The 57671-nt window shown below is 71.7% G+C and carries 37 protein-coding genes and 1 pseudogene (1 of these 38 running past the window's edge); 22 read left to right on the plus strand and 16 right to left on the minus strand.

Annotation, left to right across the window (positions count from 1 at the left end):
• Window positions 1–95 precede the first annotated feature (95 nt).
• Window positions 96–413, plus strand: a pseudogene (locus AB0M99_RS23225) (coagulation factor 5/8 type domain-containing protein); the annotation flags it as partial.
• Between the two features lie 84 nt (window positions 414–497).
• Here AB0M99_RS23225 and AB0M99_RS23230 read toward each other — a convergent pair.
• Entirely contained in the window at window positions 498–1997 is a 1500-nt protein-coding gene (locus AB0M99_RS23230; RefSeq protein WP_365923350.1) for a DUF2079 domain-containing protein, read from the minus strand.
• Window positions 1998–2392: 395 nt separating this feature from the next.
• Here AB0M99_RS23230 and AB0M99_RS23235 point away from each other — a divergent pair, with 395 nt between their 5' ends.
• Genes AB0M99_RS23235 through AB0M99_RS23245 form a run of 3 tightly spaced genes read left to right on the plus strand, consistent with a single transcriptional unit; the run spans window position 2393 to window position 5984 of the window.
• On the plus strand, window positions 2393–3730 hold the full coding sequence (locus AB0M99_RS23235; RefSeq protein WP_365923352.1) for a discoidin domain-containing protein: 1338 nt from the start codon (window positions 2393–2395) through the stop codon (window positions 3728–3730).
• Entirely contained in the window at window positions 3730–4998 is a 1269-nt protein-coding gene (locus AB0M99_RS23240) for an MFS transporter (protein WP_365923354.1), read from the plus strand. The genes AB0M99_RS23235 and AB0M99_RS23240 overlap by 1 nt, the downstream gene beginning before the upstream one ends.
• Window positions 4995–5984: a hypothetical protein gene (locus AB0M99_RS23245; protein ID WP_365923356.1), complete on the plus strand. Its 990-nt coding sequence runs from the start codon at window positions 4995–4997 to the stop codon at window positions 5982–5984. The genes AB0M99_RS23240 and AB0M99_RS23245 overlap by 4 nt, the downstream gene beginning before the upstream one ends.
• 66 nt (window positions 5985–6050) lie before the next feature.
• On the opposite strand, the gene AB0M99_RS23250 is transcribed toward AB0M99_RS23245, so the two are convergent.
• The 4 genes from AB0M99_RS23250 to katG form a co-directional block, all read right to left on the minus strand.
• Window positions 6051–7235: a cytochrome P450 gene (locus AB0M99_RS23250; RefSeq protein ID WP_365923358.1), complete on the minus strand. Its 1185-nt coding sequence runs from the start codon at window positions 7233–7235 to the stop codon at window positions 6051–6053.
• Entirely contained in the window at window positions 7225–7932 is a 708-nt protein-coding gene (locus AB0M99_RS23255) for a tRNA-dependent cyclodipeptide synthase (protein ID WP_365923360.1), read from the minus strand. Before AB0M99_RS23255 ends, AB0M99_RS23250 begins: the two co-directional genes overlap by 11 nt.
• 248 nt (window positions 7933–8180) lie before the next feature.
• On the minus strand, window positions 8181–9827 hold the full coding sequence (locus AB0M99_RS23260; RefSeq protein WP_365923479.1) for a carbohydrate binding domain-containing protein: 1647 nt from the start codon (window positions 9825–9827) through the stop codon (window positions 8181–8183).
• Window positions 9828–10153: 326 nt separating this feature from the next.
• Entirely contained in the window at window positions 10154–12385 is a 2232-nt protein-coding gene (gene katG, locus AB0M99_RS23265) for a catalase/peroxidase HPI (RefSeq protein ID WP_365923362.1), read from the minus strand.
• Between the two features lie 191 nt (window positions 12386–12576).
• On the opposite strand from katG, the gene AB0M99_RS23270 reads away from it, so the two are divergent.
• On the plus strand, window positions 12577–12987 hold the full coding sequence (locus AB0M99_RS23270; protein ID WP_365923364.1) for a Fur family transcriptional regulator: 411 nt from the start codon (window positions 12577–12579) through the stop codon (window positions 12985–12987).
• A 135-nt stretch (window positions 12988–13122) separates the two neighbouring features.
• Here AB0M99_RS23270 and AB0M99_RS23275 read toward each other — a convergent pair whose 3' ends face one another.
• A complete protein-coding gene (locus AB0M99_RS23275) occupies window positions 13123–13539 on the minus strand; it encodes a hypothetical protein (protein ID WP_365923366.1) in 417 nt (138 codons plus the stop codon).
• 566 nt (window positions 13540–14105) lie between these two features.
• On the opposite strand from AB0M99_RS23275, the gene recQ reads away from it, so the two are divergent.
• Both recQ and AB0M99_RS23285 read left to right on the plus strand, forming a co-directional pair.
• Window positions 14106–16100 (plus strand): DNA helicase RecQ, encoded by a 1995-nt coding sequence (gene recQ, locus AB0M99_RS23280; RefSeq protein ID WP_365923368.1) that lies wholly within the window; start codon window positions 14106–14108, stop codon window positions 16098–16100.
• A gap of 77 nt (window positions 16101–16177) precedes the next feature.
• On the plus strand, window positions 16178–17002 hold the full coding sequence (locus AB0M99_RS23285; RefSeq protein ID WP_365923370.1) for a 2OG-Fe(II) oxygenase: 825 nt from the start codon (window positions 16178–16180) through the stop codon (window positions 17000–17002).
• On the opposite strand, the gene AB0M99_RS23290 is transcribed toward AB0M99_RS23285, so the two are convergent.
• Window positions 17003–17950, minus strand: coding sequence for a methionyl-tRNA formyltransferase (locus AB0M99_RS23290; protein ID WP_365923372.1), 948 nt, complete (start codon window positions 17948–17950; stop codon window positions 17003–17005).
• A 224-nt stretch (window positions 17951–18174) separates the two neighbouring features.
• Here AB0M99_RS23290 and AB0M99_RS23295 point away from each other — a divergent pair, with 224 nt between their 5' ends.
• The 8 genes from AB0M99_RS23295 (at window position 18175) to AB0M99_RS23330 (ending at window position 38304) form a co-directional block, all read left to right on the plus strand.
• Window positions 18175–19530: a lysine N(6)-hydroxylase/L-ornithine N(5)-oxygenase family protein gene (locus tag AB0M99_RS23295; protein WP_365923374.1), complete on the plus strand. Its 1356-nt coding sequence runs from the start codon at window positions 18175–18177 to the stop codon at window positions 19528–19530.
• Between the two features lie 54 nt (window positions 19531–19584).
• Window positions 19585–20646, plus strand: coding sequence for an iron ABC transporter permease (locus tag AB0M99_RS23300; protein WP_365923481.1), 1062 nt, complete (start codon window positions 19585–19587; stop codon window positions 20644–20646).
• Window positions 20643–21704: an iron chelate uptake ABC transporter family permease subunit gene (locus AB0M99_RS23305; protein WP_365923376.1), complete on the plus strand. Its 1062-nt coding sequence runs from the start codon at window positions 20643–20645 to the stop codon at window positions 21702–21704. Before AB0M99_RS23300 ends, AB0M99_RS23305 begins: the two co-directional genes overlap by 4 nt.
• A gap of 38 nt (window positions 21705–21742) precedes the next feature.
• Entirely contained in the window at window positions 21743–22585 is an 843-nt protein-coding gene (locus AB0M99_RS23310) for an ABC transporter ATP-binding protein (protein WP_365923378.1), read from the plus strand.
• Between the two features lie 108 nt (window positions 22586–22693).
• Window positions 22694–23752 (plus strand): iron-siderophore ABC transporter substrate-binding protein, encoded by a 1059-nt coding sequence (locus AB0M99_RS23315; RefSeq protein ID WP_365923380.1) that lies wholly within the window; start codon window positions 22694–22696, stop codon window positions 23750–23752.
• Between the two features lie 2 nt (window positions 23753–23754).
• Window positions 23755–25557, plus strand: a complete 1803-nt coding sequence (locus AB0M99_RS23320) for an ABC transporter ATP-binding protein (RefSeq protein ID WP_365923382.1) — start codon at window positions 23755–23757, stop codon at window positions 25555–25557.
• 56 nt (window positions 25558–25613) lie between these two features.
• Entirely contained in the window at window positions 25614–36617 is an 11004-nt protein-coding gene (locus AB0M99_RS23325) for an amino acid adenylation domain-containing protein (protein WP_365923384.1), read from the plus strand.
• A complete protein-coding gene (locus AB0M99_RS23330; RefSeq protein WP_365923386.1) occupies window positions 36604–38304 on the plus strand; it encodes an ABC transporter ATP-binding protein in 1701 nt (566 codons plus the stop codon). The genes AB0M99_RS23325 and AB0M99_RS23330 overlap by 14 nt, the downstream gene beginning before the upstream one ends.
• Before the next feature lie 16 nt (window positions 38305–38320).
• On the opposite strand, the gene AB0M99_RS23335 is transcribed toward AB0M99_RS23330, so the two are convergent.
• A complete protein-coding gene (locus AB0M99_RS23335) occupies window positions 38321–39472 on the minus strand; it encodes an alpha/beta hydrolase-fold protein (protein ID WP_365923388.1) in 1152 nt (383 codons plus the stop codon).
• 93 nt (window positions 39473–39565) lie between these two features.
• Here AB0M99_RS23335 and AB0M99_RS23340 point away from each other — a divergent pair, with 93 nt between their 5' ends.
• The 7 genes from AB0M99_RS23340 to AB0M99_RS23370 all read left to right on the plus strand — a co-directional run bounded on the left by AB0M99_RS23340 (window position 39566) and on the right by AB0M99_RS23370 (window position 45906).
• On the plus strand, window positions 39566–39778 hold the full coding sequence (locus AB0M99_RS23340) for an MbtH family protein (RefSeq protein ID WP_365923390.1): 213 nt from the start codon (window positions 39566–39568) through the stop codon (window positions 39776–39778).
• 2 nt (window positions 39779–39780) lie between these two features.
• Window positions 39781–41349 (plus strand): amidohydrolase, encoded by a 1569-nt coding sequence (locus AB0M99_RS23345; protein ID WP_365923392.1) that lies wholly within the window; start codon window positions 39781–39783, stop codon window positions 41347–41349.
• A 77-nt stretch (window positions 41350–41426) separates the two neighbouring features.
• A complete protein-coding gene (locus AB0M99_RS23350; RefSeq protein ID WP_365923483.1) occupies window positions 41427–42194 on the plus strand; it encodes a BtpA/SgcQ family protein in 768 nt (255 codons plus the stop codon).
• A gap of 291 nt (window positions 42195–42485) precedes the next feature.
• Window positions 42486–43940, plus strand: a complete 1455-nt coding sequence (locus AB0M99_RS23355; RefSeq protein ID WP_365923394.1) for a cytochrome P450 — start codon at window positions 42486–42488, stop codon at window positions 43938–43940.
• Window positions 43941–43942: 2 nt separating this feature from the next.
• Window positions 43943–44956, plus strand: coding sequence for an aminotransferase class IV (locus AB0M99_RS23360; RefSeq protein ID WP_365923396.1), 1014 nt, complete (start codon window positions 43943–43945; stop codon window positions 44954–44956).
• A complete protein-coding gene (locus AB0M99_RS23365; protein WP_365923398.1) occupies window positions 44953–45537 on the plus strand; it encodes a hypothetical protein in 585 nt (194 codons plus the stop codon). Before AB0M99_RS23360 ends, AB0M99_RS23365 begins: the two co-directional genes overlap by 4 nt.
• A gap of 9 nt (window positions 45538–45546) precedes the next feature.
• Window positions 45547–45906 (plus strand): non-heme iron oxygenase ferredoxin subunit, encoded by a 360-nt coding sequence (locus AB0M99_RS23370; RefSeq protein WP_365923399.1) that lies wholly within the window; start codon window positions 45547–45549, stop codon window positions 45904–45906.
• Between the two features lie 5 nt (window positions 45907–45911).
• Here AB0M99_RS23370 and AB0M99_RS23375 read toward each other — a convergent pair whose 3' ends face one another.
• The 8 genes from AB0M99_RS23375 to AB0M99_RS23410 form a co-directional block, all read right to left on the minus strand.
• Window positions 45912–47141: a benzoate/H(+) symporter BenE family transporter gene (locus AB0M99_RS23375; protein ID WP_365923401.1), complete on the minus strand. Its 1230-nt coding sequence runs from the start codon at window positions 47139–47141 to the stop codon at window positions 45912–45914.
• A 10-nt stretch (window positions 47142–47151) separates the two neighbouring features.
• Entirely contained in the window at window positions 47152–48885 is a 1734-nt protein-coding gene (locus tag AB0M99_RS23380; RefSeq protein ID WP_365923403.1) for a thiamine pyrophosphate-binding protein, read from the minus strand.
• Window positions 48886–48894: 9 nt separating this feature from the next.
• A complete protein-coding gene (locus tag AB0M99_RS23385) occupies window positions 48895–50268 on the minus strand; it encodes a hypothetical protein (RefSeq protein WP_365923404.1) in 1374 nt (457 codons plus the stop codon).
• Window positions 50269–50281: 13 nt separating this feature from the next.
• Window positions 50282–53149 carry a peroxidase family protein gene (locus AB0M99_RS23390; protein ID WP_365923405.1) on the minus strand — a complete coding sequence of 956 codons (2868 nt, stop codon included), beginning with the start codon at window positions 53147–53149 and terminating at the stop codon, window positions 50282–50284.
• Between the two features lie 142 nt (window positions 53150–53291).
• The gene (locus AB0M99_RS23395) at window positions 53292–53678 is read right to left on the minus strand and encodes a hypothetical protein (protein WP_365923406.1); all 387 of its coding nucleotides are present in this window, start codon (window positions 53676–53678) and stop codon (window positions 53292–53294) included.
• A 43-nt stretch (window positions 53679–53721) separates the two neighbouring features.
• Window positions 53722–55065, minus strand: coding sequence for an ABC transporter substrate-binding protein (locus AB0M99_RS23400; RefSeq protein WP_365923408.1), 1344 nt, complete (start codon window positions 55063–55065; stop codon window positions 53722–53724).
• Window positions 55066–55380: 315 nt separating this feature from the next.
• A complete protein-coding gene (locus AB0M99_RS23405) occupies window positions 55381–56679 on the minus strand; it encodes a cytochrome P450 (protein WP_365923410.1) in 1299 nt (432 codons plus the stop codon).
• Window positions 56680–56724: 45 nt separating this feature from the next.
• On the minus strand, window positions 56725–57671 hold the 3' end of the coding sequence (locus AB0M99_RS23410; RefSeq protein WP_365923412.1) for a BTAD domain-containing putative transcriptional regulator. 1828 nt of this gene lie beyond the right edge of the window; only the last 947 of its 2775 coding nucleotides appear in the window; its start codon lies off the right edge, out of view; the stop codon is at window positions 56725–56727.

A 57671-nucleotide genomic window follows, 5' to 3' on the forward strand; every position in this document is an offset into this window, starting at 1 on the left:
GGCAGTCGTCAGGCGCACTCGCGGCGTCAAGCCCGTCACCGCAAGGTAGACGGGAATCTCCTTCCTGAGCTTGCGAAGGGAGGAGAGCACTTCAACAGAACGAGATGCCCTACGACCCGCCGAACCAGGCCGCCTGGATGAACGGCTCCACCCGGGGCTACGCGGCGTACAAGGTCGCGGCCGGCGTGACCAGCCACCAGGCCTTCGGTCTCGGCAGCTACTGCTTCTTCAACGTCAACAGCAGCGTGACCGCCGAGCGGGCCTTCGAGGCGCCCGACCACCCGGACGTGCGCTTCCAGAGCATGGTGACCGTCTCCCTCGGCGGCACCGGGACCATCCGCCACGTCATCAACGGCCGGGGCGGTCCGTCCGACTCCTCCACCAACGTCGCCAACCTGGTGAGCCATCCGTAGGACCGCCCGCCGGATGCCGGCCCGCGGTCCGGGCACCCGCTCCAGGGTGCCCGGACCGTTCGGCCCACGGGGCCTGCAGTCCCCTCAGGGGCGCTTGAGCAGGACCACGCCGTCCCGCTCCACCACGGTCCGGTAGCCCTGGGCCCACGCCTGGTCGAGGGCCTCCGACTCACCGACGGCCGTCAGCGGCCAGCCGTGCGGGGCCTTGGTGTCCGCGAGGATCCACTGGGCCGTGTACCGCGAGCCCATGTCCGGGAAGCCGAGGCCGGTCACTTCGCAGTGGCTGGTGAGCTGCGGTACGAAGCGGTTCGACGCCGTCACGCTCGCCCCGTCGGGGATGTAGCCGATGACCGTACGCGCCGCCGTGACGTGCGGATCGTCCTTCCAGAGGCTGGGGAGCTGCCACAACGGGAACAGCGGCAGCATGATCAGCGCGACCGCGGCGGTGACGCCGAGGGACGCCCGCTGTGACCTCAGGGCGGCCTTGCGGACCCCCTCGTCACCCGCCTCGGCGGCGCGCCGTCGACGGACCAGCACGTCGACGAACGCCACGAAGACGATCGGCATCAGCACGGCGCTGTAGTGGAAGATCACGCCCCAGTAGGCCGTGTTACTGGAGACGAAACGCCAGCCCAGCGTCGGCAGGCACAGCAGGGCGATCGGGGAGCGCAGCGCCATGAACCCCGTGATGGCGGCCAGGAAGAGCAGCGTGACGACCTTGGGTTCGGGCGACACCAGTTGCAGGGGCAGCGTCAGGATGCGCTCAAGGGTGCTGCCGGACTCGGCCGCAGCCGGGTCGCTGCTGAGGAACTGCGTGTAGGCGTACCCGCTCCGGTTGACGGACGCGAGGACGACGAACATCTCCACGAGGGAGGCGGCGATGCCGAACGCCGCGGCCGCCAGGCCGAGCCGCCGGGAACCGCGCCAGGCGACGTACAGGCCGATCGCGGCCACCGTGAAGCCGAGGTCCTCCTTGACGAGGACCAGCGGCAGCGCCCACCAGACGGCCGCGCGCCACCGGCGCTCGCCCAGCGCGACCACCGAGAAGGCCAGCAGCGGTACGGCGAACGCGATCTCGTGGAAGTCGAAGACCACCGCCGAGGCGATCCCCCACGAGGCGCCGTAGGCGAGGCCGACCGTGACCGCGGCGGCCTTGCCGAGCTCGCGCTGGGCCCACCGGCAGAGCGGATACGCCGCGACGGCGAACAGGAACGCCTGGGCGACGAGGAGCGTGAGCGGCGAGGGCCAGATCCGGTAGAACGGCGCCAGCGTCGCGGTGATCGGGCTGAAGTGGTCCCCGAGGAGGTTGTAGCCGGGCCCCTTCAGCGAGGACACCGGCCAGTGGCCCCCGGCGTACGAGCGCACCGCCTGCTCGAAGATGCCCAGGTCGTAGCCGGTGGTGAGCATCAGGGCGTGGCGGCGGACCGAGAACACCGCGTACACCGCGAAGAGCACGGCCACCACGGCCGAGGGAAGAGCGGCCCCGCGCGCCCGTGCCCGCGCCCACGCGCGTGTACGGGAGCCGGATCCGGGGCTCGCGGGGGAGTCTTCCCGCGGCCGCTCAAGGACGGAAGATATCGACATGTATACCTATGGTCGGTCGTACGAAGGGGCGGGCCGAGGCCGGTGGCGCTGGTGACCCGGGCTCGGCCAATCAAGCCAAATCGGGCATACGGTCGATCCTAGCCCGTTCGCGCGAGGGCCTCGGCCTCTCGCGTGTCGCCGCCCGCCCGCCCCTGGCCGGCCGGCCCGCTCCCCGCGGATCAAAACCGGTTCGGGAAGGTCGAGTTGAACCACTGGTAGGAAACTTTCCTGTCCGCTACGCTCCCGGTCGGCGGCTTGGCGCGGTGCCAGATCCCCTGGGCATGACGCGCTCAGTGAGAGCTCTGACCCGGCCGCCGTGACGCCGCCCCCTGCCCGGAGGCGGTGGCCCGCACCGGAGTCCAGCTCTCGTCGCCCCCAGGACAGGGAGTCCAGGTATGCACCTGAAATCCTCCGCACCACCCCTCTTGTCCCGTACCGCCCTGATCGTCTTCACCGCGGTGCTCGCGCTCGTCAGCGGGCTCCTCCTCGCCTGGCCCGAACGGGCCGGGGCCGCCGCCGACCCGGTCATATCGCGGGGCAGGCCCGCCACCGCCTCCTCCGTCGAGAGCTCCTCGCTCGGCGCCGCGAACGCCTTCGACGGCGCCCCCGCAACCCGCTGGGCCAGCGCCGAGGGCAAGGATCCGCAGTGGATCCGGGTCGACCTCGGAGCCACCGCCACCATCTCCCGGGTCAGGCTGACCTGGGAGGCCGCGTACGCCAAGGCCTACCGGGTCGAGGTGTCCGCCGACGGGGCCACCTGGACCCCGCTGGCCGAGGAGAAGGCCGGCAACGGCGGTACCGACGACTGGGCCGGCCTCTCCGGCAAGGGCAGGTACGTGCGCGTGTACGGCACGGCGCGCGGTACGACGTACGGCTACTCGCTCTTCGAGGCCGAGGTGTACGGCACCGTCGACGGCGGGCCGCCTCCCACGGGAGCCTTCACGGTGGTCGCCGCCGGTGACATCGCCGCCCAGTGCACGGCCTCCGACAGCGGCTGCGCGCACCCCAAGACGGCGGCGCTCGCCCAGCAGATCAACCCGAAGTTCTACATGACGATGGGCGACAACCAGTACGACGACGCCCGGCTCTCCGACTTCCGCAACTACTACGACAAGACCTGGGGTGCCTTCAAGGCCAAGACCCGCCCGGCCCCGGGCAACCACGAGACCTACGACCCGGCCGGGTCCCTCGCCGGGTACAAGTCGTACTTCGGCAGCATCGCCTACCCCCAGGGCAAGAGCTACTACAGCTTCGACGAGGGCAACTGGCACTTCATCGCCCTCGACTCCAACTCCTTCGACCAGGCCGCCCAGATCGAGTGGCTCAAGGCCGACCTCGCCGCCAACGGCAAGCAGTGCATAGCCGCCTACTGGCACCACCCGCTGTACTCCTCCGGCGGCCACGGCAACGACCCGGTCTCCAAGCCGGTGTGGAAGATCCTCTACGCGGCCAAGGCCGACCTCGTCCTCAACGGGCACGACCACCACTACGAGCGGTTCGCCCCGCAGAACCCCGACGGCAAGGCGGCCGCCGACGGGATCGTGGAGATCGTCGGAGGCATGGGCGGCGCCGAGCCCTACCCGATCGAGCAGGTCCAGCCCAACAGCCAGAAGCGGATCAGCGGCCAGTACGGCGTGGTGAAGCTCGACTTCACCGACTCGGGCTACGGATGGACCTACGTCGGCACCGACGGGCAGGTCAAGGACACGAGCCCGAAGTACAGCTGCCACTGATGTACCTGGCCAACACCGGCCGCCCGGACGCGCCGCCCCGCACCGCAGGGGTCGGGCGGCGCGTCCCCGCCACCGTCATCGCGCTCGGCGCGGTCAGCCTCGTCACCGACGTCTCCTCCGAGATGGTCACGGCGGTGCTGCCGCTCTACCTCGTCCTGGGCCTCGGCCTGTCCCCGCTCCAGTTCGGCTTCCTCGACGGCATGTTCAACGGCGCGACCGCGCTCGTGCGGCTCCTCGGCGGGCACCTCGCCGACCGCGGCGGCCGCCACAAGCGGGTCGCCGGAGCCGGCTACCTGATCTCCGCGCTGTCCCGGCTCGGCCTGCTCCTCGCCGGCAGCGCCACCGGGGGGATCGCCGCCTCCCTCGCCGCCGACCGGCTCGGCAAGGGCATCCGCACCGCCCCGCGCGACGCGCTGATCTCGCTCAGCGGCCCGCCGGAGACGCTCGGCCGGGCCTTCGGCGTGCACCGCGCCATGGACACCACCGGTGCGCTCCTCGGCCCGCTCGTCGCCTTCGCCGTGCTGTGGGCGACCGCCGACGCCTACGACGCCGTGTTCGCCGTCAGCTTCTGCACGGGGCTGCTCGGCGTGCTCCTGCTCGTCCTCTACGTCCCGGCCGCCCCGGCGGCGACCGGGCTCCCGTCGACCGCTCCGGTCCCCGTGCGGGCGACCCTGCCCCGGCCGAAGCCCCTGCGCTCTCCCGCCTTCCGCCGGGTCCTGTACGCGGCGGTCCTGCTCGGCGCCGCCACCATCGGCGATGCCTTCCTCTACCTGCTGATCCAGCGCGGCCTCGACCTGCCGCCCGTGCTGTTCCCGCTGCTGCCGCTCGGCGCCGCCGCCGGGTACCTGCTGCTCGCCGTCCCGGTGGGCAGGCTCGCCGACCGTACGGGGCGACGGCTGCCGTTCCTGCTCGGGCACGCCGCCCTGCTCGGTGCCTACGCGGTGCTGCTCCTCCCCGTCGCCTGGCCGACCGTGGTGGTGGTGCTCGGACTCCTGGCCGTCTTCTACGCCTCCACCGACGGGGTCCTGATGGCACTGGCCAGCCCCGTACTGCCCGCCCACGGCCGGGCGGGCGGTCTCGCGGTCCTGCAGACCGGCCAGGCGCTGGCCCGGCTCGTCGGCGCGGCCGGGTTCGGGGCCGCCTGGACCTTCTGGGGGCAGGGTCCCGCCCTGTGGACGGCGGCGCTCGCGCTGGCCGTGGCGCTCGCGGCCGCCTGGCGCGTCCTGCCCGCCCCGGCCCCCGCCCACGACGCCCCGGAGGCACCGTGAAACCCCGCCCGCGACAACTGCGCTCCGCCCTGGTCCTGCTGGCCGTGCTCCTCCTCGCGGGCGGCTCGCTGGGCTACGTACTGCACGCCAGGAACCGCGAACTGCCGTCCCGGCCGTCCGCCGGGGACGGCTCCTTCGGGCTCGCCGAGCCCGGGCTCTACTTCCGCGACTCGGCCACCGGGCTGGTGGCCCGCCAGAGCGGCTCCGGCGGGCCGCGCGTGACGGGAGGCCCCTCCTGCGAGCGCTTCTACACCGCGGGGGACCGCGCCCTGTGCCTGCGCAAGCTGCCCGGCATCCCGGCCCGCACGCAGGCCCTCGTACTCGACGGGCAGCTGCGCGAGGTCAACCGCGCGACCGTCCCCGGCATCCCCAACCGGGCCCGCGTCTCGGCCTCGGGGCACCTGCTGTCCTGGACGACGTTCGCTACCGGCGACTCCTACGCCACCTCCGCCTTCTCCACCCGGACCTCCATCCTGGACCTGCGCACCGGCTATCTGATCAAGTCGATGGAGGAGATCCCGCTGACCGTCGACGGGGCCCGCTACCACGCCCCCGACGTCAACTACTGGGGAGTGACCTTCGCCGCGGACGACAACCGCTTCTACGCCACCGTCTCGTCCAGGGGCCGTACCCACCTCGTCGAGGGCGACCTGCGGAACTGGTCGGCGAAGGCCCTGCGCGAGAACGCGGAATGCCCGTCGCTGTCGCCCGACAACACCCGCATCGCCTTCAAGAAGAAGGTCTCCGACGACCCCGCGGCGCCCTGGCGGCCGTACGTCCTGGACCTGGCGACCATGAACGAACACCCGCTGGCCGAGTCGCACAGCGTCGACGACCAGGCGGCCTGGCTCGACGACACGACCGTCGGCTACGCCCTGCCGGGACGCGACGGACGCGCGAGCGACATCTGGTCGGTCCCCGCGGACGGCACGGGCGAACCCCGCCTCATCGTGCCCGGAGGCTCCTCGCCGGCCTCGGTGAGATGACGCGGGACGCAGCGGCACGGGACCCCGGCCGGGAGATCCGGCCGGGGTCCCGCCGTAGCGGCGGTGCTACCAGAGCACGGGGAGGCGCTCCGGCAGGCGCTTCATGAAGCGGGTGCGCCAGACGAGCTGGTCGATCGGCACGGCGAGCTGGAGGCCCGGCATCTTCTCCAGCAGGACCTCGATGGCGATCTCGGCGTGCTTCTTGCCGAGGGCGGTGGCGGGGCAGTAGTGCTGTCCGCCGCCGAAGGACAGGTGCGTGCCGGCGTTCTCCCGGTCGATGTCCACGACGTGGGGGTCGGGGAACACGGCCGGGTCGGTGTTGGCGGCCTCGACCAGGACGAGGAGGAGTTCGCCCTTCTTCACCTCGACGTCCCCGAGGGTGACGTCTTCGAGGGCGAGGCGGGGCAGGCCGTCACCGATGGAGAGGTTGATCCGCAGCAGTTCGTCCACGGCGGCGGGGATCTTCTCGGGCGCCTTCAGCAACTGCTCCCAGACGTCCGGGTGCTGGAGGAGCGAGACGACGGCCATGGTGAGGAAGCCCATGGTGGAGATGACTCCGGCACCGAAGAGGGTGACGCCGACCGTGGCGAGCATCTCGTCCGTCAGGTGGGCGTACCCCGGGTCCCCGCGCAGGGCGGCGAGCTCGGCGACGAGGCCGGTGGTGGCGGGGTCGTCGAGGCGCTCCACCATGTAGGCGATGTCCCGGTCCCAGTTCAGGCGGGCGCCGGTGATGGGGCAGGCGGAGTTCATGAACGCGATGTCGAGGCTGGCGGCCAGGCGCGGGGCGTCGGCCTCGGGTATGCCGAGGATGCGGCAGTGCAGGTTCTCGGCGTACGGGTTGGTGAACCGGCCGCGCAGGTCGACCGGCGCCCCGTGGCTCAGGAGGCCGTCGACGAGGGTGGCGGCCTGGGTGCGCATCCAGTCGGTGAGGCCGTCGGTCCTGGGGTTGATCGCCTTGAGGACGGCCTTGCGGAGCCCGGCGCCGGTGATGTTGCCCATGTTGTTGACGACCTCGGGCGGGATCGTCAGGGCGTACTGGCGGGGTACGCCGGGGGCCGAGGTGTCCTTGAGGCTGAATCTGGGATCTTCGAGTACCTGCTTGCACAGTTCGTAGGAGGAGACGAGCCAGGCTTCGTCCCCGGCGATCGTGCGAACCCGCTTGACGGGTTCGCCGCGCAGCGCCTCGACCTCGGCCGGGAGCCGGTCCCCGCGCGCGGAGAACGGGAAGTCGAGCAGCGTGTCAGCGGGCATCGGAGTCTCCTTCGGCGGGGGTGATGACGGCGTGGCCCTGGTTGCGCGAGGCGCGCAGGCCCGAGCCGCGCGAGTAGAGCAGTTCCGCCATCGGCAGGAGCTGGTGGTAGCAGTTGAGGGAGGACGGCACGCCGAGGATGGCCGGGGTGTCGAGGAAGAGCGGGGCCTCGGCGCAGACGTACTTGAGGCAGACCTCGCGCTGGCGGGTGGTGGCGGTCTTCCCGTCCAGGACCTTGGAGGAGAGGAAGGCGTCGACGAGGGAGTTGCAGGTGGCCCGGAACTCCGGGTCGTCGTCGAGCAGGGAGTTCAGGTGGTCGTGAAGGGTGCGGTAGGCGCGGATGCCGGTGAGGGACGACATGGGGCGCGCGCGGAGGCGGGTGCCGGTGGGGTCGGCTTCGGTGGCGGCGTTGTTGACCTTGGCGCGGACGCCGCGCAGGTTCTTCACGGCCTTGCGCCGTGCTTCGTCCGGGGCGTAGCCGAGGGCTTCGTACATGTCGTCCACGTGCAGGTCGGTGTAGATGAGGTCGACCTGGCGGAAGTTGCGCACGCCCCACTGGGCGAGGTCGATGACGCGCTGGGCGGAGAAGTAGCTGTTCCCCGGTGAGACGCCTATGACGGCGTGTTCGCCTTCGGTGTGGATCACCTGGCAGTGCGGGGTGTACGGCCGGACTATGAAGACTTCGGTTGCTGTCGTCAACAGGTGTCGGTCCTCTGCACCGCTAGTCCCGTGGGGCCCTGTGCCCAAGGTGTGGCGGTGGTGTGAAGGAAGGTACCCGAACGGTGGGCGGCATTCCATGACTTCCGGGCGGTAACTCACCTGCCGGACAACACAGTTGTCGAGGGGGTTGGCAGGGCGTGCCAAGACGGCGGCGCCCGGCCGGGGGATCCCCGGTCGGGCGCCTGGTCAGGCGGTGGCGGGCGGGCCGCAGCTCCGCACGGTCCGGATCAGCCGGTGAAGCCCGCCGTGATGGAGGTGAACTGCCAGTCGCTCTGGGCGATGCCGGAACAGGTCTCCTGGAGTCCGCCGCCGGGGCAGCCGCGGTCGCGGTTGACGGACCAGAAGGCGAGGCGGGCGATGTGGTGGGAGTTGGCCCAGTTGCGGATGTCGGTCCAGTTCTGGATGGTGGTGGTCTCCTGGGTGTCGCTGATGCCGTTCATGCCCGAGATGCCGATGTGGGAGTAGGCGGTGGCGTCGTCCCAGCCGAAGGCCGACTTGAGCTTGGTCTTGAGGCCCTCGGTCGCGCTCACGGTGCTGGCGTACATGTCGGTCGAGGCGTTGCCGAAGTCGAACGGCATGATGGTGAAGACGTCGATGTCGGCGCCCAGCGCCTTGGCCCGGTCGATCAGGCGGTTGCCCCACGAGGTCGGGCCCGTGGTGCTGGTGCCGAAGGTGAGGATGGTCTTCAGGCCGGGGTTGTTCTGCTTGACGATCTTGAGCGCGCCGAGGATCCGGTCCTGGACCACGGCGTTCTCGAACTCGTCGGTGTTCTCGATGTCGACGTCGATGGCCTTGAGCCCGTAGGCGTTGATCACCTGCTGGTAGGCGCCCGCCAGGGCTTCCGCGGAGGTGCAGTTGGGGCCGAGCTTGTTGCCCTGCCAGCCGCCGATGGACGGAACGATGTCGCCGCCCGCGGCCCGGATCGAGTTGATGGTGCTCTGGTCCACGCCGCCGGTCAGCGCCCGCTGGCCGTCCCAGGCGGGGTTGCATCCGCCGGAGGAGAGGATGAAGGCCATGGTGAACCACTTCGCGCCGGTGGCGTTCATGACCGTGGTCGCGCTCGGCGGGTTGCCCCAGCCGAGGTAGAGGTAGGGCGCGGCCTGCTTGAAGCCGGTGGGTGCGGTCCCGTTGTCGGTGGTGACGGTGGCGGCGTTGGAGGCCGGCGAGGTGTTGCCCGCCAGGTCGCGCGCCCGGACGGTGAACGTGTACGCGGTGTCGGGGCTCAGGCCGGCGACCGTGCCGCTGGTGGTGGTGGACGTGGCCACCTTGGCGGCGCCCTGGTAGATGTCGTACCCGGTGACGCCCACGTTGTCGGTGGAGGCCGTCCAGGCGAGCGAGACGCTGGAGGAGGTCTTGCCGGTGGAGGAGAGGCTGCCCGGGGTGGTCGGGGCCACCGTGTCGGTGCTGCCGCCGGGTCCCTCCAGGGTCACGTCGTCGGCGTAGTAGGTGCCCTGTCCGTACCAGCCGTTGAGGTAGATCTCGGCGCTGGTCTGGGAGGCGCCGGTGGTGAAGGAGACGGTGAGCTTGGTGTACGCGGTGGCGGAGGGGGTCCAGGTGGATGCGCCGCCGGTGACGCCGAGGTACACGTAGCTGCCGCGGACCCAGGCGGACAGCGTGTAGGCGGTGTTCGGCCGGACGGCGACGGTCTGGGTGCACTTGGCGTTGTCGGCCGAACCGGCCGCCCCGGCCAGGGCCTTGCTGCCGCCGTGCACGGGGGAGCCCACGACGGAGCCGAGGCCCCCGCTGCAGGACCAGCCGGCCGTGGTGCCGGCCTCGAAGTCGCCGTTCGCGAGGAGGTTGGCGCCGAACGCGGAGCCGGGTGCGCTCAGCACCGCGGCCGCGCCGAGCAGGGTGGCGCCGAGGCCGCAGGCCAACCGGGTACGGGTACGGGTACGGGTACGGGTACGCAAGAAATGCCTCCGTGGGGGGAAGGGGAGCAGCACGAAACGTGCCTTGCAGCCGCTGTGAAGGCGCGGGGGAGATGGGGGGAGCCCCGCTTCTGGCCCAACCTGTGGGTCGGGCGGGGCAGTTGACTCCTCGACCGCCCCGTGGCTGGGAACCTATTCCTCCGGATGGGTGGCCGTCAACAGGTCTGGACCAACTTGACGGACTGCCGGGCGCGTACCGACTGAAAAGCGTCCGGGCCGGGCCGGTGTGGGCCGGCCGGGCCTGGACGCTGCGATCAGATGGATCGGACGGATCAGACGAGGTCGAACCGGTCGAGGTTCATGACCTTGTCCCACGCGGCGACGAAGTCCTTGACGAACTTCTGCTTCGCGTCGTCGCTCGCGTAGACCTCCGCGAGCGCGCGCAGCTCGGAGTTCGACCCGAAGACCAGGTCGGCGCGGCTGCCGGTCCACTTGACCCGGCCCGTCGCGGAGTCGCGGCCCTCGAAGGTGTTCGCGTCCTCGGACGTCGCCGTCCACGTCGTGCCCAGGTCGAGCAGGTTCACGAAGAAGTCGTTGGTCAGCGACCCGGGGGTCGCGGTGAGGGCGCCGAGCGCCGACTGCTGGTGGTTCGCGCCGAGGACGCGCAGGCCGCCGACGAGGACCGTCATCTCGGGGGCGCTCAGGTTCAGCAGGTTCGCCCGGTCGATCAGCAGGTACTCGGCCGGGAGCCGGTTGCCCTTGCCGAGGTAGTTGCGGAACCCGTCGGCGGTCGGTTCCAGCGCCGCGAACGACTCCACGTCGGTCTGCTCCTGCGAGGCGTCCACCCGGCCCGGGGCGAAGGGCACCTGGACGTCGGAGCCGGCGTCCTTGGCCGCCTGCTCGACGGCGGCGGCGCCGGCGATCACGACCAGGTCGGCGAGCGAGACGCGCTTGCCGTCGGACTGGGCCGAGTTGAAGGCGTCCTGAATGCCCGTCAGGGTACGCAGCACCGTCGCCAGCTGGTCGGGCTCGTTGACCTCCCAGCCGCTCTGCGGCTGGAGGCGGATGCGCGCACCGTTGGCACCGCCGCGCTTGTCGCTGCCGCGGAAGGAGGACGCGGCCGCCCACGCGGCGGACACGAGCTGGGACACCGACAGGTCCGAGGCGAGGACCTGCTCCTTGAGGGAGGCGACGTCGGCGGCGTCGACGAGCTCGTGCGTCACCGCGGGCAGCGGGTCCTGCCACAGCAGCGTCTCGGCCGGGACCTCCGGTCCGAGGTAGCGCACGGCCGGGCCCATGTCGCGGTGGGTCAGCTTGTACCAGGCGCGGGCGAAGGCGTCGGCGAACTCGGCGGGGTTCTCGTGGAAGCGCCGGGAGATCAGCTCGTACGCCGGGTCGATGCGCAGCGAGAGGTCGGTCGTCAGCATGGTCGGGGCGTGGCTCTTGGACGGGTCGTGGGCGTCGGGCACGGTACCCGCCCCGGCACCGTCCTTCGGCCGCCACTGGTGCGCCCCGGCGGGGCTCTTGAACAGCTCCCACTCGTATCCGAAGAGGATGTCGAAGAAGCTGTTGTCCCAGGTGATCGGGGTGTTCGTCCAGATGCCCTCAAGGCCGCTGGTGATGGCGTCGCCGCCCTTGCCGGTGCCGAAGGAGTTGCTCCAGCCCAGGCCCTGCGCCTCCAGCGGGGCGGCCTCGGGGTCGGCGCCCACGCTCTCCGCCGGGCCCGCGCCGTGGGTCTTGCCGAAGGTGTGGCCGCCGGCTATCAGGGCGACCGTCTCCTCGTCGTTCATCGCCATCCGGCGGAACGTCTCGCGGATGTCGCGCGCCGCGGCGATCGGGTCCGGGGTGCCGTTCGGGCCCTCCGGGTTGACGTAGATGAGGCCCATCTGCACCGCGCCGAGGGGGTTCTCCAGCTCCCGGTCGCCGGTGTAGCGCTCGTCGTCGAGCCAGGTGGTCTCGGGACCCCAGTAGACGTCCTCGTCGGGCTCCCAGACGTCCGCGCGACCGCCGCCGAAGCCGAAGGTGCGCAGGCCCATCGACTCCAGGGCGACGTTGCCGGCGAGGATCATGAGGTCGGCCCACGAGATGCTCTGGCCGTACTTCTTCTTCACCGGCCACAGCAGGCGGCGGGCCTTGTCGAGGTTGCCGTTGTCCGGCCAGCTGTTCAGCGGGGCGAAGCGCTGCTGGCCGGCCCCGGCGCCGCCGCGGCCGTCGCTGATGCGGTAGGTGCCCGCGCTGTGCCACGCCATGCGGATCATGAGGGGGCCGTAGTGGCCGAAGTCGGCGGGCCACCAGTCCTGCGAGGTCGTCAGGACCTCGGCTATGTCCTGTTTCACGGCCGGGAGGTCGAGGGCCTCGAACGCCGCGGCGTAGTCGAACTCCTCGCCGAGCGGGTTGGCCACGGCCGGGTTCTTGGCGAGGATCTTCAGGTTGAGCCGATCCGGCCACCACTGGCGGTTTCCGCCGCCTTGGGTCGGGTGCGGGGCGCGCTCGTGCGCGACGGGGCAGCCGCCCGAGGCCTCCGCCTTGGCGTCTACGACGATTGCATCATGGTTCTCAGACATGGGAATCCTTCCGGACCAGCTGGATCACGGTGCTCAGGAATTGCATACGGTCCCTTGGCTATCAACGAAACCGATCCTACGATGGACAGAATCCAAGTCAAGAAGAACACCAAGCCCATATTCAATCGGACCCCGGACGTCCACCGGTAAACTTCGGGGTATCCCGCCTGACCTGAATAAGGTGAGCCGATATGAGTGACCTGCTGGAGCGGCTGCGAGGGCGCGGCTGGCGGATGACATCCCAGCGGCGTGTCGTCGCGGAGGTTCTCGACGGCGACCACGTGCACCTCACGGCGGACGAGGTGCACGCCCGCGCGGTCCAGCGGCTGCCGGAGATCTCCCGGGCGACCGTCTACAACGCCCTGGGCGAACTGGTCTCCCTCGGTGAGGTCGTGGAGGTCTCCACCGACGGCCGCGCCAAGCGTTACGACCCCAACGCGCACCACCCGCACGCGCACCTCGTCTGCTCGAACTGCGGACTCATCCGCGACGTCCATCCGACCGGGAGCCCGCTGGCCGACCTCCCGGAGGGGGAGCGGTTCGGCTTCACGGTGTCCGAAGCCGAGGTCACCTACCGCGGGCTGTGCCCGGACTGCGGATAAGGAATCCCGAGCCGTTCTCCATACGGGTTCCGGCCAGTGGCCAATTTCGTGCAGCAGGCAGAACGGAAGGCGCCCGACGGACGAAAGCCCGGGTCAGGCGCCTTCTTTTGTGCCTCTATTTGTTTTCCCGAGAGGTCACCGCAGGCCGGAGAGCCTGAAGACCGTCCGGGCGGTCTCGCGGTCGATGCGCCGCGCCAGCCGGCGCATCGCGGTCGCGCCGCAGAGCAGGGTGCCGCGCTCGGCGGAGGCGAGGGCGTCCGTGTCGAGGCACCGCCACAGGGCCGGGTTGCGGACGAGGACGTTCGGGTCGATCTCCACGCGGCCCCCGTCCGTGTCCCGGAGGACCAGCCGCTGGGCCACCCCGTCGGACCGGCGGACCGAGACGAGGCGGTCGGTACGCACGCTGTGCTCCACCAGCAGTCCGCGGGCGGCCAGGAGGCCGGGCCGGGCGCGGACCCGGGGCGGCAGCAGGACCACGAGGAGGAGCGTGGCCGGGCCGGCCCGGAAGGAGCCCCGGACCACATCGAGCCTGCCCGCGCCCGCGTCGACCACGACCAGGGCGGTGAACAGCAGGGCGGCGGTGCCGGTCGCCGCCCGCCGCCGGTCGCGGACGGCCGCGTCCGGTGACGTGGTGGACGTATTCGCGCGTCAGCCGGAAGCCGGACGTCCAGGCCGGCAGCCTGCTCGCCCGGTCGTCGCACGAGCAGCACCATCTCGCGGTGCGTCCTCGGGCTCGCACATCGGCGGTCGGACCGGCGACGCAGCACAGGGCGAGGGGTTCGCGGCGGCGATCGGGGACCGTGACGACCGCGATGTCCCCGTAGGCGCTGCCGAGGAAGCAGGTGCAGGCCACGGAGCGGATCCGGCCCCCGGCGAAGGCGGCCCACGTGTGGCCGGAGGCGGCGAGCCCGGCCGGCGCGTACGGGGCGAGGTGCTGCACGACCGCTACCGCGTCCTGACCCTGGAGGGCTCCAGCATCCCCAACGCGCTGGCCGCGCTCCTGCTGCACGTACGGGACGAGACCGGGCAGCGGCCCCGGCCGGCCCCGGCCGGGGAGGTTGTCCACAGGTTCGGGCGGATGGAGCCGGGGTGTCGGCGGGTGCCGTTAGGCTTCGGGAATGGCTCTTCCGGACGCTTCCCCCGAGATCTCCGATGCTCTGACGGTGCTGCACCGCGTCTTCGGCTACAGCTCCTTCCGCGGTGAGCAGCAGGAGATCATCGAGCAGGTCGTCGGGGGCGGTGACGCCCTCGTACTGATGCCGACCGGCGGCGGCAAGTCGCTCTGCTACCAGATCCCGGCGCTGGTCAGAGAAGGCACGGGCGTCGTGATCTCGCCGCTCATCGCGCTGATGCAGGACCAGGTGAACGCGCTCACCGCCCTCGGCGTGCGGGCCGGATTCCTCAACTCCACGCAGGACCCGTACGAGCGGCAGGCCGTCGAGCAGGCCTTCCTCGCGGACGAGCTGGACCTGCTCTACCTGGCTCCCGAGCGGCTGCGCACCGAGAGCGCGCAGCGGCTCCTCGACCGGGGCAAGGTCTCGCTCTTCGCGATCGACGAGGCGCACTGCGTCGCCCAGTGGGGCCACGACTTCCGGCCGGACTACCTCGCGCTGTCCATGCTGCACGAGCGCTGGCCGAAGGTGCCGCGGATCGCGCTGACCGCGACGGCCACCGAGGCCACCCACGCCGAGATCGTCGAACGGCTCGGCCTGCAGGACGCCCGGCACTTCGTCGCCAGTTTCGACCGGCCGAACATCCAGTACCGCATCGCCCCGAAGAACAACCCGCTCAAGCAACTGCTGGAGCTGATCCGGACCGAGCACGACGGCGACGCGGGGGTCGTCTACTGCCTCTCGCGGGCATCGGTGGAGAAGACCGCGGCCTTCCTCGTGGAGCAGGGCATCGAGGCGGTGGCCTACCACGCCGGCATGGACTCCCGTACGCGGGCCGAGAACCAGGCGCGCTTCCTGCGGGAGGACGGGGTCGTGGTGGTGGCCACGATCGCCTTCGGCATGGGCATCGACAAGCCGGACGTGCGCTTCGTGGCACACCTGGACCTGCCGAAGTCGGTCGAGGGCTACTACCAGGAGACGGGCCGCGCCGGCCGCGACGGCGAGCCGGCCACGGCGTGGCTGGCCTACGGCCTGCAGGACGTGGTCCAGCAGCGCAAGCTCATCGACGGCTCCGAGGGCGACGACACGCACCGCCGGTCGCTCGGCATGCACCTGGACGCCATGCTCGCGCTGTGCGAGACGGTCGACTGCCGCCGGGTGCGGCTGCTGGAGTACTTCGGGCAGACCGGCGCCCCCTGCGGCAACTGCGACACGTGCCTGACGCCGGCCGAGTCCTGGGACGGGACGGTCGCCGCGCAGAAGCTGCTGTCCACGGTGTGGCGGCTCTCGAAGGAACGGCGCCAGAAGTTCGGCGCCGGCCAGATCATCGACATCCTTCAGGGCAAGAAGACGGCCAAGGTCATCCAGTTCGACCACGACGGGCTCTCGGTGTTCGGCGTCGGGTCGGACCTGAGCACCGCGGAGTGGCGCGGGGTCGTGCGCCAGCTGCTGGCGCTGCGGCTCCTGGCGGTGGAGGGCGAGTACGGGACGCTCGTGCTGACGGAGGAGAGCGGCGAGGTCCTCGGAGGGCGCCGCAGCGTCCCCATGCGGAAGGAGAAGGCGGTCTCCGGCCCGTCCCGCAAGGAGTCCGGGTCCCGCTCGGGGAAGGGTGCCCGCGTACCGGTCGACCTGCCGGCCGGGGCCGAGCCGGTCTTCCTGGCCCTTCGTGCCTGGCGGGCCGCGACGGCGCGGGACCAGGGCGTACCGGCGTACGTCGTCTTCCACGACGCGACGCTGCGGGAGATCGCGACCCGGCTCCCCGCCACGGTCGAGGAGCTGGCGACCATCGGCGGGGTCGGCGAGGCCAAGCTCACCAAGTACGCCGAGGGCGTCCTCGACACCCTGGCGGAGTGCAGCGCGGCCGATCCCGCCCCGCAGGCCCCTGCCGTGCCGGCTCCGGCAGCGCCCGCCCCGGCGGCGCGGCCCGCGGGGCCCGACCCCGAGGAGCCGCCCTTCGACCTGGACGAGGAGATGGACCCGCCCTGGGACGACTGGGAGTAGCCGGACCGGGGGCGTACTCCTGTGCGCCCCATGTGCTCCTTCGACGGCTCCGGCCGCCGCGCGTACGGTTCCGGGCCATGAGCGGATACGCGATGGAACCGGCCATGCCGACGGAAATCGGCGCCCAGGTCCTGCCTCCCACCGACCGGTGGTCCACGACCTCCGTGGTACCCGCGCCGGTCTGCCGTTTGGAGAACTTCCTCGGCGCGGAACGTGCCGGCGCACTGCTGGCGTACGCGATCTCCCGGCAGGGCGACTTCAACACGGGAACGGTCCTGGACCCCCTGTCGGGCCAGGTCTCCCGCAAGGGCCGCAGCTCGCTGGTCCTGCCCGTGACCAGCTCCGTGTTCAGCGGGCACCTCGCGGACTGCCTGCCGCTCGTCCAGGAGGTCCTCGGGCACCGGGCCACGCTCACGCAGACCCTGACGGTTCTGACGGCGCACGGCGAAGGAGGGCACTACGGCATCCACACCGACGCCTCACGGGTCCGCGACGTCAGCACGGCCCTGTCCGCGGTGTACTACCTGCACGGCAAGCCCCGCGGCTTCGCCGGCGGCCAACTCCGGCTGTACGACACCCTGCTCGACGAAGGCTCCGCCCGGCCGGCGGAGTCGTACCGCACCATCGAACCCGAGCACGACACCATCGTGTTCTTCCCGGCCGGCGCCTTCCACGAGGTCGTACCGTCCACCTGCCCCAGCGGGCGGTTCGCCGACCACCGGTTCACGCTCACGACGTGGATCAGCGGCTCCGGGTCCGCATCGCCGGTGACCGGCACCCCGTCCGGGATATGGGAGTGGATGGCCCGTGCGGCCGAACACACCCGCCCGCTCGCGGACGTCACGCGGGACCACGACGGCGCCAGTCCCGTCGACCTCCCGGCGCCGCGCCGCCGCCCGTAGTCAGGGCCGGCCGGTCAGATAGCCGCCCATGGAGGTGAAGTACTCCGTCGCGGGCAGCTCCCGCCCGTCCTCGGTCCGTACCCGGGTGATGGCCAGCCCGTGGTTGCGGCCGGTGCGGGCGTCGGCGCCCGCGACGATCACCACGCCGTCGCCCTCGCGGTAGAAGACGCGCCCGGGCGTGCCGCCGTACCGGCCCTGGGACACGCACGCGGCCAGCACTTCGAGCCGCCTTCCCTTGTGGAAGGTGAAGGCGCTGGGGTACGGCTCGGACTGGGCGCGGACCAGGCGGTCGAGGTCCTCCGCGGGCCAGGTCCAGTCAATGCGGCTGTCCTCGACGGAGCGCTTGTGGAAGAAGCTCGCCTGCGAGCGGTCCTGTTTGATGAACTCCGTGCGTCCGGAGGCGATGAGGTCGAGGGCGCCGACGGTGACCGGGGCGATGAGGTCGACGGTCCGGTGGAAGAGGTCGGTGGCGGTGTCCTTCGGCCCCACCGGTACGGCCTCCTGCCGCACGATGTCGCCGGCGTCGAGTTCGTCGTTCATCATGTGCGCGGTGACGCCCACTTCGGTCTCCCCGTTGATCAGCGCCCAGATCAGCGGGGAGAAGCCGGCGTACTTCGGCAGCAGTGCGTCGTGCACGTTCAGCGTGCCGTGGCGCGGGAGCCCGAAGACGCGCGGGGGGAGCCAGGTGCGCCAGTTGTTGGCCACGATGATGTCCGGGTCGGCCGCCTTGAGGCGCTCGAACAGCTCGTCGTCGTCGGGCCGGTTGCGGATCAGCACCGGGACGCCGTGCTCTTCGGCGAGGTCGGCGACGGAGTCGCTCCAGATCTTCTCGTAGGCGTGCTCGCTCTTGGGGTGCGTCACGACCAGTACCACGTCGTGCTCGGAGTCCAGGAGGGCTTGCAGGGTGCGGTGCCCCCAGGTCTGGTAGCCGAACATGACGACCCGCATGGGTTCCTCCTTGGAGCAGGGGGTTTGGCCAAAGTCGAGTAAAGCAAGCCTTACCTAACTCTGCAACGGGGCCCATGCGTAAGGGAGTTGATGATCGCCCGCAATCCGGCTGTCCGGTTTGTCTATCGACAGTTCCGCTTAACCAAGCTTAGCCTTGCCTAAGTTCGACCGACGGCTGCCTGCCTCCCCGGTGCGGTGGCTGCCCCCCGCACGATGGGAGTGACATGGCACAGGCTCGTCCTGGCGACGCCCCGTTGATTCACGACCTCATTGGCATCGGCTTCGGGCCGTCCAACGTGGCGATGGCGATCGCGGTCAGGGAGCACAACGCACGCGTCGGCCGGCCGGAAGCGATCACCGCCCACTTCTTCGAGCAGCAGCCGCGCTTCGGCTGGCACCGCGGCATGCTCATCGACGACGCGACGATGCAGGTGTGCTTCCTCAAGGACCTCGTGACGCTCCGGAACCCGGCCAGCGAGTTCAGCTTCCTGTGCTACCTGAAGAGCAAGGGGCGGCTGATCGACTTCATCAACCACAAGAACCTCTTCCCGCTGCGGGTGGAGTTCCACGACTACTTCGAGTGGGCCGCGGACAAGGTCGACGACACGGTCTCCTACGGCCACGAGGTCGTGGGCGTCACGCCCGTCGTCCGCGACGGAGTCGTGGAGCACCTGGACGTGACGGTCCGGTCGGGGGAGGGGCTCGCGCTGCACCGCGCCCGCAACCTCGTCATCGGTACCGGGCTGCGTCCCCTGATGCCCGACGGCATGGAACGCACCGACCGCGTCTGGCACAACTCCGACCTGCTGGCGAAGGTCGACGGCCTGGAGGGCGCGGACCCCTCCCGGTTCATCGTCGTCGGTGCCGGGCAGAGCGCCGCCGAGAACGTCGCCTACCTCCACCGCCGCTTCCCCGGGGCCGAGGTCTGCGCGGTCTTCTCGCGCTACGGGTACAGCCCCGCCGACGACAGCAGCTTCGCCAACCGGATCTTCGACCCGGACGCGGTGGGCGAGTTCTACCTCGCCCCCGAACAGGTCAAGCGCAGGCTGATGGACTATCACGGCAACACCAACTACTCCGTGGTGGACGTCGATCTGATCGACGACCTCTACCGGCAGATGTACCGGGAGAAGGTCCTGGGCACCGAGCGCCTGCGCTTCCTCAACGTCTCCCGGCTGACCGCCGTCAGGGAGACCTCGGGCAAGGTCCACGCCACCGTACGGTCCCTCGTCACCGGAGAGGAGACCCCCCTGGACGCGGACGTCGTGGTCTTCGCCACCGGCTACCGCCCCGCCGAACCGCTCGGCCTCCTCGGCGAGGTCGCCGACCGCTGCCTGCGCGACGAGGAGGACCGCGTCCGCGTCGAGCGCGACTACCGCATAGCGACCGACCCCGAACTGCGCTGCGGCATCTACGTGCAGGGCGGTACGGAGCACACGCACGGCATCACTTCCTCCCTGCTGTCCAACACCGCCATCAGGGTCGGCGAGATCCTGGACTCGCTCCTCGACCGGGGCCTCAAGTCCGGCTCCGACGAGGTCCGGACGATCGCCGACGGGACGGGCAGCACCGCTCGCTAGCCGGTCCGCAGGCGGGGTGCCCGCCGGTGGAGCGAAGGGATGACGTACAGCGACATGGGCACGATTGCAGTGGAGCGCCGCCCCGCGCCGCCGGGTGGGGCGCAGGCCCGTCGGCGACGGGTCGTGGGTCTGGCGGCGCTGGTACTGGTCCTCCTGGCCGCGGTGGTGGTGTCCTTGGCCGTCGGTGCGCGCGCCCTGAGTCCGGCCGAGGTGTGGCACGGGCTGTCGGGGTCGCCCGACCCCGACCGGCGGCTGACCGAGATCAGGCTCATCGTGCGGACCGTACGGGTGCCCCGGACGGTGCTCGCGGTCGTGGCGGGCGTGGCCCTGGGGGTCGGCGGGGCGCTGATCCAGGGGTACACGCGCAACCCGATCGCCGACGCGGGCCTGCTCGGGGTGAACTCGGGCGCCTCGTTCGCCGTGGTGACGGTGATCGCCGTGTTCGGGTTCGCCGACCCGTTCCAGTACGTCTGGTTCGCCTTCCTGGGGGCGGCCGTGGCGGGCGTCGTCGTGTTCGGGCTGGCGAGCATCGGCCGAGGGGCCGGCAACCCGCTGACGCTCGCACTGGCCGGGCAGGGGGTCACGGTGTTCCTCGCGGCGATGACCACGGCGGTCGCGCTCTCGGACCAGGCGTCGCTGAACGCGCTGCGGTTCTGGAACGCGGGCTCCGTGGCCGGTGTGGGATTCGGCGTCATCCGGCCGGTGGCCGTGTTCATCGCGGTCGGGCTGGTGCTGGCGCTGACCACGCTGCCCGCCGTCAACCTGCTCAACCTCGGCGACGACGTGGCGCGGGGGCTCGGCGTGAACATCGCGCTGAGCCGGGCCGTCGGCATCGTCGCCATCACCCTGCTGGCGGGGGCGGCGACGGCGGCGTGCGGACCCATCGCCTTCCTCGGCCTGATGGTGGCCCACGTGGCCCGGTACCTGACCGGGCCGGACTACCGCTGGCTGGTGCCGTACGCGGGGCTGCTCGGCGCCGTCGTCCTGCTGGTCTGCGACATCGCGGGACGCCTGCTGGTGCGGCCGGGCGAGCTGGACGCGGGTGTCGTCGTGGCCCTGCTGGGCGCGCCGTTCTTCGCGGTGCTGGTGTGGCGCGGAAAGTTCAAGAGCGCATGAACGGGGCCGATGTGAAGCCGGTGGTGGCGCCGGGTGTCCGGCTCGGCGGGGTGTCGTTCGTCTGGCGGCCGTGGATGGTGTGCGTCACGCTGCTGCTGGCGGCGGCGACCTTCCTCGTGTTCTGCCTGTCCATCGGAGTCGGGGACTTCCCCATCGGCCTGCCCCAGGTGGTCGCCACGATCCTGGGGCGGGGCGAGCAGGTCGACGAGTTCGTGATCATGGATCTGCGGATGCCGCGCGCCCTGGCCGGGTGCGTCGTGGGCGTCGCGCTGGGGGTGTCCGGGGCGATCACCCAGTCCGTCGCGCGCAATCCGCTGGCCAGCCCGGACATCCTGGGCATCACCGGGGGCGCCGGCGCGGTCGCGGTGTTCCTGGTGACGGTGTCGGGCGGGACCGCCGCGGCGGTCGTCGACGCCGTGGGCCTGTCCGGGGCGGCGCTCGCGGGCGGCCTCGGCACGGGCCTCCTCGTGTACTTCCTGGCGTGGCGGCGCGGGATCGACGGCTTCCGGCTCATCCTCATCGGCATCTCGGTGAGCGCCGTGATGGAGGCCGTCACGACCTGGCTGCTGGTCCAGGCCGACATCAGGGACGTGGCCCGGGCCCAGGCGTGGCTGATCGGCTCGCTGGACAACCGGTCGTGGGACGAGGTCGGCGTCGCGCTCTGGTGCACGCTCGCCCTGATGGCCGTCGTGGCGGGTGCGGCGTTCCAGTTCAAGCCGCTGCACCTCGGCGACGAGGTGGCCGCGGGCCTGGGCGTGCGGTACTCGGCCGTCCGGGCGGTCCTGCTCCTGTGCGCGGTCCTGCTGGCGGGGGTGGCGGTCAGCGCGGCGGGCCCGGTCCCCTTCGTCGCGCTGGTGGCGCCGCAGGTGGCGATGCGACTGGCCAGGTGCCCGACGCCGCCGATGGTGGCCTCGGGGGTGGTGGGGGCGCTGCTGCTGATCGGCTCGGACCTGGTCGCGCGTACGGCGCTGCCGATCGCCCTCCCGGTCGGCGTGGTGACGGCCGCGTTCGGCGGCCCCTTCCTCGTATATCTGCTGGTGCGGGCGAACCTCCGCTAGCGGACACGTATTCAGGCACGTTCGGAACAGGGGGACTCGTGGCCGCAACGCACATCACCGGGACCGGGACCGGGGGTGACGACGCCCCACGGCTGGCCGCCAGGGGCGTCACGGTCGGGTACGGCGGCCGGATCGTCATCGACGATCTCCATGTGGCCGTCCCGTCAGGGGTGATCACCACGATCATCGGCTCCAACGGGTGCGGGAAGTCGACCCTGCTGCGGGCCCTGTCGCGGTTGCTGAAGCCGGTCAGGGGGACGGTCGTACTGGACGGCGAGGACATCGCCAGGCTCAGGACCAGGGACGTGGCGAAGAAGCTGGGCCTGCTGCCGCAGGCACCGGTCGCGCCGGAAGGGCTCACGGTGGCCGATCTCGTCGCAAGGGGCCGCCATCCGCACCAGAGCTGGCTGCGGCAGTGGTCGTCGGACGACGCCGCCGTCGTGGAGCGGGCGCTGGCCATGACCGGTGTGTCCGACCTGGCCGACCGCCCGGTCGACGCGCTGTCCGGCGGCCAGCGCCAGCGCGTCTGGATCTCGATGACGCTGGCCCAGGGCACCGACCTGCTGCTGCTGGACGAGCCGACCACCTACCTGGACCTGGCGCACGCGATCGACGTACTGGACCTGGTGGACGACCTGCACGAGTCGGGATGCACCGTGGTGATGGTGCTGCACGACCTCAATCTGGCGACGCGCTACAGCGACAACCTGATCGTGATGAGGGCGGGGGCGATCCTGGCGCAAGGGCATCCACGGGACGTGATCACCGCCGAGTTGCTGCACGAGGCGTTCGGGCTGCGGGCCCGGGTGATCGACGATCCGGTGGGGGACCGGCCCCTCATCGTGCCGATCGGCCGCACTCACGTCCGGTCGGCAAGGTAGGACAAAGATACGGAGCAAGTAAGGCTAGGCTAGCCTCACTTGGCGCGATACGGTTTGCCTGCCCTCGGGCGGGGCGGTAGTGGATGGCACGAAAGCAAGGGATTGCGGATGCTTCTCCATCGAACGGTACGTACGAACTCCTGGCGGCGGCCGGCGGCGATCCTGTCCGCCGCGACCCTGTGCACCGGCCTCCTCGCCGGGTGCGGTTCCGACTCGGCGGACCGGGCGGACAAGAAGAGCGACAACGCCCCGGCCGCTGCCGAGGGCGCGTTCCCGGTCACCGTGGACCACGCGTTCGGATCCACGAAGGTCACGAAGACCCCCCAGCGGGTCGTCTCCGTCGGCTACACCGACGACCAGGCCGTCCTGGCGCTCGGCATCAAGCCCGTCGGCATGGTCGACCAGTACCCGAACCCGCCGGGCACCACCCCCGACATCAACACGCAGTGGCCGTGGACGAAGGACAAGTGGGGCGACACCCGCCCCGAGGTCGTCATGAGCAACGGCGACAGCGGCCCGAACTACGAGAAGATCGCAGCCCTGCGGCCGGACCTGATCATCGCGGTCTACTCCGAGATCGACCAGGCCGCCTACGAGAAGCTCTCCAAGATCGCCCCGACGGTGGGGCGCACCAAGGCCGAGAAGGAGCCCTTCAGCGCCCCCTGGCAGGACAACGCCGTACACATCGCCAAGGCCCTGGGCCAGGAGTCCAAGGGCACCGCGCTGGTGAAGGGCATCCAGGACAAGCTCGACGCGGCCAAGAAGGCGCACCCCGAGTTCGCCGGCCAGACCGCCGTCGCGCTGTCCTGGTACAAGGACTCGGCGGCGCCGTTCACCACCACCGACGTGCGCGGACGGCTGGTGACGGGCATCGGGTTCAAAGGCCAGACCGAGATCGACAAGATCGCGGACGGCAAGTTCTACACCGTGCTCTCCCCCGAGCGCATGGACCTGATCGACGTCGACCGCATCTTCGTCATCAACGACAAGGCGGACCAGGAAGCGCTGAAGAAGTTCCAGCTGTTCACCAACCTGTCCGCGGTCAAGAACGGCAAGGTGTCGTACCTGCTGGACAGCGAGGGCCCGGCGATCGGCGCGGCCATGTCCCAGGGCACGCTGCTGTCCCTGCCGTACGCGATCGACGAGCTCGTGAAGTCGGTCGGCTGAGTGTGACCACCACCGATGCGCCCCCCGCCCCGTCGACCCTGCGCACGACGACGGGGCGCGAGGCCGCCCGCTGGGTCGCGGCGCACTGCCGCGAGGTGCCGTGGCTGACGGCGGCCACCGTGTTCACCACGGTGGCCGGCGCGGCGCTCCAGGTGCTCCCGCTGCTGCTGCTCGGCCGCGTGGTCGACGGGGTGGCCGAGGGCGGAGCGCGCTCGATCCTGGTCACGACAGGGGCGCTGATGGTGGCCGCCGCGCTGCTCGGCGCGGCGGCCACCGCCCTGTCGGCCTACCTGGTCGGGCGACTGGGCGCGGACCTGCTCGCACGACTGCGGGAAGGGGCCGTCCGGGCGGTGCTGGGGATGCCCAGCGCACGGATCGAGCAGGTCGGCCGGGGCGACGTGCTGTCCCGGGTCGGTGACGACGTGGCCGTGCTGTCCAGGGGCATCCGCACGGCCGTCCCCACGGTGTTCTCGGCCGGAGTGCTCGTGGTCATCGCCACGGTCGGCATGTTCGGCCTGGACTGGCGGCTCGGTCTGGCGGGTGCCGGGGCGCTGCCCGCGTACGCGCTGGCCCTGCGCTGGTACCTCCCGCGGTCCGCCCCGCTCTACCGCAGGCAGCGGGCGGTCCAGGCCGACCGCGCACAGGCGCTGATCAGCGGATTGAACGGGATCGACACGGTCCGGGCGTACCGCCTGGAGGGAGCCGTCCGCGAGAAGGTCACCAGCGAGTCCTGGCGGGTGCGCGAACTGGGCATCGAGGTGTTCCGGCTCTTCGGCCGGTTCGTGGGCAGGGAGAACCGCGCCGAGTTCATCGGACTGGTCCTGATCCTCGTGGTCGGGTACGCCCTGCTGGAGGCCGGGGCCGCGAGCCTCGGCGAGGTGTCGGCGGCCCCGCTGCTGTTCCACCGGCTGTTCACCCCGCTGGGCTCCATCATGTTCACCTTCGACGAGGCCCAGAAGTCGGGCGCGAGCCTGACCCGGCTGGTCGGAGTGCTGGGGGAGGAGGCGCAGGAGCGGCTGGTGGGCGCCCTGGCCGTCGCCCCGGCGGGAGAGGCGCCGGCGGCCGGCATCCACCACGCGGTGACGGTGGAGGGGCTGACGTTCAGCTATCCCGACACCGAGGAGCCGGTCCTGTACGACGTCGACCTGACGATCCCCGGCGGCGGTTCGCTCGCACTGGTGGGGGCGACGGGCGCCGGCAAGTCCACCCTGGCCGCGCTCATCGCGGGCATCGGGACCCCGCAGGCCGGATCCGTACGCATCGGGCCGACCGACCTCGCCGGTCTGGACGAGGCGGCGGCGCGTGCCCTCGTGAGCATCCTGACGCAGGAGACGCACGTGTTCTCCGGCCCGCTCGCCGACGACCTGCGGCTGGCCGCGCCGGAGGCGACCGATGCCGAGCTGATGACGGCCCTGCGCACGGTCGGCGCCGACGGGTGGGTGGACGAGCTGCCCGAGGGGCTGAAGACCCTGGTCGGCGAGGGCGGGGAGCGCCTGGACGTGACCAAGGTCGCCCAGATCGCCCTGGCCCGGCTGGTGCTGGGCCGGTCACCGGTGGTGGTGCTCGACGAGTCGACGGCCGAGGCGGGCAGCGAGGGCGCGGCCGGGCTGGAGCGGGCCGTGTCGGCCGCGTGCGCGGGCCGGACCACGCTGTTCGTGGCGCACCGGCTGACGCAGGCGATGGCGGCGGACCGGATCGCCGTACTGGACGCGGGACGCGTCGTGGAGCACGGCACGCACGAGGAACTGGTGGCGCTGGGCGGCCGGTACGCACGGCTGTGGCGGGCCTGGCGCGAGGGAAGCTAGCCGACCCGGACCCGGGTGGGCCGACGTACAGACACTGAAGGGGCGTTGAGTCTTCGATGACGGAACCGACCGCTCGTCTCGTGCGACTGTCTCCCGCGCGCCTGGCCGGCGTGCGCCGACGGACCGGGGACCACTCCGACCGGGCCATCGCCGCATCGTGCGCCATCGCGCTGTCGTTCTGGGCGACGGGCCGGAGCCCCGACGGCCTGGAGCTCAGCGCGGGCACCCTGTTCGCCGACGTCCTCGGATGGGTCGACAACGGCGGAGCAGGGGCGCCTGACTGGCCGGTGATCGCGGACGGAGCGGATGGAGCGGACGGAGCGGACGGAGCGGACGGCCGGGCCATCGCCGTCCCCGAAGGCGTCGTACGGGCCGACGCGCAGCTCGCGCTGGACGACCTGGCCGACTTCCCGGACCGGACCATCGGCACCATCGGTCCGTCCGGCGTGGCGGCGAGGATCGCGACCCTGGCCGAGTGGAACGACACCCGTGCGGACCGGGTCCGCCCGACCGTCGTGGAGATGTTCCGCGAGCAGGCGCGCGCCAGGCCGGACGCCGTCGCCATCGTCGACGAGCACCGGTCGCTGACGTACGGCCAGGCGGCAGCACTCTCCGGTCAGTTGGCCCACCACCTCATCGAGCGCGGAATCACCGCAGAACAGGTCGTCGGCATCTCGCTGGACCGCTCCGCCGAGATGGTGGTCGGACTCCTGGCCGTGCTCCAGGCCGGGGCCGCCTTCGTGCCGCTCGACCCGCACTGGCCGGCCGCGCGCCGGGCCGTCGTCATCGACGACGCCCGCGTCGTCCTGCAACTCGGCGGCCCGGCGGCCGAGCCCGACCGGGAGGACGAACCCGTACCCGAACCCGAAGCCGTGGCCGTCGACCTCGGCGACTGGCGGTTCGGCTCGTACCCCGGCGAGGGCACCGGCATCACCGCCCCCGGCGCATCCCTCGCCTATGTGATCTTCACGTCCGGATCCACGGGCCGGCCCAAGGGCGCGATGATCCGCCACGAAGCGATCAGCGAGCGCCTGCTGTGGCAGGTCGACGAGATCCTGGGCTTCGGCCACGACGACGCGTCACTGTTCAAGGCCCCGCTGTCGTTCGACATCTCCATCAACGAGATCTTCCTGCCCCTGGTGTGCGGCGGCCGACTGGTCGTCCTGCGTCCCGGCGGCGAACGCGACCCGCACCACCTGCTGAGCGTGATCGCCGAGCAGCGCGTCACCTTCACGTACCTGGTGTCGTCCATGCTGGACGTACTGCTGGAGATCGCGGGCGACTCCGGGCGGCTGAACAGCCTTCGGCACGTCTGGTGCGGCGGCGAGGTCCTGACCCCGGAGCTGTACGAGCGGTTCCGCACCCGGCTCGACATACCGATGTACCACGGCTACGGCCCGGCCGAGACGACGATCGGCGTCTCGCACGTCGTCTACCGGGGCGCGGCGGAACGCCTGTCGACCTCGATCGGCAAACCCAACCCCAACACCCGGCTGTACGTCCTGGACGACGAACTGCGCCCGGTCCCGGTCGGCGTCGGCGGCGAGCTGTACGTCGGTGGCTTCCTCCTCGGCCGCGGCTACGCGGGCGCACCCGGCCTGACGGCCTCCCGGTTCGTCGCGGACCCCTTCGCCGGGGACGGGTCCCGGCTGTACCGCACCGGCGACCTCGCCCGCTTCGCCCCGGACGGCTCGCTGGACTTCCTCGGCCGGGCCGACAACCAGATCAAGATCCGAGGCATGCGGCTGGAGCTGGAGGACGTGGAAGCCGCCCTCGCGGAGCACCCCGCGGTACGGCACACCTGCGTCGTCGCGAGGAAGAACGCGGCCGGCGGCACCTACCTGGTGGGGTACGTGATCCCGGCCGCCGGAGCCGCGGACCTGCGGGCGCAGGAGGTCCGGGAATGGGCCGCCGGGCACATGGTGGAGTACATGGTGCCCGCCCACATCGTGGTGATGGAGGAGTTCCCGCTCACCGCGAACGGCAAGCTCGACCGCGGCGCGCTGCCGGAACCCGAGATCGGAACGGGACCCCACGTCCCGCCCGCCACCGAGAACGAGCGCCTGGTGTGCGCGGCCGTCGTGGCGCTGCTGCGACTGGACGAGGTCGGCGCCGACCAGGACTTCTTCCTGCTCGGCGGAGACAGCATCCTGGCGATCTCGCTGCTGAGCGCGTTACGCGCCGCGGGTCTCCACGTCACGGCGCGGCAGATCTTCACCAACAGCGTCCTCGGGGCTCTCGCGGCGGTGGCCGGCCGTGCGGGCGCCGCCACCGAGGACCACGAGGACATCGCGACGGGCCCGGTCGCGGGATCGCCCATCGTGCGGTGGCTCGGCGAGACCACGGACGCGATCGACGGCTTCGTGCAGTCCGTGGTGCTGAACACCCCCGTGGACCTGACCGCCGACGCCCTCGGCGCGATCCTCACCGCCCTGGTCGCACGGCACGACATGCTGCGCGCCAAGCTCGTACGCGGCGACCGCTGGAGCTTCGACGTCCCGGCGGCGGACCGGACCGTAGCGGACCGGACCGTAGCGGCCTGGCAGGAGAGCGACCGGCCGCTCGACGAGTGCGTCGCACTCGCCGCCGACGGGCTGGACCCGGACGAGGGCGTGATGCTGCGTGCCGTCTGGCGCCGCGGGGCACGGCAACTGGTCGTGGCCGTCCACCACGTGGTGGTCGACGGCGTGTCCTGGCGGATCCTCATGGAGGACTTCGCCACGGCGTGGCGGCACTTCTCCTCGGGTGCGCCGATCGAACTGCCGCCGGTGGGCACGTCGTTCCGGCGCTGGACCCAGCTGCTGGAGCGCGCCGCGTTCGACGCCGACCGGGCCCACTTCGGGCGCCACCTGCCGGGGGCGGACGCCCCGGTGGGCCGGCGCGGGCTGTCCGAGGCCGACACCGTCGAGCGGGAGCGGGCGACGACCGTGTCGGTCGGCGCCGATGTCACGGCCGCGCTGCTGGGCGAGGTCCCCGCGAGGTTCCACGCGGGCGTCAACGACGTGCTGATGACCGCCCTCGCCGTCACCCTCGTCCGGTGGCGCCGCGACCTCGGGCAGGACCAGACGTTCGCGCACGTCGAACTTGAGGGCCACGGCCGCGAAGGGCACCTCCTCGCGGACGCCGCCGGCTTCGAGCCGGAACTGTCGCGGACCGTGGGCTGGTTCACCACCCTGTTCCCCGTGACCGTGGACCCCGGCGAGGCGGCCGACCTCACCGCTCCCGCGTACCTGGCCGCCGCCCTCAAGGCCGTCAAGGAGGACCTCGCCCGGGTGCCGGGCAACGGCCTGCCCTACGGCGCCCTGCGCCACCTGGGCGGCTCCGGGTTCGACGCGCCCGCACCTCAGGTGCTGTTCAACTACCTGGGCCGCTTCGATGCCGGAACGTCCGGCGACTGGGAACTCACGGGCACCACCGGCCAGTTGGGGGAGCGGCGCGACCCGAGGATGCGCCTGCCGCGCGCCCTGGAGTTCAACGCCATGGCCGAGCCCGCCCGGGGCGGCGCGTACGAGCTGGTCACCACCATCTCCTGGCCGGACGGGCTGCTCACCGACGAGGACGCCGCGACCATCGGCGGGTACTTCCGCGAAGCCCTGACCGGACTGGCCGCACTCGACCGCGGCGGCCACTCGCCCAGCGACTTCGGCCTGGTGGCGCTCACCCAGGCCGACGTCGACGACCTGGACGGCCCGGCGCTGCGCGACGTCCTGCCGCTCACTGCGCTGCAGGAGGGCCTGTACTTCCACTCGGTCTTCGACGACGACTCCGCGGGCAGCTACGTCGAGCAGCAGCTCCTGACGCTGGACGGAGAGGTGGACCCCGACCGGCTCGCGGCGGCCGCCACCAGGCTGCTGGCACTGTTCCCCAACCTGGCCGCGCGGTTCACGGCACTCGCCGACGGCCGCGTGGTCTGCGTACTGGAGAACGGCGTACAGGCCCCGTTCACCGTCCTGGACCGCCCCGGCATCACCGGCGAAGAGATCCGCGACCTCGCCGAGCGGGACCGCCGCGCGGGGTTCGACCTCGCCACCGGCCCGCTGATGCGGTACACGCTCATCCGCGCGGGCGCCGGCCGCAGCGTCCTGGTGCAGACCGTCCACCACATCATCGCCGACGGCTGGTCGGTGCCGCCGATGCTCCGCGCGCTGCTGGCCGAGTACCACGCCCCGGGGACCGGGTACCCGCTCGGCGGCTTCACCGACTACGTGCGCTGGCTGGCCGGACGCGACGCGGCCGAGAGCGGCCGTGTGTGGCGCGAACAGCTCGCCGAGCTCCCCGGCCCCTCGCTCGTCGCCGAGGGCCACACCCCGTCCGACCGCTTCGCCGACACCGCCGTGGAGCCGGAGGAGGGCATCGAGGATGCCGCCCGGTCGGCGGGCGTGCCGCTGAGCGTGGCCGTGCACAGCGCCTGGGCGGTGACACTGGGCGGCCTCCTGCACGGCAGGGACGTCGTGTTCGGCTCGACGGTGTCCGGGCGCGACGCGGACGTGCCCGGCATCGAGGACATGGTGGGCCTGTTCATCAACACGGTCCCCGTACGCGCCCGGTGGGCCCCGAAGACCACGGCCCGGGAACTGCTCGCCTCGGTGCGCGAACACCAGAGCGCGGTACAGGCGCACCAGCACGTCTCGCTGGCGGCCGTCAGCCGACAGGCCGGCGCCGGCCCGCTGTTCGACACCCTGGTCGTCTTCGACGTCGCGACCGACGTGGCGGGCCTGCGGCGGCCGGACGACACCCTCGCCATCACGGGCATCGTGAACGAGGGCGCCCCGCACTACCCGTTGACCCTCGTGGTGGAGCGCACCCCCGACGGCCGTCCGCGCTTCAACCTGATCTACGACGGCGCCCTGCTGCGGGAGCCGGGCGCACGGGCGGTCCTGGACACCTTCACCCGCACCCTCACCGCCCTGCTCACCCGCCCGGACGCCCCGGTCGACGCCCTGGCCCCCGAGGACGCCCGGCCTCCCGCGCGGATCGCCCCGACGACCCTGGGCGCGCTCTTCGACGCCGCCGCGCGCCGCGACCCGGCGGCCACCGCCGTCACCCAGTGCGCCCTCGACGGCAGCACCCGATCGGTCGGCTACGGCGAACTGGCCCGCATGAAAGACGAGCTGGCGGCCATGCTGCGCGCGGCCGGAGTCGGGCCGGGCGGGCGCGTGGCCATCGCCGTTCCGCGCTCCGTCGAGCAGGTCGTCGCCGTGGTCGCCGTCGTGACCGCGGGCGGTGCGTACGTACCACTGGACCTGGACTACCCGGACGAGCGGCTGGAGTTCATCCTCGCGGACGCCGCCCCGCAGGTCGTGCTCGTGGGCCCCGGGCAGCGCGACCGCTTCACCCGCCTGCTCGCGCGGGCGGGCGTACCGGCCCGCGTGCTCGTGCAAGGAGAGGAGCCGCCGCGGGACACCGCGGTGCCGCCCCCGGCGAGCGGCGGGGCGGGCCGGCACGATCCCGCCTACGTGATCTACACGTCCGGCTCGACCGGGAGGCCCAAGGGCGTCGTCGTCCCGCACTCCGCCGTGGTGACGCTGCTCGAAAACACCCGGCCCGACATGGACTTCGGCCCGCGGGACGTGTGGGTCCAGTTCCACTCCTACTCCTTCGACTTCGCGGTCTGGGAGCTGTGGGGGGCGCTGGCGCACGGCGGTCGACTGCTCGTGCCGGAATACGGGCTGACGCGCTCCCCGGTCGACTTCCACCGGCTGGTGCGCGAACACGGAGTGACCGTGCTCAACCAGACCCCGTCGGCCTTCCACCGGTTCATCGAGGCCGACCGGCAGGCGGGCGAGCCGCTCCCGGCGCTGCGCCGGATCGTCTTCGGCGGCGAAGCGCTGGACCTCGGGCGGCTGCGCGGCTGGGTCGAGCGGCACGGCACCGCTTCGCCGGAACTGGTCAACATGTACGGCATCACCGAGACGACCGTCCACGTCACCCACCGGGTGCTGACCGAAAGGGACTTCGGCCCCGACGGCCCCGACGGCAGCGCCGGCGGCCCGATCGGAACCGCGATTCCCGGCCTGGTCACCCACCTGCTCGACGACCGGCTCCGTCCGGTGCCGCCGGGCCGGGTGGGCGCCGTCTACGTCGCCGGTGACCAGGTGGCCCTCGGCTACCTGGGCCGGCCGGCGCTCACCGCCGGCAGGTTCGTGGCGGACCCGTTCGCGGGCGACGGCTCCCGCATGTACCACACCGGCGACCTGGCCCGCCGTACGCTCGACGGCGAGCTGGAGTTCGCCGGGCGCGCCGACGACCAGGTGCAGCTCAAGGGCTTCCGCATCGAACTCGGCGAGGTGGAGTCCGCGATCAGGGAACTCGACGGCGTCCTCGACGCGGCCGTCACCGTGGCCGACAGCGGCGACCACCTGGTCGCGCACGTCGTCCGCCGGGTCCCGGGCGAGGACACCGACCTCACCGGCCCCCTCTCCGCGAAACTGCCCGCGCACATGGTGCCCGGCCGGGTGCTCCCCGTCGAGGCCCTGCCGCTGACGGTCAACGGCAAACTGGACCGCAGGGCCCTGGCCGAGCGGGCCGCACGGCACGACACCCCGGCGGCCCCGGCGCCTGCCGCCACCGGCTCCGCGCTCACCGCACTGGCCGGCATCTTCACCGCGACGCTGCCCGGCATCGCCGTGGACGGCGACACCGACTTCTTCCGGGCCGGGGGCGACAGCATCCTCGCCATCACCGTGGTCAACCGGGCCAGGGCGCTCGGCCTCGCGATCACTCCACGGGACGTGTTCCTGCTCAAGACCCCCCGCGCCCTCGCCGAGCACCTCGATGCGGGCGCCCCGCGGGCCGCGGAGCCGCCGCCCGTACCCGCCGTCCACGAGGACGGTCCGCTGACACCGACGCCGATCATCCTGCGCCAGCGCGAACTGGGCGGTTCCCTCGCCCGGTTCGCCCAGGCCAGGACGCTGGTGGCGGCCGAGGGCACCAGCTTCGCCGAAGCCCGGCGCGCCGCCGGCGCCGTCGTGGCCGCACACCCGGTCCTGCGGCTGCGGCTGCGCGTCCAGCACGGGGTGTGGGCACTGAGCACCGACCCCGCCCGCGAGGTCACCGTCGTACGGACGGACGCGCCCGACGCGACGGCCGCGGCCGAGGAAGCCGCGGGACGGCTCGACCCCGAAGCCGGGGAGGTCATCGCGTTCTCGTGGCTGGAGGCCTGCCGGACCCTGGTGGTCACCGTGCACCACCTCGCCGTCGACTCGGTGTCCTGGCTGGTCCTGCTGGACGACCTGGCCGCCGCCATGCGCGGTACGCCCCCGGCCCCGCCGACCACCCCGTACGCCGAGTACGCGCAGGCGCTGGCGTACCGGTCCGCCCACGCGACCGAAGACCTCGGGCACTGGGTCACCACGCTCCAGGCGCCCCCGCTGCTGCCCGCCGTCGGGCGGCTGCGCCAGACCACGGTGGTGCTCCCGGCCGCGGTGAGCGACCTCGTGACCCGTACCGCGCCCGCCGCACTCGGCATCGGTCCCACCGAGCTGCTGTGCGGCGCGCTGCGCACGGCGCTGACACGCGTCCAGCCCGCGCCCACCGACCTCGCGGTCGAGCTGGAGCGGCACGGCCGGGTCCCGGTGGAGGAACACCACGACTACACCCGTACCGTCGGCTGGTTCACCTCCATCGCACCCGTGCGGCTCACGGCGCACACCGACCCCGTCGCGGCGGCCCGCGAGGTCGCCGCACGCCTGCCGGACGAGCGCGCGCACCTCGCCTACGGCGGGCTCAGGTACCTCAACCCGCAGACGGCCCCGCTGCTGGAGGCCCGACCGCAGGTCCTGTTCAACTACCTCGGCCGGAGCGGCGAGTCACAGGCCCCGCACATCACCGGCAGCGATCAGGCAAGCCCGTATGCCGTCGAGGTCAACGCCTGGACCGACGCGGCCACCGGAAGCCTGCACGCGGCCTTCACCCTCGCCGAGGGCGTCCCCGACGAGATCACCGGGCACTGGCTGCGCGCACTGGAACGCATCGCGGACGCCGCCGCGACGGCCGAGCGCACCGCGCCGGTCACCCCGCTCCAGCGCGGCCTGTACTTCCAGGCCCAACTGGCGGGACCGGCCGGACACTACGTCGCCCAGAGCTGGTTCACCTTCGACCGGCGCCTGGACACCGACGCGCTGGCCGAGGCGATGGCCTGGGTGATCGCGCGCCACCCGGTGGCGGGCGCCGGCTTCACCACCGACGACGACGGGAACGCCGTGCAGGTCCTCGCGGCCGGCCGGCGGGTGGACGTCCGCACGCTCACGCTGTCCACGGACGCCGAGGTCGACGCCCTGCTCGCCCGGGACCGGGACACCGGGTTCGACCCCGGTGAGCCGCCGCTGATCAGGCTGACCGTGGTGCGCCTGCCCGGCGGCCGCGACGGCCTGCTGCTGAGCTACCACCTGCTGCTCTGGGACGGCTGGTCCCGCGAGATCGTGCTGCGGGACCTGTTCGAAGCCTACGAAGCTGCGGTGGCGGGCGGGTTGACGGCCCCGACCCCGGCCGTACCGGGCTTCGAGGAGTACGCCCGGGCCCTCGACGCCAAGGACCCCGCCGTATCGGAACGGTTCTGGGCCCGGCACCTGAGCGGCCTCGCGGGTCCGACGCTGCTCGCCGGACCGGCGCCGGCCCTGGCCGACGGCCTCCCGGGCACCCTCCTGCACACGCTCACCGCCGAACAGTCGGACCTGCTGCGGGAATCGGCCAGGGCGCACGGCGTGACGCTGAACTCGGTACTGACCGGTGCCTTCGGCCTCCTGCTGGGCGCACGCACCGGCCGCGGTGACGCCGTGTTCGGAGTGACCGTCTCCGGCCGCGAGGGCGAGGGCCTGTCCGGCATCGTCGGCGTCCTGCTCAACACCGTGCCCATGTGGACGCGGGCCCGCCCGGGCGACACGGTCGGGGAGTACCTGTCGGCCGTACAGGCTGCCAGGGTCGAGGCCATGGAGCACGAGCACCTCGGACTCGGCGAGATCCAGCGGGCCGGTGGACACGACACCCTGTTCGACAACCTGTTCGTGCTCCAGAACTTCCTGGACATGGACGCGTTCGCCGAGATGAACGCCCGGCACGGCATCACCGGAGTGCGGGCCGACGACTCCACGCACTACCCCTTCACCTGGGTCGTCACGCCCGGCGAGCGGCTCACCGTCAAGCTGGAGTACCGGGACGACGACCCGGAGGGCGCCCGGCGGCTCCTGGACGACTACGTGCGCGTACTCGCCGAACTCGCCCGGGCGAGCGGCCCGCTGGGCGCGCTGCGCGGCCTGGCACCGACGCCCGGGACCACCGGGCGTACGGACGTCGGCACGGACACCGTGGTCGACCGGTTCGACCGGGCGGCGGACCGCTCCCCGCAGCGGGTCGCGCTCGTCGCCCACGGCTCGACCATGACCTTCGCCCGGCTGCGGGACCGCAGCCGCGCGGTGGCGGGCGTCCTCGTCCGGCGCGGAATCGGCCCCGGGACGACGGTGGGGCTCGCGATCCCGCGCTCCATCGACTCGATCGTGGCGCTGTTCGCGGTACTGCGCACGGGCGCCGCGTACGTGCCGCTTGAGCTGGACCACCCGGACGAGCGGATCGCCGCGATCGTCGCGGACGCCCGCCCCGACCTCGTCCTCACCGTGAGCGCGGTGTCGCCCCGCCTCACCGGCGACCTGATCGAGCTGGACCGGCCCCTCCCCGGGGCCGAGCCGTTCGTGACGTTCGCGCCGGACGACCCGGACCGCCTGCGGCACCCCGCGTACACGATCTACACCTCCGGATCGACCGGGCGGCCCAAGGGCGTGGTGACCGAGCACGCCGGACTCACCAACATGCTGATCAACCACCAGCGCCGGATCTTCGAGCCGGTGCTGGCGGACCACGGCCACCGGGTCTTCCGGATCGCCCACACCGTGTCGTTCGCCTTCGACATGTCCTGGGAGGAACTGCTGTGGCTCGCCGACGGCCACGAGGTGCACATCTGCGACGAGGAACTGCGCCGTGACGCCCCCCGCCTCGTCGAGTACTGCCTGGAGCACGGGATCGACGTCATCAACGTGACCCCCACCTACGCGCAGCAACTGGTGGCCGAGGGCCTGCTCGACGACCCGGACCGGCGGCCCGCGCTGGTACTGCTGGGCGGCGAGGCCGTCACCCCGACGCTGTGGCAGCGCCTCGCCGAGACGAAGGGGACGGCCGGCTACAACCTCTACGGCCCCACCGAGTACACGATCAACACCCTCGGCGTCGGCACTTTCGAATGCCAGGACCCGGTGGTGGGCGTGGCGATCGACAACACCGACGTGTACGTGCTGGACCCGTGGCTGCGCCCGCTGCCCGACGGGGTCCCCGGTGAGCTGTACGTATCGGGCATCGGCATCGCCCGCGGCTACCTCGGGCAGCCCGCCCGGACGGCCCACCGGTTCGTCGCCTGCCCGTTCGGCGCACCCGGCGAGCGCATGTACCGCACCGGGGACCTGGTGGCGCGCAGGCCCGACGGGAACCTGATGTACCTCGGCCGCACCGACCAACAGGTCAAGATCCGGGGACACCGGGTCGAACCGGGAGAGGTCGAGGCCGCGTTCGCCGCGCACCCGGCGGTGCGCTTCGCCGCCGCGGTCGCCCAGCCCGACCCGCAGGTCGACGGCACGTACCGGCTGGCCGCCTACCTCGTACTGGACGGCGCCGACCTGGCGGCGGTCGCCGCCGAAGTGGGCGCCGCGCTGCCGGACTTCCTGCGTCCGACGCACTACGCACAGGTCGACGCCATCCCGCTGACGGTCAACGGGAAGGCGGACACCCAGGCGTTGCCGGAGGCCAGGCCGCTCGGCGCGCTGACCACGGCGCGGGAGCGCGGCCCGCGGACCGGGACCGAGACCGTGGTCTGCGAGTTCTTCGCGGAGGCACTGGACCTGGACGACGAAGAGGTGAGCGCGGTGGGCGACTTCGTGTCCCTCGGGGGGCACTCCATGCTGGCGGTGCGGCTGATCGGGCTGCTCCGCCGGGAGTACGGTCCTGTGATCACCATCCGTGATCTGTTCACCCTGCGGACCCCGGAAGCGATTGCCCGCCACCTCGATGAAGACTCCTGACACGCAGCGGCCCCGCCCGGGGTCCGACATCCTGCGCACCGCGCTGCGCCGCAACGTCGGCGCCATGGTCTGGGGCACCGTCCTCATGGGCCTGTACCAGGCCGGTGAGACCGCCTTCCCCATCGCGCTCGGCCTGATCGTCGAGCACACGATGCAGGACCGCAGCCCCGGCGCACTCGCCCTGTCGATCGCCGCGCTGGCCGTGATCATCACGACCGTGTCGCTGTCGTGGCGGTTCGGGATGCGCATCCTGCAGAAGGCCAACACGACCGAGGCACACCGCTGGCGGGTACGGGTCGCCGACTGCGGACTCCAGCCGGTGGCCAGGGACGTCGACCTCAAGTCCGGCGAGGTGCTGACCATCGCCACCGAGGACGCCGACCAGACGGCCGACATCATCGAGGTGGTGCCTCTGCTGATCAGCTCACTGGTCGCGGTGCTGGTCGCGGCCGTCGCGCTGGGGCTGGCCGACATCCGCCTCGGCCTGCTGGTGATCGCCGGGACCGTCGCGATCCTCTCGGTCCTGAGCGTGATGTCCCGGCGGATCGGCTCCAGCACCCGCGAACAGCAGGCCCGGGTGGCCCGGGCGGGCGCGAAGGTGGCCGACCTGATCACGGGCCTGCGCCCGCTGCACGGCTTCGGCGGCAACCACGCGGCGTTCCGCTCCTACCGGAAGGTCAGCACGGAGGCCAAGCACCAGGCGATCACCGTGGCCGTGGTCAACGGCGCGTACGCGGGCACCGCGATGCTCCTCAATGCCGCCCTCGCCGCAGCCGTGACCCTGACGGCTGGCTGGCTGGCGTTCAACGGCCGGATCACCGTCGGTGAACTCGTCATGGCCGTCGGGCTGGGGCAGTTCATCATGGAGCCGCTCAAGATGTTCTCGGACATGCCCAAGTACGTGATGATGGCGCGCGCGTCCGCCGAGCGGATGGCGCTGGTGCTGGCCGCGCCACCGGTGACGACCCCGGGGACGGAGCGCCCTGCCGAGGGCGGGGACCTCGAAATCGACTGCGTCCGGTACGGGGCGCTGCGCGCGCTGAAGTTCCAGGTGTCCTCGGGCGAGTTCGTCGCGGTCGCCGCCTACCAGCCGCGCGCGGCGGCCGACCTCGCCGCGGTCCTGGCCGTGAGGGTCCCGCCCGAGGCGTACGAGGGCGAGGTGCGGGTCGGCGGACAGGGCCTCGCCGACCTGTCGGTCGAGGCGGTCCGCGAGCACATGCTGGTGAACCCGTACGAGGGGGAGATCTTCGCCGGCACCCTCCGTACGAACATCGACCCGTCGGGCACCAGCCGGACGGTGCCCGAGGCAGTCGAGGCGTCCATGCTGACCGATGTGGTCGCCCTGCACCCCGAAGGGCTCGACCACGGCGTCCGCGACCGCGGCGCGAACCTCTCCGGAGGGCAGCGCCAACGGCTCTCGCTGGCCCGCGCCCTCGCCGCCGACCCCGGCATCCTCGTCCTGCACGACCCGACGACCGCCGTCGACGCGGTCACCGAGCAGCTCATCGCGCGCAACGTCGCGCGGCTGCGCCGGGGACGCACCACCGTCGTGATCACCAGCAGTCCGGCCCTGCTGGACGCGGCCGACCGTGTCCTCGTCCTGGACGAGGGCGTCATCACCGCCGAGGACACCCACCGCAACCTCCTGGCCACCGACGGGGACTACTGCCTGGCGGTGGCCCGCTGACCCGAAGGCACCGGCACTAGCACTGGCCGAGGGCCCAGGCGACGTCCCTGAGCAGGGCGTGCCGCCAGCCCGCCCGGTCGTGGTGCGACGGCGACCGCGAGACGCGTACGGTCGCACCGGCCCGGCGGGCCAGGGCCTCGGTCAGCTCGCAGTGGGGCAGCATGCGGGTCTCGTGCTCCCCGACGTCGAAGGCGACCCGGAGGCCTGAGAGGTCGGGGCGGTCCCGCAGGCGTGCGGCGATGGCGCCGCCGACCGGGCCGGCCATGGGGTCCGCCAGGTCCGGGGCGCCGGGCGTCCACCAGAACGACCCCGACTGGCAGGCGACCCGGGACACCAGCTCCGGGAACTCCAGCGCCGCGTACATCGCGCTCAGCCCGCCGAGGCTCTGCCCGGCGACGACCAGGCGGTCCCGGTCCGCGGGCAGGCCGGTGGCCGCCACCAGCGGCAGCAGCTCGTCCCGCACCGCCTCCCACAGCTCGGGCCGGCACCCGAACTCCGCCTCCCGGTCCCGCGTCGGCAGGAAGACGAGCGTCACGGGGGGCATCTCGCCACTGGCGACGGCCGAGTCGAACGCGGCCGTGGCCGGGTGCAGGTAGAGCCAGTCGTCCCCGTCGAGCAGCAGCACCACCGGTCCGCCGCCGCCCGCCGGGTGGACCCGGACCGTGCGCCGCCCGCCGAGCCGCTCGCTGCTCCAGCGGACGCGGGTGCGGGGGACGGGCAGTACGTAGTCGGTGACGTCGGCGCCGGCGCCGATGACGGGCCAGTGCGGCTGGGGCGGGGCGTCGGGGGTCGAGGCGATGGACCGGTCGCCGCCCGCGCCGGCCGGGTTGAACGGGTCGGCGTGCGCCGCGGCTCCCGCGAGGAACCGGTAGGTCACGCGCAGCCGCTGCGGCATGCGGACCTCGGCGTACCAGCAGTCGGTGTCGCCCCATCGGCGCAGGGGCACCGGCTCCGACCAGCTCTCGAAACCGATGCGCGCGGGCGAGCCGCGCCACAGGAACAACGTCACCCAGCCGTCGCCGTTCTCGGCCTCGGAGGCGGGCAGTGACACGGGTGCTCCCGCGGCCGCCCAGAACGCATCGGTACCGGGTTCGCCGGGCAGTCCGTACGCGGCGAAGTCGTGCTGCGTGCCGGCCCCGTGGCCGGAGACGGGATCGGTCGGGCGCATGCGGGTCTCCTTGTGAGCGGCAAGGGGAGAGACTAAGCTCGGCGCAATTAGGTGAGCCTAACCTAATCGAGACGTTCTCGGGGAGGCACCCACGTGAGCACCAACCCGTTCGACGATGTCGAAGGCCGATTCCTGGTCCTGGTGAACGACGAGGGCCAGCACTCGCTGTGGCCGTCCTTCGCGGAGGTGCCCGGCGGGTGGACGGTCGTCCTCGCCGAGAACACCAGAGAGGCCTGCCTGGACTACGTCGAGACCAACTGGACCGACATGCGCCCCTGTTCGCTCGCGCGGACGATGGACGCCTGACGATGCTCTGCACCAGGCTGACGAACGCCCGCTTCCTCACCATGGACCCGGACCGTCCCGTCGCCCGCGAACTGGGCATCTGGCGGGGCCGGATCGTCGGCCTGGACGAGGCCGTGGCCTCCCTGCCCGCACGCGAGGTGATCGACCTCCAGGGGGCCACGGTGCTCCCCGGATTCATCGACTCCCACGTCCACCTGGCCTGGACGGGCATCAAGCAGAACACCCCGAGCATCGTGGGCCGCACACGGATCGAGGACGTGCTCGCGGTGGTGGAGGAGGCCGTCCTGCGGCAGGGCTCACCCGGTGACTGGGTGAGCATCGCCGGCTACGACCAGCGGGTCCTGGGACGCCACCTGACCGCCGCCGAACTGGACAGGGTCAGCCACGGCCGCAAGCTGTACGTGATGCACGACTCCGGGCACGGCTGCGTCGTCAACACCGCCGTCCTGGACCTGCTCTTCGCGGACGTCCCGCACGAGAACGGCTTCCTCACCGAAGGCGCGATGGGCGCCGCCCGGGCGCTGCGGCTGCCCTACTCGCAGCAGGAGCTGGCCGGGGCGATCGGGCGCGCCGCCCGGACCTGCCTGGCCGAGGGGATCACCGCCTGCGCCGAGGCGGGCATCGGCGGCACCCTCTTCGGCCACAGTCCGGTCGAGCTGGGCGCCTACCAACTGGCCCGGGAGCGGGGCCTGCTGCCGCTGCGCGTACAGCTCATGGTCTCCGCGGACCGGCTGCGTCCGGTCGCCGCGCACGAAGCCGACGGCATCCCCAGGGCCCTGGACCTCGGACTGCGCACCGGCTTCGGCGACGACCGGCTCTCCGTGGGCGCGCTCAAGATCTACACCGACGGCGGCATGATGGCCCGTACCGCGGCCCTCACCGCCCCGTACGAAGGGCTGGACCACGCGGGCCAGTTGCAGGACGACCCCGAGGTGCTGGCCCGGTCGATCGTCGACGGCCACCTCGCCGGCTGGCAGCTCGCCGTGCACGCCATCGGCGACCGCGCGGCCGACGTGGCCCTCGACGCGCTGGAACGGGCCCAGCGCCTGCGCCCCCGCCCCGGCGCCCGGCACCGCATCGAGCACGCCGGCCTGATCCGCCCCGACCAGCTCCCGCGCTTCGCGAGGCTCGGCGTCAGCGCGGTCGTCCAGCCCAACTTCCTGCGCAGCTTCGGCGACGACTACGCCGCGATCATGGGCGAGGCACGGGCGTCCTGGCTCTACCGGGGCAGGGGATTCCTCGACCACGGCATCACCCTGGTCGGCAGCTCCGACCGGCCGGTGGCGGACGGATCCCCGCTGCGGGCCGTCCAGTTCATGGTCGAGCGCGCCTCCGCGTCCGGCCGGACGATCGGCCCGGACGAGGGAATCAGCGTCGACGAGGCCCTGTACGCCTACACCGTCGCCGGCGCCCACGCCTGCCACTGGGAGGACAGCGCGGGCAGCCTCACCCCGGGCAAACGGGCCGACCTGGTCGTGCTCGGCGACGACCCGCGGAGCGTCGAGGTCCCGCGCATCGGCGGCATCGAGGTGGTGGCGACGTACGTGGACGGCCGCGAGGCCGCGGAGTGACCGGCCGCACCGGCGGCGGCGTCCCCGGGCACGGCGGGCCGCGGCGGCTCCTCGGGCGACGCTTCGCACTGATCGGCATGATCCACCTGCTACCGCTCCCCGGTTCGCCGAGGTACACCCCGGAGCAAGGGATGGCCGCGGTGATCCGGCGGGCGACGGACGAGGCCCGGATTCTCGTCGAGAGCGGCTTCGACGCCCTGATCATCGAGAACCACGGCGATATCCCCTTCCTCAAGCCCGATGACATCGGCCCCGAGACCCCGGCGGCGATGGCCGTCGCCGCCGCCGAAGTGGCCCGCGCCGTGGAGGTTCCGCTGGGAGTCAACTGCCTGGCGAACGCCGTCGACAGGTCGTTCGCCGTCGCCGCCGCCGCGGGGGCCCGGTTCGTACGGTCCAACCAGTGGGTCAACGCCTACGTGGCCAACGAGGGGCTCGTCGAAGGGCGCGCGGGCCTGATGCTGCGCTACCGGCGGGCGATCGGCGCCGACCACGTCGCGGTATGGGCCGACGTACAGGTCAAGCTCGGCGCGCACGCCATCACGGCCGACCGCTCGCTGGCCGAACAGGCCAGGGACGCCGCCTGGTTCGACGCCGACGCCCTCATCGTCACCGGCGCCCGGCTCGGTGACGCACCCAAGGCCGCCGACCTCCGGGCCATCCGCGCGGCCACGGACCTGCCCCTGGTCGCCGGATCGGGCGTACGGGTCGACAACCTCGCCGACATCGTCCCGTACGCCGACGGCGCCGTCGTCGGCAGCTCGATCAAGGCCGGCGGTGTCTGGCACGGGCCCATCGACCGGGACGCGTGCGAACGGCTGTGCGCCGCGCGGGACGCCCTGGAGTGACAGCGTCACGACCGCAACCAGCCAACAACCGACGCGCCGTTGCGGGAATAGTTGAGGGCCTCATATATTTGACGGCGTCGTCGTGAAAGCGCGGGCCTGCACCCGCATTCGACGACCGTTGACGGGGGGACCGTGCGAGCCAATTCCGCGGCCGGGCACAACAAGCCGAAGATGACTCGATCTTCAGCTCCGAACCCAAGGAAGCTGCTCCCCCTGTGGGCCAAAGAGCCGCTGACGGGGGCGGGGCGAGTCGGTTCGCCGAGCCTGCCCTCATGAATTGAGGAGCAGATCATGAAGTCATTACCGTTAGTTCCGGCGGCAGTCGCGGGCGCCGCCTCCCTCACCTTCGCCGTGAAGGTGGCCCGCACGGTTCTCGACCGCAGGTACTACGAGAAGCAGGGCGTCGCCTTCGGCAGGACTTACCCGTTCATCGGTTCCGAGACGGACGTGTCCGGGCTCATCGGCCGGAACAAGACGCGGGACTATCTCTACCTGGACCGGCCGGCCACGGATTTCGTCGGCAGTATTCGCGGGTTCGACATCCAGCTGTACGCGGTGAACAGGCCGACGACAGACATCCTGGTCAACCCGGCGGTCACCGGAAAGTACATCGACCGGGACACACCCGCCCTGTACTCGTTCGGACAGCTCTCGCCGTCGGCGATGACCTTCCAGAAGATCACCACGGAGCATTTCGGCGACCGCAAGCGCAACCTCGGCAAGGGATTCGAGCAGACCCGGATCTCCGCGATCTCCAACCGGCGGGCGGCCGAGTTGTGCGGCGGGTTCACCGACGACGCGCCGCTCGACATGAAGCGCATCGCGGGCGACTACACCCGTGAGGTCATGGGGGAGTTCGTCTGGGGACAGGACGCGATGACGCTGACCGTGTCCTACAAGGACCACGACGGCAGCACGTCGCAGGTGCCCTTCATGTTCGCCCTGAACGAGACGTTCACCGGCCTGAGGTTCTACTCCAACCGCTTCTGGAACCGGGTCCACTTCCCGATGGCGACCTGGCCGGTCACCCGGGAGGCGCGACGACTCCAGTACAACATCAAACAGTTGCAGGAGCACCTGGCCGAGGTCCTGCAGGGAACCCCCGGGGCCGGAACGGTGTGGGAGCAGGTCGCCACCGGCAACGGGAAGCTCGGCATCCCGCTGGAGATCACGCGGGACGACCTCCTGACGGCCTCCATCGCCGGTCTGGACACGGTCCAGAACACCATCCTCGCCACCTTGTGGTACGTCCTCCTCCCGGAGAACGCGAAGTGGCGCGAGCAGATCACCTCCAGCAGCGGCGACCGCAAGGCGGAGCTGGTCGAGGCGTGCGTCAGCGAGACGCTGCGCCTCAGCCCCCCGGGCTCGGTCATCAACAACAAGGTCATCGACGACTTCGACCTGGAGGTCGAGGGGCGCAGGTACCGGCTGAAGACGGGTACCCGCGTGATGCCCAACATCCACGCACTGCACGCCATGTACGGAGCCGCCTTCCAGCCCGAGCGGTTCCTGCAGGAGGAGAAGGGGGCCGAGCCGTACGTGATGCCGTTCGGCAAGGGGCGCCGCAGTTGCCCCGGCCGCAACCTCGGCATGGTGATGGCGACGAACTTCGTCAGGCAGTTCCTCACCGACCACCCGGACGCCTGGATCGCCAACACCGCGGACAAGGACGTCCACTTCAACAACCTCTCGCACTCCCAGCTCATGGTCGTGACCACGGGCTCCTGCCCGGTCGGGCACTCCTAGGCATGGCGTGGGAGAACGGACACCCCTGGCTGCCCTCGGTCGCGGTGTCCCGGAGCGGGGGCGGGGAGTACGAGCCGCCCGCGCTGATGGCGAACGACGCCGGGAGCCTCGTCGAATTCAGTGCGGACGGGATCCAGTTCGGGTTCTCGGTCTTCGAGGGGATGCGCGCCTACGTCGCGGATCCGGCCCTCCTCGTCTTCAGAGCGCTCGACCACCACGCGAGGCTGCGGGCCTCGTGCACGGCGCTCGGGCTGCCCTGCCCGGCGTACGAGGTGTTCATCGAGGCCGTCGAACGGGCGGTGCGGGCCAATTGGGACGGGGGCGCGACGCGTCTGTACATCAGGCCCGTCGTCTTCGCGGCGGGCGGCGACGTCATGCCGCAGCGGAGCCGCAAGTACGTCTTCGTGGTCCTCGTGAAGAGGTTCGACCCCGTCCCGGAAGGCATGAGCGTCCTCGTCGAGGAGACCGTGCCGCGGACGCATCCGATGTTCGCCGGAGTCAAGACCGCCGGCAACTACACCAGCGCCGCACTGGCGATGCGCGGAGCGCACGAGGCGGGATGCGACACGATCCTGTGGCTCGACGGCGACGGCCGCCTTCAGGAATGCACCACCATGAACGTCTTCCTGTGCCTGGACGGCCGGATCGTCACTCCGAGGCTCGGCTCGATCCTGCCCGGCGTCACGCGCAGGACCGTCCTGGACCTGCTGGCCGAGACGGGGGAGCGCGTGGTGGAGCGGGACATCTGCATCTCGGAGGTCTCCGACGCGCTCACGCGGGGGCAGGAGCTGAGCATGTTCACGACCTCCACAGCACTGGGCATCCGCAGGGTGGAGCGCCTGCGGCTGGGCCCCGGCGACCACGTGCTCGACGGGAAGGTGCCGAGCGCCTGGAGCCGTATGGAGGAGCAGTACTCCGTGGTGACGCAGCGGTTCACGGAAGCGGACGACTCGTATTCGGCGATCACGTCGCGTTCTCATCGCGGCGATCTCTCGCGACGGATTGGATCGAAGTGATTGTCCTCCTGGCGCAGGGCCCGTTGCACACGCGGTTCGGCGATTTCACCGAGTACCTCTTCTACGACGGCCAGAGCGAATCGATCGCGATCGTCAAGGGCGGGATCCAGGGCGGGGAAGACGTGCTCTGCCGGGTCCATTCGCACTGCACGACCGCGCACGTGTTCAACGGCATCGAATGCGACTGCCGGGAACAGATGGCCATGGCGCAGGAAAAGATCGAGCAGGACGGCGCCGGCCTCGTCATCTGGATGGACCAGGACGGCAAGGGAAACGGCCGCATGGCCGAACTCCTCACCGCCCGGCTCAGGGGCGAGGGCGTCGCGCAGACCGAGGCCTACGCGCAACTGGGATTCAAACGGGACGCGCGGTCATTCGACCGGGCGGCAGAGATCCTCAAGTTCTTCAAGGTGGGCTCGGTCAGGCTGATGTCCAACAACCCCGAGAAGGCCGGCGGTCTGCGCGAATGCGGAATCGTGGTCTCCGGCACGGTGAATCTGACGGTCGTTCCGGACAACCCGCTTCTGCACAAGACGTACCGCGACAAGGTCCAGTACCAGAACCACTCGATCGAGCTCTGAGGAGAGGAAATGGCCGCCGAGCCGATCAAAGTGTGTGACCTGTCCGACCTGTCCACGGAGAAGGGCCACCGGGTCACATCCGTGTCACCGCCCCTCGCGGTCTTCCTCACGGAGGACGGCGCGGTGCACGTGCTCGACGACAGTTGCACCCATCAGGACGCGGCGCTGTCGGACGGCTGGGTCGACGACTGCGTGGTGGAGTGCCCGCTGCACATGTCCCGGTTCGATCTGCGCACCGGAGCGGTGGACGCCTCGCCCGCGGAGCTGCCCGTGCGGGTGCACGCGGCCGAGGTCGTCGGCGGGGAGGTCTGGGTGACGCTGTCGCGGGAGGCCCCGAACCTGCCTCCGGGCGTCAGGTCCCGTTCGTAGCGGGGTCAGGTGGGGCAGCTCGGCGGCCGGGCCGGTTCGTCCTCGGCGGGCGCCGCTCCGGAGCCCCACGGCGTCGCCGTGAACGCCAGCCGGATCAGGAGTCCGGCGGCCAACGCCCAGAAGGCCGAGCTGACCCCCGCCAGAGTCGTGCCGGAGGCGGCGACCACGAAGGTGACGGTCGCCGCCGTCCGGTCCGCCGGCGGGAGGGAGCCTCCGGACCCGGCGATCGCGGCGGTCAGCGCATGACCGAGCGTCCCGAGCAGCCCGAGACCGGCCACGGTGCCGACCACCTCCGGCGGGGCCGCGGCGAGGAAACTGGTGAGCGCCGTGGTCCCCGCGGCGATTCCCAGATAGGTGACGCCGAAGGCCTGGGACGAGATCCACCGCCGTGCCGGGTCCGGGTGCGCCTCCGGCGAGGCGGGCAGGGCCGCACTGATCGCGGCGAGGTTGACGGCGTGCCCGCCGAACGGCGCGGCGAGGACACTGCCGAGTCCGGTCGTTCCCATGGCCGCGCGCCACGGCACCCGGTAGCCGAAGGAACTCATGATCGCGACCCCGGGCACGTTCTGCGCGGCCATCGTCACGACGTACAGCGGGAGGGCGATGCCGGCTACCGCGGACCAGGTCGGCTGCGGCGCCGTCAGGGCGAGTTCCGGCAGCCACGGCCCGTGCAGGCCGTCGCCACGGGCCGCGAGCAGGCCGACGACCAGCACCGTCGCCCCGAAAGCGGCCGGGATCGCCCACCGCGGAGCGGTCACGACCGCGACGAGCCAGGTGACGAGGATCGGCGCGACCTCCCAGGGGTGGGAGCCGAGAGCCTTGACGGGGACCAGGCAGATCTCCAGGAGGACGCCGGCGAGCATCGCCTGGGCGATCGGCGCCGGGATCGCCGCCACCAGGGCGCCGAGGCGTGGCCACAGGCCGGTGAGGACCACCAGGCCGCCCGCGATCAGGAACCCGCCCACCGCCGCCGGCCAGCCCCCGGCCAACTGGCCCGCGCTCGCCAGCACGGCGGCACCCGGCGTCGACCAGGCCAGGGTGACCGGCATGTGAGAGCGCCGGCTCAGCCACAGCGTGCCGAGTCCGAGCGAGACGCAGAGTGCGACCAGGCCCGAGGTCGCCTGGGCCGGGGTGGCACCCACCGCGCGCAGGCCCGTCAGGACTGCCGCAAAGGTGCTCGTGTAGCCGATGAAGGCGATCGCGACCCCGGTGACGACAGGCTGTCCTCGTTCCACCCGCGGAACACTACCCAGGTTGGGCGCTCTCCGGGCGATCGGTCCGCAAGCGCGCTTCGAGGGTCTCGACGAGACCGTCGATCACGCCGTCGGGCGACGGGCTGTAGTGCGGCACGGCCCATCGGGTGATCCTGGCGTCGATGACCGTGGGACGGCCGGAGGCCAGTGCCGCGGCGAACGCCTCCTCGAACTCGTCGAGCGTCTCCACCTGGTAGCCGTCCGCGCCGCATGCGCGCGCGTACGCGGCGAAGTCCGGGTTCTGGAACTCGACGAGGGCGGACTCGGCGTAGGTGACGAGCTGGAACAGTTTGATCAGCTTGAACTGCCCGTCGTTGAAGATCACCCAGATGACGGGGATCTCGTGCTCCACGGCGGTCATCAGCTCGAACCCGGACAGCGAGTAGCAACCGTCGCCGCAGCCGACGACGACGGTCCGGTCCGGGTGGGCGACCTTGACGCCGATGGCCCCGTTCACGTGCCCGGCCATGGGCCCGAACGAGCCCGCCTTGCGGAAGTTCTGCCCCTGTTCGAGCTCCACGTAGTACCCGAGCCACGCCAGATGGGCGCCCGCGTCCGCGAGCAGGATGCCCCGGGGCGGCAGCATGCGCCCGATCGACTGCGCGAGTTCCCCGGGGTGGATCTTTCCCGTCAGGTGGACGATCTTCCGGGCCTCGTAGTCCCGGCCGTCGACCTCGACCGCCGGCACTTCGCCGACCGTCCGCTCCAGCGCCTCGGTCAGGGCGGCCACCGCGGGACGCGCGTCGGACAGGAGGGCGTGGTCGGGCCGGTACGCCTTGCGGAACTCGCCCTCGGAGATGTTCACGTGGATCAGCAGCTTGTTCTCGAACAGGTCCTCGCGGTAGTTGAACGTCGCGTGCTGATTGAGGGAGTTGCCGATGCACAGGACGACGTCGGCCTCGCGGAAGGCCTTCCAGGCACTGGAGTGGCCGCTGTCGGCGAACACCCCGACCGCGAGCGGATGGCCCTCGGACACGATGCCCTTGCCGTCCAGGGTGGTGAGCAGCGGGATCTGGAACCGCTCGATCAGCCGCTCGATCTCCGGGCCCGCCCCGCTGCGCACCGCACCGAAGCCGACGAGCGCCACGATCCGCTTCCCCCGGGCCATGGCGTCCGCCAGCACGGCCGCGATCTCCGCCACCCGCGCCGGGTCCGGCAGGACCGGCTTCACGTCGAGCTTCAGCGGCCGGAAGTTCGTGACCTCGACCCCGCGGTGGGTCAGGTCCTCGGGCACGTGGATGTGCACGGGCCCGGGCCTCCCCTCGAAGGCGGTGTTGACCGCCTCCTCCAGGACGTCGCAGGTATCGGCGATGTCGGTGAGCAGGAAGGACTTCTTGGTCGTCGCCGCGAACATGGCCTGGGAGTCGGGCGTGCGGTTCAACCCCGAGGTCTCGTTGAGCGAGCCCCACCCGCGCCATTCCCTGCTCGCGTACCCCGACACGGCCAGCACCGGATACGAGTCGGACATGGCCACGGCCAGCCCCGAGAACAGATTGAACGCACCCGGACCGGCCGTCGCGAAGCAGAAGCCCAGCCGGTTGGTGTACATGGCGTAGCCGCACGCCATGAAGGACGCCGCCTGCTCGTGCCGTGTGATGATCGGCCGGATCTTCTGCGAATGCTTCAGCGCCAGCATCAGCCCCGCCGCGTTCTCCCCGGCACCGCCGAAGGCCGCCCGTACCCCGACGCCTTCCAGCCCCTTGACGATGGCCTCGTAGACTCTCATGGGTCTCCCTCATCCCTCCCAGCGCGACGCGTGCCGACGGTGGGCTTCGGTCAGGCCGCTCTGGAAGAACCGGTCGTAGTACTCGGTTTCGACGTGGTGCGCCTGAAGCCAGACGCCGGGCACGTGGATGGCATCGGTGTGCGCCGGGAACCGCCCGTGCGTCTCGTGGATGTACACGCAGATGTCCCGCGCGCAGTCGATCACCTGCCGGTCGTACTCACTGGCCTCGGCGAGGTAGCGGGCCGCGTAGTCGTCCTTGTAGATGCGGGTGAACAGGTCCTTGTCCGCATAGATGCCGCCCTCCCCGAACTTGGCGCGGATGACCGAGTCGACGGCGTCGCCCATCGACGGGTAGTTGGGCGGGCAGGCGCTCTTGATGAGGTGTTCACCGCCGGCCCGCAGCCCCACCGGGTGCGCGCGCAGTTGTGCGTACTTCGGCAGCGGCACCTGCCAGCGCAGGACGTCGGCGGGGCGGAACTTCGGCGTGACGAAGTCGAAGCCCAGCATGCGGCCGTAGGCGCGGGAGAACTTCGGGTCGCCCAGCATGATCTGGGGGCTGATCGTCGCGTGGATCCAGGCACCGAGCCCCATGGCGTCCGCGACCAGCATCATGTTCTGGAGCAGCAGGTCGGCCTCGACCTGGGTGCGCATCGGCCCCAGCGCTCCGAGCGGCAGCTTGATGTCGGGGTTGAGGAAGCCGTTCTTCACCCACTTCCGCACCCCGGCCGGGCGGTAGAAGCTGCGGTCGTCGACGACCGTGGGCCGGGCCCCCTCGGGCTGGGTCAGCAGGTACATCAGCGCGTTGATGTACTGGTGGGAGAGGTCGACCACCGGCAGGAAGAGCGTGGTGCCCGGGAGGTTGGACAGGAAGCGGTTGGAGTCGAGGTACGCGGGGAAGTCGCGCATCCCCTCGGCGACGTCCAGACGGTGCTCCAGCACCCGAACCTTCGACTGGCGCGCACGCTCGATCAGCGTGTCGGGACCGAAGGAGTGGTCCTTCGAAGGGGGCAGCTTGCGCAGGTAGTACGTGCCGCTGTCGTTGATCATGAAGAAGTGGGTGGCCTGCGCGTTGTCGGGACTGCCCGCGGTCCGCCCCGTCATGTTCAGGTTCGGCTTGGCCATGATGGGCTTGTGGTCGCGCGGGTCGTCGAAGGGCCGGTCGGGCATGGTGAGTCCCGATGAGCCCGTGAGGGCGATGAGCACCGCCTCTTCGAGCTCGCTCAGCGGCTCCGGCCGGTTCTCGGACCGGTGGCTCATCGACCCGGCGGGCACCGAGGCGCCCTTGCTGACGCGGTGGGTGCGCCGTCTGAAGACCGTCTCCCACAGCGGACGGGAAAGGAGGTCCTCCAGGCCGGGGTGGACTGCGTCGTCGGATGCGGACATGGCCTTCCCCCGTTCAGCCGCGGCCGGCGCCGTTGTTGTTCCGGACGGGCTGGACCGCGCGCCAGGGCGCGAACGCGCTCGCCCCGCGCGGCAGGATGCCCGCCAGCTCGGGACAGTGCCGCAGGATGACGCTCGTCATGCCGTTGCGTTCGATCCAGTCCATGCCCAGGGGCGTGTAGACCTCCGGCCGGAAGTCGACCGTCAGGAAGCGGTCGCTCTGCAACCGCCGGCTCGCCATCAGGATGAAGACGCGGAAGGCGGTGTCGCTGAAGCCGAACCCCGAGGGCGGGTTCTCGGCGAACAGCCCCACCACGGTGTCGATGTCGTCCACCGAGCGGTACACGTCCCGCAGCCGCGCGACCGTGTCGGGATCGGAGGAGAGGTCCTCGAAGCGCCGGATCCGCGGCTTGTGCAGGCCGGCGCGGAAGTCGTTGTAGCGCGGGACGCCGCGGCGCCGGGTGCGCACCAGGTCGACCACGGATAGGTCGATCACCTCGCCGTCCCGTTCGAAGGCCTGGAGCGCACGCGGGAAGTTGTGCAGGGTGATCGCGCCCGGGTGGGCGATGCCCAGCGAGTACAGGGTGTTCACCAGTCCGGTCTTGCGGATGAACGGCTCCGCGGCGGCGCCCTGGACGTCCTTGAAGCCCACGGTGTCGAGCCGGCGGCCGAAGCGGTGGTCGACGAGCTCGTAGTCGTCGGGGATCAGGGGGTGCATCCGGTAGACGGTGACGAACTCCTCGGTGAGGGAGTACGGGGCGCCGTGGTGGTCGGGCAGGGTCTTGGGGATGCCCTCCCGGCCGTTCGCCTCCAGCAGCCAGATGCCCAGCTGGTCCAGCCAGTTCTTCGGCGGCCCCTGCCAGTTGGTCTTCATGCCGATGTCGAGCGTCTTGGTGGCGAGGATCGCGGGCGTCCACTCGACCGTGTGGATCTTCGCGATCAGGGCGGAGACGACCAGCCGGGCCGTGTGGTAGACCCGGTCCTCGTCCATGTGCGGGTACTCGCGGCGCAGGGCCTCGCACACGGCGTTGTGCTCGCGGGCGAACAGGGTGTGCATGGCGCTGAGGCCGAACCACCAGCTGTCGGTGAACCCGGTACGGGGGACTCCGTCCGCGCCGGCCGGCAGGTGCCCGTCCTCCAGCCGGAGCCCGGCGCCGCCATTGGCCTCGCGGAGCGACATCGCGACGGAGATGTCGCCGCCGTACACCTCCGAACCGTCCCACCAGTGCGAGACGTTGCTGGCGAACAGGATCGGCGACCCCTCGCCGCCGGGCGGAACCACCGCCTCGTCCGCGCCGAAGCGCATCACCTTCTCCTGCGGTCCGCCCGGGGTGTTCTGCCAGGTCTCACCGGGCGGCAGCGGCACCTCGACGCTCTTGACGGTGACCGGGAACCTCTTGTGCTGCACCCAGTCGTGCACCTGGAACTGGATCCACGCGGCGGCGATGATGTTCAGCGAGGTCGCGGGGATGAACGCGTCACGCCGGAGCAGTTCCCTGCTGACGGTGACCGGGTTGGGCGTGTCGAACCGGTCCGGGCGGTACACGGGCGCCATGGTGCGCCCGAACGTCGCGCCGACGGCGCCCATCAGCGGCGCCGACAGGTCGTTGTGGGTCCCGTTGTAACTGCGCCTGACCAGCAGGTCCTCGTCGAGCGGGGCGCCCACCGGCTCGGCCTTGGGCGGAGCCTCGTGGAGGTCGGTGTCGATGAGGTTGTGCCGGCGCAGGGTCTGCCGGAAGGCCATCAGGTTGAGCAGACCGAGGGGGGTGGGCAGCCGGTGCCACGGGACGACGCGGTTCACGGTGCGGAAGGAGGCCCGCAGCGGCGCCCCGAGCAGGACGTTGCGCCGCGGCTCGACGGTCAGGAAGCGGTGGCCCAGGCGGTGGGCGCTGCTCGCCTCGTAGGCGAGCTTGCGGGCCCGGTTGAGGTTGCCCAGGGGGCGGAAGTCATCCGTGGTGTGCCAGGGGTTGAACGCCAGCAGGTCGACCCGTGCCGCGCAGGCGCGCGCCTCGGCGGTGTGGATGTCCTGGGCCGGGACGGTCAACGTGGCCACCGGCACGACGGGTGCGTCCTCCTCCCGCCACTCGGCCGCGCCGTCCTCGACGGAGGTGCGCCGGTCGTCCACGTAGCGCTGTACGCAGAGTTCGAAGACGACGTCCGCCTCGCGCAGCCGCTGCGAGAGCTCGCGCCGCAGCCGATCGGGATCGGTGGGCGCAACCGCCTGGGCGGGGGCGGCGTCCGCGGCGGGCCGCAGCTGATAGCGCACCGGTCCGGCGTCGCCCCACAGGATCGCGCCGCGGCTCCAGTACGTCTCCAGCGCCAGGCTGGACACCGCGCGGTCGGTTCCTGCGACGACGTTGCGCCGCATGCGGGTGGCGGTGGGCCAGCCGACCGCCAGGGGCAGCTTGACGAACAGGGCGAACCCCTTGCCGAGCCGCGAGTCGGCACCCGCCATGGCCTTGGCGAAGGCGACGAACTCACTCGCGTCGCGGGCGTGCGAGACCGGAAAGCTGGTCATCAGCAGGTCGTGGGTCTCGTTGTTGCCGACATCCACCCGCAGCGCCGCCCCGCGCAGATCGGGCGCGGAGTCGGGTTGGCGCGCACCGCTCGCGTTGGACAGCCGGACCGTGACCGGGTACGCGGCTCCGGGCTGGGCGAAACCCGCCCGCAGGGCCTCGGGCAGGTCGTCGTGGAACTTCAGACGGGCGTTCTCGACGCCGAGGACCGCCTTGGCATGGAAGGTCCGCCCGAGGGCGGGGGCGCCGCTGCGCTTCTTCACCTTGAGCTGTACCCGCAGGAGGTCCCTTGCGAGTCGCTCGAAGAGCAGCCGTTCCGCCTCCGGGCTGCCGCCGACGTATCGCTCGTACCGCTCGATCTCGTCCATGCGAGCCTCTTCGCGAAGGTGGGGGTTTGCGTGCACTCCGTACGAGGCTGCCCCACGGCCGGGGCGGTGTCGTGCGGAGCGGGGCAGACGGGCGAACGCCCCCACCGTGCGGCTGGGGGGTGTCTGGGCGGCCAGGCACCCCCTAGTGCTGTGGCCGGTGCGCCGCCGCCGCGGCCGCGAGGCGCTCGCGCTTCACCTCGTCGTAGTCGGCCAGGGCCCGCGCGTCGCCCCGGTGGTATTCGCTCCAGAACCCGGGGCGCTGCCAGCGGGCGTCCGTGAGCCGGGTGTGGCCGTCGGCGATGACCATCGTCCAGCCCGGCGGTACGCCGGTGTCCACGGTCTCGAAGTCGGCGGGATCCCAGAGCAGCCCGGGGTCGGGCGCGTCCGGGCCGAGCACGCGGATCTGGCAGTCGATGTCGTGGGCGACCATCTCCACGACCGCGTACACACCGCCCACCCGGATCCCGTCGAACTCCGCGACGGGGACGTCGGCGTCAGGGTGGATGATCTTCAGGCACCGGACCAGCATGGGAGAAGTATCTCCGGAGAAAGATCGCCCCCGTGCTGGCGCGCTATTTCGTCTTCGCGATGTCCGTGTCGATCTGCCCGGCGGTCTTGCGCAGGCCCGCCTGGAGGTCGGCCACGTCGCCCTTCTCGTGCGCGTACCCGAAGTCCTGGAGCGTGAGCTGGTACTGGCCGCCGTCCGGCTGCGCCTCGACCGTGCCGGACTTCGGGTGGCGGGAGATGTCCAGGAACGTGCGGAACGCGGGGTCGGGGTCCAGTGCGGGCGAGTTCTGCGCCTCGAAGGTCGACGGCACGTTGTGCAGGGCGTTGGCGAGCGACACCACGGCCTCGGTGTCCGTGGTCATGTACCGCACCAGCTCCCACGCGGCCTGCTGGTGCCGGCTGCCGGCCGAAAGCCCGATGACGGTGCCGCTCACGTAGCCCTTGCCGTGCTCGTCGATGCGGTCGTCGGGGACCGGCAGCGGCGCGGTGCCGATCTCGAACCGCGCGCCGGCGTCCCTGGCCATCGCCAGCCGCCACTCGCCGTCCAGCTGCATCGCCACCTGCCCCTTGTGGAAGGGGTGGTCGGGTCCCCATTCGTCACCGAAGGAGGACCGGTACTTCTCCAGGCGCTGGAAGCCGCCCAGGCGGTCGACGAGCTGCTTCTGGAAGGTGTACATCTGCGCGAAGGCCGGCTCCTGGGCGATGGCCGACTTCCCCGCGCCGTCGAAGTACTTAACCGGCCCCCACTGCGCGGCGTAGTGCATCGGGGTCGTCTCGTACCCGTGGAAGGTGGGCATGAAGCCCAGCCGCTCGTAGCCGTCGCCCTTCACCGCGGTCAGCCTCTCCGCGACCTCTGCGAACTGGCTCCAGGTCTTCGGCGGCTCGCTGATGCCGGCCGCCTTGAAGGCGTCCTTGTTGTAGTAGAGGCCGTACGCGTCGGTCAGCAGCGGCAGCGTGCACTGGTCGCCCTGGTACTGGGTGTACCGCAGCAGGTTCTGCGGAATCGTCTTTTCCTTGTCCACGCCCGCCTTCTCGAAGAAGGGATCGAGGTCGGCGAGGACCCCCGACGCGCAGAACCTGCCCACGTTGTCGGTGGAGAAGGAGGACACGACGTCGGGTGCCTTGGCGCCGCCGGCGCGCAGCGCCTGGTTCAGCTTGTCGTCCGACATGTTGCCGGTGACCTTGACCTTGATGTCCGGGTGGTTCTTCTCGAACCGGGCGATGGTCTCCCGGATCGCCTTGAGCTCGTGCGGCGCGTTCCAGCCGTGCCAGAACTCGATGGTGGTCGCCCCGGCGCGGGCGTCCTGGCCGGGAGTACCGCCCTGACCGGTACAAGCACTGGTCAGTGCGAGCGCGGCGACGGCCGCCGTTGCGGTGAGGACGTGACCGAACGGCCGGTTTCCACGCATGGGGGAGGTTCTCCTGCAGGCTGTGAGACGTACTGATCCCGCGAGGGGGGAAGCACCCCGGCCCCCGTCAGGGAACGCAACACTACCGGCCTCGGTTCCAGGAGGTCCCGGCGCCGCTCAGGGGGATGGACGGCACCGGGACCCGCTCCGCGCCGACTCCCACGGGGGGGGCAGGAGGCGGCGCGGAACCCTGCGGCCCGCGCAGCTCAGGGGAATGGACAGCGCGGGCCTTCCGGAAGCGCCGCCCTCCCCGACACACGGTCCGACGGCACCTCCAGTCACACCAGGGGGAACGCGCCGTGCCCGTCGGCCGGTTCAGCGTCCGGAAAAATTCCGGGAAACCGCTGTTCGGACCGGGCCGGCGGACTCCGCCCGGGCCCGGGGGCCGTAGGCCGCGGACAGCACGCGAGGCCCCCAGGACAACCTGGCGGGGCCGATGTGGAGACGGTCCAGTTCGAAGGTGCCGCAGCGGGCGAGCAGCTCGCTGAAGACGATGCGCACCTCCAGGCGGGCCAGCGCCGCGCCCGTGCAGAGCGTGGCACCCTCCCCGAAGCCCACGTTGGTGGCGCTGTTCGGGCGTCGCAGATCGAACCGGTCCGGGGCGTCGAACTGCCGGTGGTCCCGGTTCGCGGCCCCCCGCAGCAGGGCCACCCGCGAGCCGGCCGGGATCCGGACCCCGTGCAGCACGATGTCCTGCGCCGCCTCGCGCAGGCTGTACTGGGTGGTGCTGTAGTAGCGCAGGGTCTCGTCGGCGAGGTTGTCCAGCAGCCCGGGCTCGTCCCGCAACTCCTCCTGCTGGCCGGGGTTCTCGCACAGCGCCCGCATGGCGTTGGAGATCAGATCGGTGACGTTCTCGAATCCGGCCACCAGCAAGGTGAAGGCCAGGGAGAGCAGCTCGTCCTCGGTGAGCCGCGCGCCGTCCTCCTCGGCGACCCGCACGAGGTCGCTGATCAGCCCGGGCGGCAGCGGCCGGCCACGCCTCAGCAGGCCGCGGCGCTCACCGATCAGCGCGGTGAAGTAGCCCTCGAACGCCCCGCTCCCGTCGACCGCGAGCATCTTCTCCGCGTCGGTGGGGACGGGTCCGCCGAGCGGCAGCACCTTGTGGGTCCATGCGAGGAACGGGGAGCGGTCCTCCGGCGGGATGCCGAGGAACTCGCAGACGACGAGGAACGGCAGAGGACGGCCCAGGGCGGGGACGAGGTCGAGCACGCCGCCCGCCGGGTCCAGCTCCGCCCGGTCCAGCAGTTCCGCGCAGAGCTCCTCGATACGGGGGACCATCTGCTCGACGCGCCCGCGGGTGAAGGTGCGCAGGACCAGGCGCTTGAGCCGGCCGTGGTCGGGGTCGTCCACGACGAGCAGGCTGGACCCGAGGATCCGGTACAGCGCGGTGCCCTCGAACTGCTCGAACGCGTCCGACAGCGCCCTGCCCCGGATCAGCTTCGTCCGGTCCCGCCCCAGGGTGGCGATGTCCTCGTACCGGGACAGGAAGAACAGCCCGGTCTGCGGGCTGAAGTGGACGGGGCTGTCCTCGCGGAGTTCCCGGTAGGAGGGATACGGGTCTTCCGCGACGCCCGGGGCGTACGGGTCGAACCCGTCCGGGTGCAGGTTCCTCATGACAGGAGGAACGGGCCCCGTACCGCCCGGGTTCACGCAGGCCCCTCAGAGCGGGTCCTGCGCACCCTCCTCCAGCCGGCCGCGCAGACGCTGTGCGGCCTGCCGCTTCTCCTCGGCCTCCGCCCTCAGGCCGAGCCGCTCCAGCACCTCCGCCAGGTGCCCCAGCACCTTCATCTCACCGGCGACGAACTTCTCCGCACGGGCCGCGGCGAGCCCCTCCTCCAGCAGTTGCAGGGCCGCCCACGGGTCCCCGGTCCGGCACAGCGACACCCCCTGCACATCGCACAGCAGCACCTCCATCAGACCGCGCGTACCGGGCATCAGCCGGGCCCGCTCGGCGTGGATCAGGGCCCGGTCGGGCAGACCCTCGTCCAGGTACAGCCGCGCCATGTGGTGCAGGGCGAGCGCCGCCGTGCCGTAGTCCCGGATGTGCTCGGAGACCTTCGCGGCCTCCTCGTACACCGCCACCGCGTCCTCGAAGGTCCCGCACGCGGCGTGGGCCAGGCCCAGGTTGATCAGCGCCTGTGCCAGATCGCAGTCGTCGCCCGTCCCCACGGCCAGCTCCCGCGAGCGCTCCAGGAGCGGGATCGCGTCCTCGGCCCGGCCCGCCTCGACGGTGGCCCAGCCCAGCAGGTTCGCCACCCGGGTCTCCGCCCTCGGATCACGGGCCGCCCGGGCGGCGCGCAGGCCGTGGGTCACCACCGGAATCCAGTTGCGGTGGCTCTGCCACGTCAGCAGCGGCCACACCAGCACGGTCAGGCGCCAGGCCCGGTCCGCCTCACCCGCACGGGTGGCGGCCTCGATGGCCGCGCACAGGTTGGCCGCTTCGGCCGCGTACCAGTCGAGCACCGCGCGGCGGTCACCGAGCCGGGGCAGGGCCTGCGGCTGCTCGCACCAGTCGGGCAGATCGCAGCAGGGCCGCCCGGAGGGGTCGTACACGCGGGAGGCCGCGTACGCCGTGTGCACGTAGAAGTCGAGCAGGCCGCGCAGCC

This window comes from Streptomyces sp. NPDC051183 (assembly GCF_040682455.1).
Taxonomy (GTDB): domain Bacteria; phylum Actinomycetota; class Actinomycetes; order Streptomycetales; family Streptomycetaceae; genus Streptomyces.

Bases quoted from the DNA above. Each gene is read 5' to 3' on its own strand.
- AB0M99_RS23285 (WP_365923370.1), top strand. From the start codon at position 16,178: ATGAGCGGATACGCGATGGAACCGGCCATGCCGACGGAAATCGGCGCC.
- AB0M99_RS23380 (WP_365923403.1), bottom strand. From the start codon at position 48,885: ATGAGAGTCTACGAGGCCATCGTCAAGGGGCTGGAAGGCGTCGGGGTA.
- AB0M99_RS23385 (WP_365923404.1), bottom strand. From the start codon at position 50,268: ATGTCCGCATCCGACGACGCAGTCCACCCCGGCCTGGAGGACCTCCTT.
- AB0M99_RS23350 (WP_365923483.1), top strand. From the start codon at position 41,427: ATGATCCACCTGCTACCGCTCCCCGGTTCGCCGAGGTACACCCCGGAG.
- AB0M99_RS23360 (WP_365923396.1), top strand. From the start codon at position 43,943: ATGGCGTGGGAGAACGGACACCCCTGGCTGCCCTCGGTCGCGGTGTCC.
- AB0M99_RS23300 (WP_365923481.1), top strand. From the start codon at position 19,585: ATGGGCACGATTGCAGTGGAGCGCCGCCCCGCGCCGCCGGGTGGGGCG.
- AB0M99_RS23325 (WP_365923384.1), top strand. From the start codon at position 25,614: ATGACGGAACCGACCGCTCGTCTCGTGCGACTGTCTCCCGCGCGCCTG.
- AB0M99_RS23370 (WP_365923399.1), top strand. From the start codon at position 45,547: ATGGCCGCCGAGCCGATCAAAGTGTGTGACCTGTCCGACCTGTCCACG.
- AB0M99_RS23305 (WP_365923376.1), top strand. From the start codon at position 20,643: ATGAACGGGGCCGATGTGAAGCCGGTGGTGGCGCCGGGTGTCCGGCTC.
- AB0M99_RS23230 (WP_365923350.1), bottom strand. From the start codon at position 1,997: ATGTCGATATCTTCCGTCCTTGAGCGGCCGCGGGAAGACTCCCCCGCG.
- AB0M99_RS23345 (WP_365923392.1), top strand. From the start codon at position 39,781: ATGCTCTGCACCAGGCTGACGAACGCCCGCTTCCTCACCATGGACCCG.
- katG (WP_365923362.1), bottom strand. From the start codon at position 12,385: ATGTCTGAGAACCATGATGCAATCGTCGTAGACGCCAAGGCGGAGGCC.
- AB0M99_RS23400 (WP_365923408.1), bottom strand. From the start codon at position 55,065: ATGCGTGGAAACCGGCCGTTCGGTCACGTCCTCACCGCAACGGCGGCC.
- AB0M99_RS23240 (WP_365923354.1), top strand. From the start codon at position 3,730: ATGTACCTGGCCAACACCGGCCGCCCGGACGCGCCGCCCCGCACCGCA.
- AB0M99_RS23390 (WP_365923405.1), bottom strand. From the start codon at position 53,149: ATGGACGAGATCGAGCGGTACGAGCGATACGTCGGCGGCAGCCCGGAG.
- AB0M99_RS23315 (WP_365923380.1), top strand. From the start codon at position 22,694: ATGCTTCTCCATCGAACGGTACGTACGAACTCCTGGCGGCGGCCGGCG.
- AB0M99_RS23395 (WP_365923406.1), bottom strand. From the start codon at position 53,678: ATGCTGGTCCGGTGCCTGAAGATCATCCACCCTGACGCCGACGTCCCC.
- recQ (WP_365923368.1), top strand. From the start codon at position 14,106: ATGGCTCTTCCGGACGCTTCCCCCGAGATCTCCGATGCTCTGACGGTG.
- AB0M99_RS23250 (WP_365923358.1), bottom strand. From the start codon at position 7,235: ATGCCCGCTGACACGCTGCTCGACTTCCCGTTCTCCGCGCGCGGGGAC.
- AB0M99_RS23270 (WP_365923364.1), top strand. From the start codon at position 12,577: ATGAGTGACCTGCTGGAGCGGCTGCGAGGGCGCGGCTGGCGGATGACA.
- AB0M99_RS23355 (WP_365923394.1), top strand. From the start codon at position 42,486: ATGAAGTCATTACCGTTAGTTCCGGCGGCAGTCGCGGGCGCCGCCTCC.
- AB0M99_RS23290 (WP_365923372.1), bottom strand. From the start codon at position 17,950: ATGCGGGTCGTCATGTTCGGCTACCAGACCTGGGGGCACCGCACCCTG.
- AB0M99_RS23405 (WP_365923410.1), bottom strand. From the start codon at position 56,679: ATGAGGAACCTGCACCCGGACGGGTTCGACCCGTACGCCCCGGGCGTC.
- AB0M99_RS23330 (WP_365923386.1), top strand. From the start codon at position 36,604: ATGAAGACTCCTGACACGCAGCGGCCCCGCCCGGGGTCCGACATCCTG.
- AB0M99_RS23295 (WP_365923374.1), top strand. From the start codon at position 18,175: ATGGCACAGGCTCGTCCTGGCGACGCCCCGTTGATTCACGACCTCATT.
- AB0M99_RS23335 (WP_365923388.1), bottom strand. From the start codon at position 39,472: ATGCGCCCGACCGATCCCGTCTCCGGCCACGGGGCCGGCACGCAGCAC.
- AB0M99_RS23235 (WP_365923352.1), top strand. From the start codon at position 2,393: ATGCACCTGAAATCCTCCGCACCACCCCTCTTGTCCCGTACCGCCCTG.